Below are 57,671 nucleotides of genomic sequence, written 5' to 3'. Positions count from 1 at the left end.
TGGCACACATCGCGCAGTACGGCTCCGGGCACAGCGAAAGCATCATTACCGAGGACGAAAGCCATGCACTACGCTTCCAGCGTGAGGTCGATGCCGCCTGCGTTTACGTCAACGCGCCCACCAGCTTCACAGATGGAGCGCAGTTCGGGATGGGTGCCGAAATCGGCATCAGCACCCAGAAGCTGGGCCCCCGCGGCCCTATGGCGCTCGAAGAGCTCACCACCTACAAGTGGCTCATTACAGGGCAAGGCCAGATAAGGTAGCACCCACCGGCCCCCACGGGGGCAAATGGAACCGAAACATCAAACAAACAATGATATGAGAACATTCTTTAATGTAGCAGACATCGGTGACCTGAACCAGGCACTGCACGAAGCCGAGGAGGTGAAACGCAACCGTTTTGCCTACCGCAGCTTGGGAGAAAACAAGACGCTGTTGATGATTTTCTTCAACAACAGCCTGCGCACGCGGCTCAGCACGCAGAAGGCAGCCATGAACCTGGGCATGAACGTTATCGTGCTGGATGTGAATGCGGGCGCCTGGAAGCTGGAGACGGAGCGCGGCGTCATCATGGACGGCGACAAGAGCGAGCACCTGCTGGAGGCCATTCCGGTAATGGGATGCTACTGCGACATCATCGCCGTGCGCTCGTTTGCAGGCCTCGAGGACCGCGACTTCGACTATGCGGAGACCATCGTGAACCAGTTCGTGAAGTACAGCGGCAAGCCCGTGGTGGCTATGGAGACAGCTACGGTGCACCCGTTGCAGGCCTTTGCCGACCTCATCACCATCAGCGAGCACCGCGACCCGGCTGCATCGGCACGCCCAAAGGTGGTGCTCACCTGGGCTCCCCACTGCCGGGCGCTGCCCCAGGCGGTGCCAAACAGCTTTGCGCAGTGGATGAATGCAGCCGACGTTGACTTCGTTATCACGCACCCCGAGGGCTATGAACTCGACCCGAAGTTCGTGGGCAACGCCCGCGTGGAGTACGACCAGCGCAAAGCTCTGGAAGGTGCAGACTTCGTGTACGCCAAGAACTGGAGCTGTCCGGGTGTGAAGAACAAGGCCGACTACGGGCAGATATTGAGCCAGGACCGCTCGTGGACCATCGACAGCGAGCACATGAGCTGGACCCATAACGCCTATTTCATGCACTGTCTGCCCGTTCGCCGCGGCCTCATCGTTACCGATGATGTCATTGAGAGCAGCCGTTCGCTCGTCATCCCCGAGGCTGCCAACCGTGAGATAAGTGCACAGGTGGTGCTCAAGAGGGTGCTAACCTCCCCCTACCCCTCCGAAGGAGGGGAGCTTTAATGCCTGCTGTGGGCTTTTGGTGGGTTCTTTGTTTCGATTGAGAACCCACCAACCTACAAGTCCACTCATCATCACCCAACACCCATCACCTATCACCCAAAACTTCCACTCATCATCACCCTACACCCATCACCTATCACCCAATTCCCTAACACCTACCACCCTATGAAACAACTGATTATTGCTATACTGATGATAACATCCGTGGGAACAGCCCACGCACAAGAGATAACCGGCTCATGGAAAGGAAATCTCGACGCCGGACCACAGCAACTGGAGATGATTTTCAACTTCTCGAAGAGCCAGGACGGCAACAACCAGTGCACCATCGACGTGCCCGCACAGGGCGCACAGGGCATTCCGGCGCAGCTGCTCCACCTCTCGGCCGACTCCGTGAGCCTGCAGGTACCGGCCATCGGCATGTCTTACGCCGGCAAACTGACCAATCAGACCATCCGCGGCACGTTCCGTCAAGGTCCCGTCACGCTGCCCTTTGAGCTGAAACCGGGCAAGGCTGCAGCACCTGTCCGCCCGCAGGAGCCGAAAGCACCCTACCCTTACGCCACCGAGGAAGTAACCTTCAGCAACCCCGCAGCCAACGCCACGCTGGCCGGAACGCTCACTTTGCCCGTTGGATACAAGGCCGGCAAGCGCGTGCCCGTGGTGCTGATGGTTACCGGCAGCGGCCCGCAGACACGCACCGAGGGAGTGTTCGGCCACAAGCCTTTTCTCGTTCTGGCCGACTATCTGGCCCGCAACGGCATCGCATCGCTCCGTTACGACGACCGCGGCGTAGGCCAATCTACCGGTACCTTTACAGGAACAACCTCGCAAGGTTTTGCCGACGATGCCAAGGCAGGCCTCAACTACCTCCGCCAACGCAGGCAGTTTGGCCCCGTGGGAGTGCTCGGTCACAGCGAGGGAGGCCTCATCGCGTTCATGTTAGGTGCCGAGCGTGCGGCCGACTTCATCGTAAGTATGGCCGGACCGGGCATCAAAGGCGACACGTTGCTGGCCGAGCAGGTCAATGCCAACCTGCAACTGTACGGCCGGCCTGCCACACAGAGCGTGCAGAACCTGCGCAGCGAACTGGCTTCTAAACCGCAGGACGCATGGATGAACTACTTCATCGACTGCGACCCGGCAGTCTACATCAGCCGGGTAAGCATACCGCTCATGGCCGTAAACGGCAGCAAAGACCACCAGGTACTGCCCGGCAGCAACCTGAAAGCTATCCGCGAGCTGCAGCAGAGCGGCAACAAGCTGAACCTCATCAAGGAGTACGAGGGCCTGAACCACCTCTTCCAGCACTGCACAACGGGCGGAGCCGACGAGTATTACAAGATAGAGGAGACGATGGCAACGGAGGTAATGGCCGACATAGCGGCGTGGGTGAATGAGATAAAAGATAAAAGATAAGAGATAATAGATAAGAGATAAGAGATATTTTTGTTATGATTTCATTTGAGAGTGACTACAACAACGGGGCGCACCCCAAGGTATTGGAACATCTGATGGAGACCAACGGCAAGCAGAGCCTTACCTACGGGGCCGACGAGTGGAGCGATGCTGCCAAGGAGAAGATACGCCGGGCCTGCGCTGCTCCTGACGCCCACATCTACTTCTTGAGCGGAGGAACGCAAACGAACATGACCGTGATAGACGGCATGCTGGCCCACCACGAGGCCGTTATCAGTGCCGAGACGGGCCACATCAACGTGCACGAGGCCGGCGCCGTTGAGTTTACGGGCCACAAGGTAATAGCCCTGCCCGCCCACGAGGGCAAGATGAAGGCCTCGGAACTGGCCGACTACATGGACTGGTTTGTACATGACGAGAGCACGGAGCACCTGGCCCAGCCTGCAATGGTTTACATCACGTTCCCCACCGAGTACGGAACCATCTACTCGGCCAGCGAGATTAACGACATCTACAGCGTCTGCCGGCAGTACAGCCTCAAGCTCTTCATCGACGGTGCACGCATGGGTTACGGCCTTGCTGCAGAAGGAACCAACGTCGATTTGCCCTTCATTGCCGCCCACTGCAACGCCTTCTACATCGGCGGAACCAAGGTGGGAGCGCTCTGCGGCGAAGCTGTCGTATTCCCGACGGCGGCCGACGAGCCCCGCCACTTCTTCACTATTGTGAAGCAACACGGTGCCCTCATGGCCAAAGGTCGGCTCATCGGGCTGCAGTTCGACGCCCTTTTCACCGACGGCATCTATCTCGAAATCTCGCGCCATGCCATCCGCATGGCCGCCCGAATGAAGCAGCTGTTCGCCGACCGCGGCTATCGGTTCAGCATCAACTCGCCCACCAACCAGCAGTTCGTCATCCTGCCAAACGACAAGGTGAGGCAACTGGAGCAGCGGGTGCAGTTCACTCACTGGGCGCCCTGCGGCAAGGACGCCTTCGAGTGCCGCTTCGTAACGAGCTGGGCCACTACCAGCGACGACATCGAAACGCTGGCACAGATGCTCGACGAGCTCCGATAAGGCGCCGCGAAGGCATCAACCGGCCTTCGTGCACCACTCATTTAAAAATGCTGAAGCTATGCTTCGGGAACTTTCGACACTTGTCGCACGATTATTCGACACTTGTCGCACGATCGTTTGACAAGTGTCGAAAGTTCAGCGAAGATACCTTCAAGACAGAAACAAATAGCCTAAGAACGTGATGTTAATGACATGGAAGACCGTTGGAAGCGCCCAGGCCCAGCGGCGATGGCCCTTGCCGTAGAGCCGGACGGAGCAATAAGCGCCCACCAAGATAAGAAGTGAATAGCCATTAATGCCCGCAAAAGCAAGCCAGGCATACCACTCTACGCTCGGATTGTCGAAGAAGAAGATGCTCATAAACAGCAACAGGGGGGCTATGGCGAAAGGCACGAGGCTGAAAACCATCAGCAACAAGGGCACTCCTTTTTTGCGGCTGACATGCAAACACAGCAGGAAAAGGAACGCGTAGAAAAGTATCAGGGTAATCATAAGGGGATGCGGGGGCTAAGAAAAGGGTGACGTTGCGGGCTGATAAAAAGGCCGCCAAGTTCTAACTGCTTAGCGGCCTATGTGTTATTGCATACGAACTATTTGAGTACTCCGAGCTCCTTGCCCACCTTAACGAAGGCAGCGATGCAGCGGTCGAGCTGTTCGCGCGTGTGGGCAGCGCTTATCTGCACGCGGATACGTGCCTGTCCCTTGGGCACTACGGGGTAGTAGAAGCCCGTAACGTATATTCCTTCTTCCAAAAGACGGTTGGCATACTCCTGCGACAGGGGCGCATCGTACAGCATGACGGCACAGATGGCGCTCTGCGTGGGCTTGATGTCGAAGCCTGCATTGAGCATGCTGTTGCGGAAGTAGTTAACGTTTTCCACCAGTTTGTCATGCAGTGAGTTGTCTTCCTTGAGCATCTTGAACACTTCGAGGCTGGCTCCGATGATGGAGGGTGCCAGCGAGTTGGAGAACAGATAAGGCCGCGAGCTCTGGCGGAGCATGTCTATGATTTCCTTGCGGCCGGTGGTGAAGCCGCCGAGAGCACCGCCGAACGACTTGCCGAGGGTGCCTGTGTAGATGTCGACGCGGTCGTACGTGTTGCACAGTTCGCTCACTCCGTGGCCCGTAGCGCCCACAACGCCGGCCGAGTGGCTCTCGTCAACCATCACGAGGGCATCGTACTGTTCGGCCAGATCGCAAATCTTGTCCATCGGGGCCACGTTTCCGTCCATGGAGAACACGCCGTCGGTGCAGATGATACGGAAGCGTTGGTCGCGTGCCTCGATAAGGCACTGCTCCAGTTCGGCCATGTCGGCGTTGGCGTAACGGTAGCGTTTAGCCTTGCAGAGGCGCACACCATCGATAATGCTGGCATGGTTCAGCGCATCTGATATGATGGCATCCTCCTCCGTGAGGAAGGCTCCGAAGAGGCCGCCGTTGGCATCGAAGCAGGCTGCATAGAGGATGGTGTCCTCGGTGTGGAAGTATTCGGAGATGGCGGCTTCCAGCTCCTTGTGGATGTCCTGTGTGCCGCAGATGAAGCGAACCGACGACATGCCGAAGCCGCGGCGGTCCATCATCTGCTTTGCTCCCTCAATGAGGCGGGGATGATTGGAGAGTCCTAAATAGTTGTTGGCACAGAAGTTGAGCACTTCTTTGCCTTTTACCTGGATAGATGCGCCCTGTGGGCTCTCGATGATGCGCTCTTCCTTGTACAGTCCGGCCTCTTTCAGCTCGGCCAACTTGTTCCCTAAATGTTGTTTAATCTTTCCGTACATGTTATTAGACATTTAATGTTTCGTAACCGCAAAGTAACTCAATTTTCGCGATATGGGGCCGCTTCTTGTGTTATTTTTTATAAAACCGGGGGCAAAAAGCAAACTTTCCGGCCATCAGTTGACTGTTTATGAGAATTATTTGCTTATTTTGCACTTCAAATAAAGACTTTAAGTATAAGCATGAAAAATGTCTTGGTAATCGGTTCTACGGGACAGATAGGTTCCGAACTGACAAGAGAATTGAGGAAAACTTACGGTAACGAACACGTTGTGGCAGGCTACATCAAAGGTGCCGAGCCACAAGGAGAACTGCGTGATGCCGGCCCGGCCGAACTGGCCGACGTGACCGACGGCGAGCTGATAGCCTCGGTAGTGAAGCGGTACCACATCGACACCATCTACAACCTGGCTGCCCTGCTCTCCGTTGTGGCAGAGTCAAAGCCCCGGCTGGCCTGGAGGATAGGCATAGACGGGCTGTGGAACATCCTCGAAGTGGCCCGCGAAAACGGCTGCGCCGTATTTACGCCGAGCTCCATCGGCTCCTTCGGCCCCACCACCCCGCACGAGCTGACGCCGCAGGACACCATTCAGCGGCCCCGCACCATGTACGGCGTGACGAAGGTAACCACCGAACTGCTGAGCGACTACTACAACCTGAAGTACGGAGTGGACACTCGCTCGGTGCGGTTCCCGGGAGTTATCTCCTACGTTACGCCTCCCGGAGGCGGCACCACCGACTATGCAGTAGACATCTACTACTACGCCGTGCGCGGCGAGAGGTTCGTCTGCCCCATCAAGGAGGGCACACGCATGGACATGATTTACATGCCCGACGCCCTCAAGGCCGCCATCCAGCTCATGGAGGCCGACCCTTCAAGGCTCGTGCACCGCAACGGTTTCAACATTGCTTCCATGAGCTTTGGCCCCGAAACGGTGTATCAGGCCATCCGGAAGTACAAACCCGAGTTCGAGATGGTGTACGATGTGGACCCGCTCAAGCAGTGTATTGCCGAGAGTTGGCCCGACTGCATGGACGACAGCTGCGCCCGCCGCGAGTGGGACTGGGCCCCTGTCTACGACCTGGACGCCATGACCCGCGACATGTTAGACAAACTTTCGGTTAAGCTGAAGGGATGATTTTCCGGGAAGTTAAGGAAGGTAAGAAGATAAAGAAGGCAAAGGCCAATGGCCTGAAAACGACAAAAGGCAATGACACCTGTTGCTCTCAAAGGGGAGCGGCAGGTGTCATTATTTGCTGAAACGCTTGGTAACGGTGCCTTTGTAGGTGGCTATGGAAAGGTAAATCTGCGTTCCGGCCGGCCACACCTGCAAGGGAATGCTCACGTAAACGTTGCTGGTATAGTATTCGGGTACGCCGTTCTGGCTGTGCGTAAGGCGGCAGTGCACCTCTTGGGTGCCGTCGGCGTGGGTGTAAACGGCATCGGTCACCACGCCCACCTGCTGCTTGTTGTCGGCTTCCTCCTGCTTTCCGGTCTTCAGTCCGAGGCCTATGTTCAGGTATTTACGGTTCTTACCAACCCATGCACTTACGAATTCGAGCGGGTCGGTGTGAATGGCGCCGGCCTCGGAAGCCATTACCGGCTGCAACACAGGCACGCGGACAATGCTCACGGGCTCGGCTTCAGTCCCCACCTTATTATAATATAGCAGGGCCCGATACACCGAATCGGTCTTCGTAGCCCACTGGGCAGCGATGGCAGCAGAGAACTGCAGCTGTTCGTCGGCATCCGTCACGGCCCGCGCAATGGAGCCGGGAGAGGCAGAAAAAGCCTCTACGAAGTCGGACGTAAGGTAGGAGTACCTGCCGTCGCCGGCTTCGTAGTTGTCGTTGCTGCACGCTGCCAGCAGCACTGCTGCCAGCATCGCGAGGCAGAGGTCATGCCATCGGCGCGGTTGCTCCATCAGGATTTCTTGAACGTAAAGCGGTTCATGATGGACTTGATGCGGCTGTTATCGCCATCGCGTGCGGCAAAATAGTTCTTTGCCGGGTTGGCATACATGTTCAGGATGCACTCCCGGAGGAACTTCTCGTCCTTGTTCTCGATGTTTATTTTGGCCAACTGGCCGGCCAGATACTGCTCAAAGAGCGCCCGCTCCTTGGTCGAATACATGTCGGAATGGTCCTTGTTGCCCTGCAGCATGTCCAGAGCGATGTAGTTGTTGGCAAAGAGGCGGTAGTTGCGGTGTATCTGCATGTCGATATAAGCGGCGATGCTGTCGAACAGCTGGTTCTTGGGAGCATCGGCATTCTGCTTGCGCAGCCACTCGTCTATGCACGGTGCGCAGTGGTAGTGGATGTGACCCTTGAAGCCCTTGATGCCCGTCACCATGCTTTCCATATCGTCTCCGGAGGTCTTCTTCCAGAAAGGAACGTCGCGTTTGAGCTGGAACTCGCGCGCCTTGAGATAGTCGCACGGGTCGTACTCGTAAGAGATGGTCAGCGGAACGATGTGCAGCGCGATGAGCCGGTCTATGAGGCTGCCCTCGCCACCCATAACCATCATCTTCAGGATGGCAGGCTGCGTAAGGTCGTTAGAATCCTTGGCACGGCCTTCACGCTGGGCTATCCACACGTTCTCTTTCTTCTCCGCGATGGCAAAGTGCATGTAGTCCGACATGCGTTTGCTGGCCCTGTACATCTCGGCGGCATGGAGTGCGCGCTCTACGGTGAACGACTTGTTGATGCGCACCAGGTCTTTCACCCACGGCACGGTGAGCAGATTGTCGCCAATGGCTATCTCGCAGGTGGTGTCGAAGCCCACGTCAAGCAGCAGCTTGTCCAGGAACGCCGAGTCGAGAACGATGTCGCGGTGGTTGCTCACGAAGGTGTAGCGCCGCTTGATGTTCACGCTCGACGCATCCATGCTGCAGCCCAGGCTGGCCTGAGTGATGAGTTTCTGCAGGAAGGGGTAGCAGAATACCTTCTGGAAATCGAGGTTCGTCTTGCAGCGTCGCACCCTTTTTTCCACTTCCTCGAACGGAACTTCGGGGTAGAAGTTGGTTACCACCTTGCGAAACTGGTCGTCGGCAAAGAGCCGGTCATATACTTCAGGCAGCTCCTCGGGGTTAAAGGGCCTGATAGGGTCAAAATCTGACGGAATGTTCATATCTGTTTTGTTTTATGGGTTTAAGTGTAAAGGAGCCGCGGAGGTCCAGCTCACGTCGGCTATGATGAGCTCTATGCCGAGTTCCTCAATGCGATTGCGGTCGTTGGGCTTGATGTGCGAGTCGGTGATAATCATGTCCACGTCCTCCATGTCGCTGATTTTAGCAAAGCCCCTGCGGCCGAATTTCGACGAATCTGCCAGCACAATGGTGCGTTGGGCGGCCTGTATCATCTTCTGGTTGAGGTGCGCCTCGCGCATGTCAGTAGTCGTAATGCCGAAGTTGAAGTCGATACCGTCAACGCCGATGAATAGCTTGCTGAACGAGCAGTCATTGAGCAGCAGCTCGCTGTAGTCGCCGACAACCGACTGGCTGCTGTGCCTCAGCATGCCGCCCAGCTGGATAATGTCCACGTTGTCGTTCTGGGCCAGCAGGATGGAGGCCTGCAGCGAGGCCGAGACCACAGTGAGCCGCTGGGCCGGCTTGATGCAACGTGCGAAGGCGTGGATGGTGGTTCCCGAGGCTATGATGATGGAGTCGTTGTCCTCTATCAGCTTGGCAGCCTCAACGCCTATCTTGTACTTCTCTTCGGGATAGAGCAGTTCTTTCTCATTCACCGACCGGTTGCTGGCAAAGGGATTGATGGCTATGGCCTTTCCGTGGCTGCGGTAGAGCTTGCCCTCCTTCTCGAGTTCGGTCAAGTCCTTGCGTATCGTGACCGACGAAACATCCAACATTTCTGCCAACTCGGAAACTAGAACAAAGTCTTGCTTGAAGAATTGCTCCAGTATAGTTTTGTGTCTTTCTTCTTTAGTCATACATGTAAGGGCAGGACTTTGCGTGCCGACCGGCGCCGGCGGCTTCGTCCCGGAAGTATTTCTAACTGATTTAACGTGAAACAAAAATACGAATTATTTACTTACCAGTTTCGCTTCGCGGTACCTTTAACAATATATTAACATATTATATAAGTAGGTTTGAGACGAGAATTCTAAAGACCATGCTTTTCCTACCATATCTTATTTGCTACTTCTGCTTTTTACATGCTTGATCATTCATCTGAATTCAGGCGCATAATCCTAAAAAGACTGGGATAAGGATTACCTGTTTCATGTCCACAGTCTTATGAATTTTAAAAAGAATAACCCACACTGATATAAGGATAAATTACCGCATCACGGTCTACGCCATGATCATCGTCAAACTTGAATCCCGGGTTCAAGCCTGCCCTAACGGTAATTCCTTTCTCCGACTGATAACGGTAGCCAATATCGAAGAAGCCGAAAGTTCCGCTACGATCACGCTCAACGGTATACGCCCCCTCTTTGTTCTTGTAAGTGTATTGCCCGAAACTGACCCCAAGACCAAGCTCTACATGGTGGTTTTTGCGACCAAACAGGTAGTTTACTGCAACGGGCAGCGTCCAGCCCGTTGTGTGTCCAGTAGAATTCTGAAAGAAATCATCCGCGTGGGAATTGGTGTAGGCAACCCCAACTCGTCCGCCCCAGTTTGTATGAGAATTAAAACGCGTGTCGTAGCTTACACCAAATGTCGTCGAAGCACCAAGCGCCTCGGCAAACACATTGCTTTCTTTGAGCCAATGAACTACAGGATATAAATAACAAGGCAAGTAAAGTGAAATAATGCTTCATGTGATTTGAGGATTTATTTTAGTTTTGAATTCCAAATAAAAACATGATGCAATTATACAAAATATATATATAAACACGATAAAATCATATTTGTTTTTGTTTAAACTAAACACTAATTAACAGCAAACACTCGTCTTTGCAACATCCTCCTGCCACAGGGCGTTGCAGCGGAGGTGGCATTCAAGGCGCCCGAACGATGCCTTCAAGGGGCTTGAAGCATAGCATCAAGAGGCTTGAAAGACGCCTCCGGCAAAACCGCCCCGCAGCACCTGACCGGCGGAAGCTGGCAAACGGAGATTTTATTGTTAAAATAAACTAATAAAACTTGTATGTTTTCGAAATATAATATACCTTTGTTGCAAAAGAAACAAGTATGGGTTTCGTTTCGCAACTCACAACACCCGGCGCGTTTTGTTTTGCAAGCCACAACCCTGTCTACGACCTCATGCACGAAACAATGCACATGGAAACCAACAAAGAATACGACGTCATCATCATAGGAGGCGGCATCACGGGCGCCGGCACGGCCCGGGACTGCGCCATGCGCGGCCTCAGGGTGCTGCTCGTTGAGAAGTACGACCTCACCAACGGGGCCACGGGGCGCAACCACGGGCTGCTGCACAGCGGCGCCCGTTACGCCGTAACCGACAGTGAGTCGGCCTCGGAATGTATCAAGGAGAACATGGTTCTGCGCAAGATAGCCCGCCACTGCGTGGAAGAAACCGACGGTCTCTTCATCACGCTGCCCGAGGACGACCTCGGCTACCAGCAGCAGTTTGTAGACGCCTGCCACCGTGCAGGCATCAGCGCCACCATCATAGACCCCGCCGAAGCGCTCCGCATGGAGCCTGCCGTGAACCCCGCGCTCACGGGAGCGGTACGGGTGCCCGACGCGGCCGTAGACCCTTTCATGCTCACCACGGCCAACGTGATTGACGCCCGCCGGCATGGAGCCGACCTGCTGACCTACCAGGAGGTTACCGCACTCATCGTGCAGGGCGGCCGCGTGGTGGGCGTAAGCCTGCGCAACAACCGTAACGGCGAGGTGCGCGAGGTGCGCAGCCGCCTCGTTATCAACGCAGCAGGCATCTGGGGCCAAAGCATCGCCCGCATGGCCGGCGTGCGTATCAACATGTTTCCGGCCAAGGGAGCGCTGCTTGTCTTCGGCCACAGGGTAAACAACATGGTCATCAACCGCTGCCGCAAGCCCAACAATGCCGACATACTGGTGCCGGACGACACCGTGTGCGTTATCGGAACGACGAGCGACAGGGTTCCTTTTGAGACGGTAGACAACCTCGGGATAACGCCCCAGGAGGTGGACATCCTGCTCCGCGAGGGCCAGAAGCTGGCGCCGGCACTGGCCTCCACCCGCATTCTGCGGGCCTACGCAGGCGTGCGTCCCTTAGTGGCGGCCGACAACGACCCCACGGGGCGCAGCATCAGCAGGGGCATCGTGCTCCTTGACCACGAGGAGCGCGACGGGCTGGCCGGCCTCATCACCATTACCGGCGGCAAGATGATGACCTACCGCATGATGGCCGAAGTGGCCACCAACCTGGCCTGCCGCAAGCTGGGCGTAAGCAGGAAGTGCGAGACAGCAGTCACTCCGTTGCCCGGATCGGAAGAACCCGCCGGCACAGACACCGACTACACCCACAACGTGGCAGCCGGACGCCACGGCATCATGGCACGCGACATCAGCCACCAGACGGCCGAGGATCGCGCTCTGGTTTGCGAATGCGAGCAGGTGAGCGTAGGAGAAGTGAAGTTTGCAGCCGACAAGCTGCACATTCACAACCTCATGAACCTGCGCCGCCGCACGCGTACGGGCATGGGAACCTGCCAGGGCGAGCTCTGCACCATGCGTGCCGCAGGCGTTCTGTGCCGTGCTGCAAAGATACGGGCCGACCAGGCCGAGGCCGACCTGAAGGACTTCCTGCAGGAACGGTGGAAAGGCATGCGCCCCGTGGCATGGGGCGACACGCTCAAGGAAGCACAGCTCACGCAGACCATCTACGCCGGACTCTGCGGACTGGACCGCGTCGTTACACCTGATAAAGACAAGAAATTATGAGATACGATACCATCATCATAGGAGGCGGACTGGCCGGTTTTACCTGCGGCATCAGGCTGGCCGAGGCCGGCCAGCGCGTACTCATAGCCGCTGCCGGCCAGAGCAGCCTGCATTATGCCTCGGGCAGCATCGGGCTGATGGGCTACAACGAGGGCGGAGAGGTTGCTCTCAACCCCTTTGAAGTCATGGCGCAGCTGCCTGCCTCGCACCCTTACGCCAAGGTTACCGGCCACCGGCAGAAGGCTGCCGAGGCGCAGGAGCTGCTCTCGCGGGCGGATCTGAGCTTCGCGGGTGGCGGCGAGGGCAACCACTGCAGGCTCACTCCCATCGGCACCACCATGCCTGCATGGCTCACGCTCCAGGGACTGGCCACGGCCAACGCAGCCGGCGAAATGGCCTGGAAGCGCGCTGCCATCGTCAACATCGAAGGATTTCTCGACTTTCCGGTCGACTTCTTCCGCCACCACTTAGAACAAGCCGGCGTGGCCACAACCAGCCATACCGTTACCACTCCCGAACTGGAGTACGCGCGCCGGAGCCCCTCGGAGATGCGGGCCACCAACATAGCCAAGGTTCTGGACGACGAGGAGAAGCTGCGCAAGGTGGCCGCAGAGCTGCGCAAGATACCCACCGGAGCCGACGTCATGCTGCTGCCGGCCGTCATGGGCTTTGCCAATAGCGGCTGTGCCGACACGCTACGCGAGCTTACGGGCCGCAAGCTGGAGTTTGTGGTCAGCATGCCGCCCTCGGTGCCCGGGGTCATGATGCAGCAAAAGCTGCGCCGGCGGTTCTGCGCACTGGGCGGTACTTACCTCAACAACGATGCCGTTACGGGCGGCGAGCTTGGCCCGCGGCTCGAAAACATCACCACCGAGCACCTGCAGGACACCCCGCTCAAGGCCGACAACTACGTGCTGGCAACGGGTTCGTTCATGAGTGGAGGACTCACATCCAACTACAGGCAGATACTGGAACCGGTCTTCGGGCTCGACGTTGACGCCCATCAGGCCCGCAACGACTGGCAGGCGGCAGGCGTATTCGACGCCCAGCCCTACATGACTTACGGGGTGAGAACCGACGAAAACCTGCATGTGCAGAAGGCCGGGCAAACCATCGGCAACCTCTATGCGGCCGGCGACGTGCTGAGCGGCAATGCCCCCACCCGGCAGGCCGACAAGGAGGGCGTTGACATGCTTACCGCCCTGCAGGCTGCACACAACATATTAAGCGAATAAGAGCATGGCAGAAGAAACACAGATAAAAAGCATCAGCCGCCACAACCTCGAGCAGTGCCTCAAGTGCAGCATCTGCACAGTGTACTGCCCCGTATCGGCAGTGGAACCGACATACCCGGGCCCCAAGCAGTCGGGCCCCGACCAGGAGCGCTACAGACTGAAAGATGCGAAGTTCTTCAGCGAGTCGCTGAAGATGTGCCTGAACTGCAAGCGCTGCGAAGTGGCCTGTCCGGAGGGCGTACGCATAGGAGACCTCATCCAGGCAGCCCGCATCGACTACAGCACTCACACGCCGGGGCTGCGCGACCGCATGCTGGCCAACACCGACTTCATGGGCACGCTGGCCAACAAAGTGGCCCCGCTCGTAAACTTCTCACTGGGACTGAAGCCTGCAAAGGCCGTGCTCCACACGGTCATGAAGATTGACAAGCACCGCACCTTCCCGGCCTACTCGGCGCAGAAGTTCGAGACCTGGTTCAACAAACACGCCCGCGAGAAGCAGCGGGAGTACAAGCGGTTCGTGAGTTTCTTCCACGGCTGCTACGTAAACTACAACTATCCGCAGTTAGGCAAGGACCTGGTAAAGATTATGAATGCCTGCGGCTACGGCGTACACCTGCTGGAGAAGGAGAAGTGCTGCGGCGTGGCACTCATAGCCAACGGCCTCTCGGGGCAGGCCCGCAGACAGGGACTGAACAACATGAAAGCCATACGGAAATCCATTACTGCCAACGACGAGGCCGTAGTAACAACCAGTTCTACCTGCACCTTCACCATGCGCGACGAGTACAAGGAGCTGCTCAACATCGAAAACAGCGACGTGCGCAGCCACATCACACTGGCCACGCGCTTCCTGTACCGCCTCATCGACGAAGGCAAGGTCAAGCTGGCATTCCGCCCCGACTACCACCTCAAGGTGGCCTACCACAGCGCCTGCCACATGGAACGCATGGGCTGGGTGGTGTACAGCACCGAACTGCTGAAGCTGATACCGGGTATCGACTTCATGATGCTGGAGAGCCAGTGCTGCGGCATAGCCGGTACCTACGGCTTCAAGCGCGAGAACTACGAGCGCGCGCAGCAGATAGGCGAAGGCCTCTTCAGGCAAATCAAGGAGGTGGCACCCGACTGTGTGGCCACCGACTGCGAGACCTGCAAATGGCAGATAGAGATGTCGACGGGCGTACCCGTGATGAACCCCATCAGCATTCTGGCCGATGCACTCGACGTGGAGCAAACGCGGAAGCTGAACAGTTAAATCTTTGTGACCCGACGCGGACAAACCTCTCCGCGTTGCACGAAAAACCCGGCGCGCGGCATGCAACCAAGCAATAAATTCGTTAACTTTGTAACAGATATTAAAAAATACCAAGAAAATGTGGAACTTCTTAGCACCACCGGCCTATAGAGCCGAGCAGTCGGGGCCTGAAGCCGACGCCAGATACAAGAAACTGCGCTGGCAGGTGTTCTTGGGCATCTTCATCGGCTACGCCGGTTTCTATATCGTAAGGAAGAACTTCTCCATGGCCATCCCCATGCTGGCACCTTTCGGGTTCGAGAAGGGCGAGCTGGGCGTGGTGCTGTCGATGAATGCCGTAGCCTACGGGTTCTCCAAATTCATCATGGCCAGCGTCTCCGACCGCAGCAATGCGCGCCGCTTCCTGCCGCTGGGACTGTGCCTCGCAGCCCTGTCAATGATGTTCATGATCGTGCCGATACAGTGTATAGGCCCGGAGCACAAGACGTGGGCCATCGTTCTCATGGCCGTCCTGAACTTTCTCGTGGGCTGGTTCAACGGCATGGGGTGGCCTCCCTGCGGGCGCGTAATGACCCACTGGTTCTCCATCAAGGAACGAGGCACGTGGATGTCGGTATGGAACTGCGCCCACAACGTGGGCGGCGCACTGGTTGGCCCCATGGCAGTATATGGCGCAACGTGGTTCGGCGCCTGGTTCTACGGAGCCGACGAGCAGCGCTACTTCCTCATCGGAACCTATCTGTTCCCGGCCTGCGTGGCGCTGCTTATCGCCGTGATAGCCTACTGCCTCATACGCGACACGCCACAATCATGCGGCTTGCCGGCGGTCGAAAAATGGAGAGGCGACTACGCCAAGACCTACAGCGAGAAGGCGGAAGAGGTACTCTCGACGCGCGAAATATTCAAAACGGTACTTTCAAACAGGTTTCTGTGGTACATCGCCATTGCCAACGCCTTTGTGTATATGGTTAGATATGGCTGCCTGGACTGGGCACCTACCATCCTGACCGAGCAGGGCATCGACATCAAGAACGCCGGCTGGGCCTACTTTGCCTACGAGATAGCCGCCATACCTGGAACCATTATCTGCGGCTGGCTGTCCGATCACGTGTTCAACGGGCGGCGGGCAGTACCCACCATCATCTTCATGGCCATCGTAGCTGTGTGCATCGTGGTGTACTGGCAGAACTTCGACAACATCCACATCGTGCTGTTCTGCCTCATAGCCATCGGCTTCTTCATCTACGGACCGGTCATGCTCATTGGCGTGCAGGCCCTGGATTTGGCTCCCAAGAACGCTGCCGGAACGGCTGCCGGGCTGACAGGCTTCATGGGTTACGTGTTGGGCACGGCCCTGCTGGCTAATGTAGTGATAGGCTACGTGGCCGAAGCTGCGGGATGGAACTGGACCTTCATCCTGCTCATAGGCGCCTGCCTGCTGGCCATTCTCTTCATGGCACTGACCTACAAAGAAGAACAATACTTGATTAAAAACAAGAAATAAGCATCTAAAGCATCATGGAAAAGAACGACGTCTACAGTCCGCTGGGCTCACAACGAAAGGCTTTCATGTCATGGCAGGCGAGAACCATCATCGTTACCATGATAGGTTACGCCATCTTCTACTTTGTAAGGAAGAACTTCTCGCTGGCCATGCCGGGCCTTACAGCCGAATACGGCATTACCAACAAGAGCTTCGGCTGGATTATCTTCATAGGCTCGCTGGTCTACGGTTTCTCCAGATTCATCAACGGTTACGTGGTAGATAAAGTCAGGGGGCGCATTGTGATGGCCATAGGCTTGCTGCTCTGTGCCGTTGCCAACTTTGCATTTGGCTTCGGAGTCAACCTTAGCGCCTTGATAACAGGTAGCGACAGCGGCCCCGACTTCACCAGTACGCTCATCCTCGTGATGGGCATCACCATCATCTTTAACCAATACTGCCAGGGCATGGGCTATCCTCCCTGCGCCCGCATCCTGCCTCATTGGATTCATCCCAGTGAGTTGGCAACCAAAATGTCGGTATGGAACACGTCGCACTCCATAGGAGCAGCGCTGGCGGTCATCGTCTGCGGCTACATCATGGGGTCGTTAGGCACCAACATGAGCGCCGATGCAGCCGTGGTGGAGCGCATTACCGCCAACCTTACCAGCAACGACGTGGCCAATGCCACCACCCAGGCACTGGCCTATGCCGGCCATGTGGGCGCCTGGAAGTGGTGCTTCTGGCTGCCGGCATGCCTGGCCGTGGCCGGTGCGGTGTTTATTTTCATCGGACTGCGCGATGAACCCAAGGACGCCGGACTGCCCGACCTGCCCGACACTTCATTGGGTGGCTACTCTTCGAACATGAGTAAAAAGGCCCGGAAGAAGTTCGAAAGCGTCATGGTATGGAAGAACCGCTGGGTGTGGACATTCTGTATAGCCAACATGTTCGTGTATGTAGTCCGCATGGGTGTGCTCGACTGGGGCCCGAAGTTCCTCACCGAGAGCCGTGGTATGCAGATATCAGAAGCCGGATGGACAGTAGCAGCCTTCGAGATAGCCGGAATAGTGGGAACGCTCTTTGCCGGCTGGGCTACTGATCATATCTTCCATGGCAAAGGACACAGAATGTGTGTGATGTGTATGCTGGGTGCCGCCATCTTCATGACTATCTTCCGGTTCCTGCCCTCGAGTGCAGGCATCACGCTGACGGCCTCCGTCCTCGTTGGTGCAGGCTTCTGCATCTACGGCCCGCAGGCACTTATAGGCATCGAGCTGGGCAACCAGGCAACCAAAGAAGCATCCGCCCGAGCCAACGGAATCTCCGGAATACTGGGCTATGTGGGCTCGGGTTTCTCCGGTCTGCTGGTGGGTTACGTGGCCGATATCTACGGATGGACCAAGGTGTTTGAAACTATCATCGTTGTAGCCATTATCGGTATGTTCGTTCTGATCTCCATGTGGAAAGCTCCGCGCGACGGATACGAGCGCAGCCAGGCCATCAAGTACGACGAAGAATAAAACCATTCAGCGCTATGACTACAATCGACAAGTACATCAGTCCGCTATCAGAAAGGGAGCTGCTGCAGGCCTGCGCCAAGATAAAACACGTGGCGCTGGACATGGATGGAACCATTTACCTAGGCAATACGTTGTTTCCTTACACGCAGAACTTTCTCAGGACGCTGCACGATAACGGCATTTCCTACTCCTTCCTGACCAATAATCCCACCAAGAGCAGCAAGGACTACCTCTTGAAACTGCAGCAGCTGGGCATCAAGGCGACAGAAGAGCAGATGTACACCTCATCCATCGCCACCATTGATTACATCCACCAGCATCATCCGCAGGCCAAGCGCATCTTCGCCTTGGGCACACCAAGCATGCAGCAGGAATTCATGAAGGCCGGGTTCGAACTGGCAGAAGACTCTCCGACCGACCGACCTGACCTGCTCGTCGTGGCTTTCGACATGACGCTTACATACGCTCGCCTCTGCCGGGCAGCATGGTGGGCCTCAAAGGCCGATATTCCCTACATTGCCACCAACCCCGACTGGGTATGCCCCACCGACCAGGAAACCATCCTGGTTGACTGCGGCTCCATCTGCAAAGCCATTGAGGGAGCCACCAAAAGGCAGCCCGACATTGTCATCGGCAAGCCCAATCCCAACATGCTTTACTGCATACGAGACAAATACGGGCTGCAGTCGGATGAGATAGCCATGTGCGGCGACCGCATCTACACCGACGTGGCAACCGCCCAGAACGCCGGTTCGTTAGGCGTACTCGTGCTCTCCGGCGAAACCACTCTGCAGCAATCGCTCACCTACGAGCGGCAACCTGACATCACGGCCCGCAGCATTGCCGAATTCGGAGCATTGCTCGAAGCCTCGCGAAAGCCTTAAAACAACCGTTTGGAACCGTTAAAACCTTTAGTCTGATGAGGAAGAAAAGCCTACTGCTACTGATTGGCGCATTCATCGTGCAGCTTGCCTTTGCCGCCACACCGCAGCAAAATCCGCTGGTGTGGGGCAACAACCGCATGACGATTGTCACCCCTACGCTGCTCCGCCTGGAATATGCAAGGAACGGAAAGTTCATTGATGCGCCCACGCTTTTTGCCTCCGAGCGCAACAACAGGCTGCCGGCCGACCAGTTTACGGTCAGGGATTTAGGCGACGACTGCTACGAAATAACGACCTCGGCACTGCGAATATGGTTCAAACACGACGGCTATCCCTTCTCAACCAGCAACCTGGCAGTCTACTACAAGCGCGATGGCAAGGAGCAGAAGTTCACCAACCGCTTCATCCTGAAGAACAACTTAGGCGGACCGGTGGAAACTCTGGACCGCGTGACCCACGAAATTCCCATGAACGACGGCATCCTGAGCCGCGACGGATGGTACATGATTGACGACGCACGAGCCGACCTCGTGGTCGACGGCTGGCTCAAACCACGCGACACGAGTAACAACCTGCAGGACGAATACTGCTTCATCTACGGCAACGACTACAAGGCCGCACTGGCCAGCCTGGGCGCCATCAGCGGCAAGGTGCCCATGACGCGCAAGTACATACACGGCGTGTGGTACTGCCGCTACTGGGATTACACCTCGGAAGAGTTCCTCAATATCATCAAGGGTTACGACGATCACGACTTCCCACTCGACAACATAGTCTTCGACATGGGCTGGCATACCAACGACGCAACAGTTGGCACGGGGCACAACGGCCACAAGGAGTGGACCGGCTACACCTGGAACACGCAGCTCATTCCCAACCCCAAGGCACTCATCGACTCCATTCACCGCCAGGGCATCACCGTATCATTGAACGACCACCCGCACGACGGCCTCCGTCCTCACGAGCAGCAGTACGCTGCCTTCATGCAGGCAATGGGCGCGAAAGCCGACAGGCCGCTGCTCTTCGACCCCTCCAGCCGTACATACATGACCAACTTCTTCGACTACGCCCACCGTCCGTCGGAGCAGATGGGTGTAGATTTCTGGTGGCTCGACTGGCAGCAGAACTACCTCTACCCCTATGTGCCGGGCACGAACACCACTACCCTGGCCTGGCTCAATGAACTCTACTACCGCAACTCGCAGCAAAACAACAGGCGAGGTTGCAACTATTCGCGCTGGGCAGGCTTCGGCGACCACAAGCACCCCATCCAGTTCTCCGGCGATGCACAGTCAAACTGGGAGATGCTGGCCTTCGAGGTAAAGCTCACTGCATGCAGCGGAAACGGCGGCTGCTACTATTGGGCACACGACATCGGCGGTTTCCGCGGCGACCCCGACCCCGAGCTCACGGCCCGCTGGACCCAGTTCTGCGCCCTCTCGGCAGCGTTACGCGTCCACTCTACCAAGGACCCACGGCTCGACCGCAGGCCCTGGCTGGGCTCGGAAGCCATGACGCAGGCCCTGCGCAAGGTCTACCACCTGCGCTCACAGCTTATACCTTATATATATAGTAGCGTATGGCAGACCCACACTACCATGATACCGCTCAACCGATGTCTGTTTATAGACTACGGAAACCAGAAGGAATCCTTCCGTAACCCGCAGGAGTTCCTCTTCGGAGACCTCATTCTCGCCGCCCCCATCACCACACCCGGCAAGGGTGCCGACATGGAGGCATCGCAGAAGGTGTGGTTCCCCGAGGGCGAAGTGTGGTACGATTACTTTACCCACGAAGCCTGCAACGGCGGCCAGACCCGCAACGTAACCAAGCCGATAGACGAGTTCCCGATGTACGTCAAGGGCGGCTGGCTGCTGCCCATGCAGCCTTATATCAGGCGACCCACCACGGCTCCGCTCTCGTGTCTTGTGCTTCGGGCTTATCCCGCAGGCCGCGATGTAACCAATACCTTCAGCCTCTACGAGGACGACGGCATCTCTCTCGACTACGAGCGGGGGCAAAATGCCACCACTGCCCTGGTCTACAACCAGCAGGACAGCCACGTAACCATCACCGTGCAGCCTGCCAAAGGCTCCTACCAGGGGCAGCTCTCGCGGCGCTCGTACCAACTCCAGCTCCCCGCCTGCGGCCGGCTGCAGAAGGCAAAGGTAAACGGCCGCACTGTGAAGCCCGTGTTCGATGAGAGCCTGCAGTGCTACACCATCGCCGTGCCCGAGCGCAGCGTAAGGGAAGCAGTACGCGTAGAATACGAGCTGAACAGATAAAAAACCTTGCCGGAACATCAGAACAACCTAACCATAAAAACCAAAGCTTATGTAAAAAACCAAAATCTTATCTCTTTCTGCTGCCTTACAGAGGCAGAAGATTCATGTAATTCTATCAATAACCTAATTTAAAACAAAAGACATGAAAACCTTGTTTTATTCCTTATTGGCCATGATGACCTTTTCAACAGGAACAGCCAAGGCCGGTGACAGCATCGCCGCCAGTGACAGAAATCTGTCTCCGCTTATGGAGCCAGCTGCCATTCAAGCGAGCGAACCCCAAGCAGCTGTGGCCGGACAGACACAAGCCGAAGAACCCAGCGGCTGGCAAAAAGTGCTTGACAAGCTGCCCAAGATTTCCGGCTACCTGCAAACAGGCTACCAGTACAACAGCCTGGGCAAGCACTCCTCTTCTTTCCAGGCCAAGCGCCTGCGCCTGATTGCAGACGGCAACGTGAGCAAGAACGTTTCCTTCCGCCTGCAGATTGAAGCCTTTAACGGCATTGCCGGAACCACCAACGGCCGAGGACAGAAGAACCTGCAGGTTATGGACGCCTTTGCCACGATGAAAATCAGCGATGCCGTGAAGGTAAGAGCCGGACAGTTTTACCTGCCCTTGGGCTATGAAAATTATGACATCTCGCCCGCAACACTGGAGACAGTAGACTTCTCCGATATCTGTTACCGCATGGTTTGTCGAAACCCCATCGCTTATGATTGGGTTGACTACGGGCGCGACTTAGGTGTCATGATTTTCGGAGACGTTGCACCTTCCTCCGAAGGCTTCAATTACCTGTCTTACAACTTCTCAGTAACCAACGGTTCGCTGCCTTCCAAGGACGACAACAACAAGTCCAAGGATTTGGTTGCAGCCCTCACATTCCGCCCTATCAAGAACCTAAGCATCAAAGGAGCATTCAACTGGGGCCAGTATGCCGGTACAGTAGGCACCCAGACCTACGAGAACCAGGACATGACACGTTACGTGCTGGGTGCTTGGTACAACCAGCCGGCGGGTCTCGACCTGCGTGCAGAGTACGGCCACATGGTTTCGAGCCACGGCGGACAGAGCATTATCAAGGAAGACGGCTTCTATGCACTGGCCGCCTACCACTTCGGTCCATGGATGCCCATGGTAAGATACGCCATGTACCGCGACAAGGTGAACAAGTCCACACTCAACAACTACGACTCCGTGCTCTTCGGTCTCACCTACCACCTGAACAAGAACCTGAAGTTCCAGGCCAACTACATTCTGACCATGTACACCGATGAGGCCAAAGTGACCAACAACGACAAGGGCAGCTCCAGCAAGTTGCAGGTGATGGGAATCTACTGTTTCTAACCTGCCAACAGCCATCAAAATCAATTTCTAAACATCCAGTCATTATGAAAAAAACATTGATTCTATTAGCCCTCTGCCTCATGGGCATCGGCGCAAGTGCACAGCATCTGGGCACCGAATACCGGCTCAAGAAAGTAATACCCGTAGCTGGCAGGCAGGGTATAGCCATAGACAAGGACTATTACTACGTGAGCGACACCCGCGCCCTGTACAAATACGACAAGCAGGGCAACCTCGTGATGAAGAACGACCAGCCCTTCAACCATCCCGAACTGGCCAACCACTTTGGCGACATCGACATCTACAACGGCGAAATCTACACCGGCAACGAGAAGTTCGAGTTCGGACAGGGCCACAACATCTCCGTCGACGTGTACGATGCCAAGACTCTGAAGTGGAAACGGACCATACCCTGGGTGGCCGAATCGGGCCAGGTGGAATGCTCGGGCCTCGCCATAGACCGCGAGAAGAACATGGTGTGGATGAGCGACTGGGTCGACAGCCGCTACGTTTACTGCTATAGTCTCGAAACGGGAATGTACTACACCAAGATGCAGTGCCGCCCCACACCCTACTGGTGCCAGGGTATCTTCATTGCCGACGGCAAGATGCTCTTCGCTGCCGACGACGGTGAGTCGACCTTCGGCATTCCCGACAACGTGTACGTGGCCGACATCAGCAACGTTCCCTACACCGGACTCAAGGACGGCGTGCAGGTAAGCGTTGAGGACTTCAAGGCCGTGAAGAAGCCGGGCAAGGTGGCTGCAGGCGCCATGGCCGGCCGCGTAAACCTGTTCCGTGAGATGAGCGACTTCCGCCGTGCCGGCGAGATTGAAGGCCTCTCGGTAGACCCGACGAACGACGACCTCGTGGTGCTCAACAACCGCGGCAACCAGATACTGCTCGGCATGCCCATAGGCCCGTTCACGGAAGAAGGCTACACCAAGGAGATACACGAACTCTACGTTTACGAGAAAATCAAGTAAACCCCTCTCGGTCATCCAACGGGGCGCCTGCAACGTGCGCCCCGTTGGATGGATACGATGAAGACAGCTAACCGACTTTAAACATGCAGTATGACGCCACTTGCAGATCGGTCTCCACAGAGCTATGCCTCAAGGCCCTTGAACCTATGCTTCAAGCTCCCTGAAGGATAGCTTCAGCAGCCTTGAAGCATAGCTCCGCCAAAACCGCCGGGCAACCCGTGCTGCCTGCGGGCTTACAACAGCCCCGGCCGGGCAGCCCGTTCGCCCCCCGCGGAGCTCTCGCCAACAGGAACGCGCTGGCCCAAACAAGCAGGCTACAGGCGGTGCCCGGAAATGAATTTTAACACAATCGTAACAACGCGTGATGAACTGAAAAAAGTTTTTGCTATAACTTTGCACTCGCTCGCAACATCAGGCAGCGCCTGAAACAAATCATTAACTGCACCAAGAACATGAGAACGATCAATCTACATAACCGCATTATCAGCATCCTGATACTGCTTGCCACCATCGGATGGGCATCGGCAGGCTGTTCGGGCACCGACTCCAACGGCACCGAAACACCCCCCGGCACCGGTGGGCAGACTACTCCAACCACAACCATCCCCGACAAGGCGGGCATGACTCTCAAGGGTCAGGTTACCTGCAACGGCACGGGCGTGGCAGGCGTGGCGGTTTCGGACGGCATAGAGGTAACCACCACCGACAGCAAAGGTATCTACTACCTGCCCTCGAAGAAGAAGTTCGGCTACGTGTTCATCAGCACGCCGGCCGGCTACGAGGTGCCCGTAAGCGGCAACACGCCCCGCTTTTTTGAGCGCGTGAACAAGCTCAAGCCCGCAGAGACGGAGCAGAAGGACTTCAAACTCACCCGCACGGACAACGACAAGCACGCCGTGCTGGCCATGGCCGACTTCCATCTGGCCAACCGCAACGACGACATCGGGCAGTTCGGGCAGATGGCTGCCGACATCAATGCCACCGTACTCGAGCTCCGCAACCAAGGTTACAAGGTCTACGGGCTCAGCCTGGGCGACGAGAGCTGGGACCTGTACTGGTACGAGAACAACTTCTCAATCGCCGACGCCTTCCGCCAACTGCAGCAGATTAACTGCCCCTTCTACCACTGCATGGGCAACCACGACAACGACCCCTACTATGCAGACGACTGGCAGGCCGAGCAGAAGTTCATTGAAAACTTTCCCGCCTACTACTCGTTCAATGCAGGCAAGGTGCACTATGTGGTGATGGACGACATTGAGTACCTGAACAACGGCGGCTCCATAGGCACCGTGGGCGAACGGAACTTCAACGCCGCCATTGCCGAAGAAGAACTGGAATGGCTCAAGAAGGACCTGGCGCAGGTAACGGACAAGAGCCGGCCGCTCGTCATCGCCCTTCACGCTCCGCTGTACGACTATCCATCGACAGATGCTGCCGGCCACACCACCGCCGATTATCGGCTGGACAACGCGGCCGGACTGATGAGTGCCGTCAACGCCTTCAGGAACGTACAGGTGCTCAGTGGCCACACGCACGTTAACTACAACGTAAACCGGCCGGCCAATATACATGAACACAACACCGCCGCCATCTGCGCCACCTGGTGGTGGACGGGCAAGCTGACGGACGGACGGCAGCATATCTGCAGCGACGGCACGCCCGGCGGCTACGGCGTCTACCTCTTCAACGGCACCGACCTGAGCTGGTACTACAAGGCAAAGGGACACGACAGCAGCTATCAGTTCCGCACCTACGACATGAACCGCACCTACATGCTGAGCTCCGACATCAACGACCCCGACGCCCTGTTGCACACCTATGCCCACGGATACGACAAGATAACGGACAACAACGAGGTGCTTATCAACGTGTGGAACTACGACGAGAGCTGGAAAGTTGAAGTCTTTGAGGCCGGATTGCCGCTCGCCGTTACCCGCATGGCAGGCTACGACCCGCTCCATATACTGGCCTACGAGGTGCAGCGCATCTCTGCAGGCCACGCTCCTACCAAGTCCTTTGTGACCACCCGCACCGCCCACCTGTTCAAGGTCAGGGCCTCGAGCGCCACCTCCACGCTCACCGTCAAGGTTACCGACGGCTTCGGCCGGGTGTACACGGAAGAAATGGTGCGGCCAAAGGCATTCGGATTAACCATGAAATAATAACAACATTTACTGTAATATGATGAAAAAACTCATGAATCTCAAGAAAGCGGCATTACTCGTAATGGCCTTCGTGGCCACCCTGCCGCTGCTCGCACAGAGACAAGTCAAAGGTCAGGTGCTCGATGCCGACGGCACCACGCCTCTGGTTGGAGTAACCGTAACGCAGGTAGGCGTCAAGATGGGCGCCATCACCGATGCCGACGGCAACTTCTCCATCTCCGTCAGGGGCGACAATCCCACGCTCAACTTCTCCTACATCGGCTACGACGCCCAGCAGATTAAAGTGGGCAGGCGTACCGAACTCAAGGTAGTGATGCAGGAGTCGGCCCAGTCGCTCAAGGATGTTGTAGTAACCGCCCTCGGTATCAAGCGCGAGGAGAAGTCGCTCGGCTACTCTGTCACCAAGATGGCGGGCGAAGATCTCAACAAGACCGTTAGCGGCAACTGGCTTACAGGCATGAAGGGCAAGGTAGCCGGCCTGTCGATGGTGGAGGCCGGAACGGGTCCGCTGGGTTCCATGCGCGTTACCCTGCGCGGCGACCACTCACTGAACTACGGCAACAGCGAGGCCCTGTTCGTGGTCGACGGCGTGCCCATCAACTCCAGCAGCATAGCTACGGGCAGCGGCTCTACCTACGCCAACCAGGATGCTCCGGTCGACTTCGGTAACGGAGCGGGCGACATAAACCCCGACGACATTGAGTCGGTAACCGTGCTCAAGGGTGCCGCCGCCACCGCTCTTTACGGTTCCATGGCCGGCAACGGCGCCATCGTCATCACGACCAAGGGCGGCCGCACCGACAAAGGCTGGGGCGTAACGGTCAACTCATCGGTTACTTTCGAGCAGGCAGGCTACTGGCCCGACTTCCAGTCGACCTACGGCCCGGGCAGCGACATGGGTCTGGAGCCGTTCAGCTTCTGGTCTCTGAGCAGTGACGAGGCACCCGACGGCGTTGCCGTGGGCAGCCACATGTCACGCTACGCCTTCGGCGAGAAGTACGATGCCTCGAAGCTGCGCTATCAATACGCGTCGAAGAACTGGGAGACGGGCGAATACACTGCCCTGCCCTGGACGTACAACGACGACTGGTATAAAGGTTTCTTCGAGACCGGCACCACTTACCGCAACAATGTGACTGTAAGCGGAGGCAACGGCAAGGGAACCAACGGCCGCGTATCATTTACCGACACCCGCAACGACTGGATTATGCCCAACACGGGCTACGTAAGCGACGCCGTGGCACTGGCCTTCGACAGCCCCATCAGCAAGAGGATAAGCGTAAGCAGCCGCGTGAACTTCATGAACAAGCGGAGTGACAACCTGCCGGCTACAGGCTACTCGTCGCAAAACCCCATCTATGCTCTCTGCATGGCCTATACCAACCAGCCCGCGTCCGTATATGCCGACGAGTACTTCGGCGGACGGTACAACGAAGAGAACTATAATGGCGATGGCTCCAACGGCCGCAGTCTGGTGTATCGCTCCGACCAGCCGCTCAACCCCTATCGTACAGTTTACGAGGAGCTCAACGTAATGAACAAGAACCGCATCTACGGTAACGTATCACTGACGGCCAAACTCGCAAAGGGCCTCACACTGAAGTTACGCTCTTCGCTCGACTTCTCCGACCTGTGGAGAACGCAGCAGAAGCCTTTCTTCACTTCAGGCTACATGCAGGGTTTCTATCGTGAGCAGGTAACCCGCATCTATAACATCAACAACGACTTCCTGTTCAACTATGTGAACAACAAGTTCGTGGGCGACCGCCTCGGGTTCTCCGTTTCGTTCGGCGGCAACAGCATGAACTACAAGTACTACAACAACCGCGTGACATTAATCAAGTTGCAGAACGACGGCGTGTATAATGTCTACAATGTACCGTCAGGTTACAGCCCCGATGTGTTCAGCTACCATTCAAAGAAGAAGGTGAACAGCCTCTATGCCTTTGCATCACTGAGCTGGGACAATACCTACTACCTGGAACTTACGGACCGCAACGACTGGTCGAGCACGCTGAGCAGAGGCAACCGCTCGTATAACTACCCGTCGGTTTCGGCCAGCGTGCTGCTTGACAAGGTTTTCAACTTCGAAAACAAAGCCAAATGGGTGGACATGTTGAAGTTCAAACTCTCCTGGGCTAACGTAGGTACCGACACATCTCCCTACACACTGGACCGTTACTACAACTCTACCAGCTACTACGGCGGCTATACCATCGGCGCTACAATTCCTGATGCCAACATCAAACCGGAGAATGAAGAAAGCTGGGAAACAGGATTCGAAGGCAAGTTCTTCGGTGGAAGGCTCTCATTCGACTTCACCGCCTATTCTACCAGCACCACCAACCAGATTGTATCGGTAGCTGCCGACCAGATAACAGGCGCTACAGGCTTCACCATCAATGCCGGCGAGATTTCGAGCAAAGGCCTGGAGCTTACGCTCGGCTTTACTCCGGTAAGGACGCGCGACTGGGAATGGAACGTGAACCTGAACTGGTCGAAGAACTGGAACAAACTAGAACGCCTCCAGGACGACTGGGATCCGGCGACTCCCTACCAGACCGACATGGGTACAACCATCGGTAACCGCGTCTATGTTTACTCTTATGTGGGTCATGAGATGTACCACCTGTACGGTCACGGGTACAAACGCGCGCCCAAAGGTTCCTATTATCTCGACGAAAAAGGCAACAAGGTTGACTGCAGCGGCATGAAGATAATCAACAACCAGGGCTATCCTACTCTCGACAGCAGCGACCTGATGGATCTCGGTAAGGTTAATCCTGACTGGACGGGAGGCCTGAACACCAATGTAAGATACAAGAACTGGAACCTCTCCATGTCGTTCTCGGCCCAGCACGGCGGCCACTGCTACTCGGTTACCAACTTCGCCCTGGCTTACCAAGGCAAACTGAAGAACTCGCTCGAAGGCCGTTACGACGGCTTGGTTGTGGAGGGCGTGCAGGCCACCGGTGAGGAAGGCGTCTACACACTCAACAAGACAGTCTTTGCAAGTGCGCAAAACTACTACAACACTTATGTGTGGAACCGCAACAACTGCGAAGAGAACACCTTCAGTACCTCGTTCCTCAAGCTCAAGGAAGTGCGCCTCGAATACAGTCTGCCCAAAGCTCTCTGCCAACGCACCAAGTTCCTCATCAGTGCTTCACTGGGTGTCTATGCCACCAACCTCTTCTGCCTGACCGACTTCCCGCAGTATGATCCAGAGACTGCCATGGTTAACAATGCCGACATCCACGCCGGTATAGAAACCATGTCGTTCCCCATGACGCGTACTTATGGCATCAATGTTAAACTTTCATTCTGATAAAATCATGAACAAATCCATATATTCACTAGCCCTGCTGGCATGCGGTTTCCTGTTGTCGGGCTGTACCGACAACTTTGACCAGACCAACACGAATCCCAACAAGATTACAGTTGAGAGCGGAAAGCTGAGTGCCAGCTCCATGTTTGAACCGTTGCTCTACGGCGGAGCCAATTTCCTGACCTACTACAGCTACTCATGGAATAATGAGATAGCCCAGTACACCGCACAAACCGGCAACACGCTGGGCCGTGCCTACAAGTATGACATTGGCGACAGCAACTGGACCAGCGTGTGGAACACCTACGCCCGCTATGCCACCAACGCTGCAGAAATGTACCGGCTGGCCATCAAGCAGGAGGACAAACCGCTGGAGGCAATATCACTCACCATGAAAGTGATTTTCATGAACGGGCTGACCGACATCTTCGGAGATATTCCCTACGCCGAGGCTTTTAAGGCCGAAGAAGGCAACAGGACGCCTGTGTTTGACTCGCAGGAGCAAGTTTATCAGCAAATGTGCGCCGATTTGGAGACTGCCAACAAAATTTACGCCTCCAACCCCACGGTAAGCCAGTCCGTTATCGAGCTCGACGGCATGTACAAGATGGACATGGCAAAGTGGCGCAAGTTCAACAACTCGCTCTATCTGCGCCTGCTCTGCCGCATCAGCGGACGGCCTTCTACACTCGTTGACGGCGAACACAGTGTTATCCAAAAAATCAACCAGATAGTCAGCGAACCGCAAAACTATCCCATCTTCACTTCCAGTGCCGACAATGCCACCGTGCATTACTCGGGCACAGACCCCTATTACAGCCAGTTCGATCCCAGCAACTACACCAAGGCCGACTTCGATGCTTATCGCATTACGAAAAACCTCATCAGCTTGATGGTGGAGAAACAGGGAGAGAAAGTTGACCTCACCGTCGACCCCCGCCTGCCTATCTTCGCCACGCAGAACAAAGTTGGCTACTGGAACGGCTGCGGCACCAACATCGGTAACACCGACTTCGGCGGCGGCGCCTACCTCAATTACGCCAGCTACTGCCGCATCAACGCCGACGAATGGTTCATGGACTTCTCCGAAGTTGAGTTCATACTGGCCGAAGCTGCCATGAAGGGGTACATTGCCGGTGGTGAAGACGCTGCCCGCGAGTACTATATCAATGGCGTAACAGCCTCGCTCAAGAAGTGGTCAGACTACGGTGTAGCCACCGACCCGGCCCATCTCATCACCGACGAGGCCATTAGTGAGTACATGCAGTCGCCCCTCGCATCGTGGGACGATGCCGAGAACAAACTCCAGCTGATAGCCAACCAGCGTTACCTGGCAGCCTACTTCATCGGCATGGAGGGCTGGGCAGAGTACCGCCGCACCGGCTATCCAGTCCTTACCGTAGACGAGAGCTGGCTCAATGACGGCGTGCTGCCAACCCGCTTCGCCTATCCCAACACCACCATTGCCACCAACCGCGTGAACGCCGAAGCCGCACTGCAGCGCATGGGTGGCCCCAACGACATGAAGACACCACTCTGGTGGAGCAAGGAAGCGATACAGAGAGGTCATTAATCAACATTAACCGAAACAAGATGAAAACAAAAAACATATTCGCAATCGTTGCTTTCCTGGCAGCAGCTTTTATGGTTGCAGCCTGTTCCGACGACAATACCGGCAGCGGTGAGCCGTATCTGAACTTCGAGGGAAGCGAACAGACCGTGAACGTAGGCATCGAGGGCATTACCCAAACCAACCGAAAAGGGGTTGTCATCCGTTCCAACAGAGACTGGACCATCAGCCTTTCTGATGACGACAGCGCCTGGCTGCACATCTTTGTAGACGAAGGCAAGGACGACGGCATCTTCTACTACTGGGTCGATCCCAACCCTGCATTCACCGGCCGGACCGGACATATCAACGTTGTCTCGGGCAGTGAGACGCTCAACGGCATAGAAGTAATCCAGGCCGCCAGTGTTCCTACCGTGGCCATCGTAGGTGCCGAGAACGGCTACACGGCCCTACCCACCAAGAGCCAGCTCAAGGTTCCCGTAAGCGGCAACATCACCTGGACGGCCAGCCTGGAACAGGCAGACTGGGCAAAGATTGACTCTCTGGGCAAGGATACTGTCTACATCTCGCTCGAAAAGAACACTGGCGACAAGCGTACCGTTACCCTCACCGTACAGGGTGAGGGCCAGTTCAGCAGCCTCACCTCATCTACCGTCATCACGCAGTCGGCTCCCGGCATCATCTTCTACGAGCGTTTCGACTGGATGCAGGAAGGTAAGGAAGACTTCTACTACAACTATCCCGAGGTTAACTACACCAAGTGGAGCGATGCCGAGAAAGGACAGGGCTGGACAACGCTCGGCGATTGCTTCTACGGTGGCCGTGGTTACATCAAGATAGGCAAGACAAACGATGCCGGCGACGCCGTTTCGCCACCGCTCACGGCAATCAAGCAGCCCACCGATGTTGTCGTAACCTTCAAGTGCATAGGCTACATGGCCAGCAACGGAAAGGTAGACGACGGCGTGCTGAAGGTGGGACTCATCGGTCCGGGACAAATACAGAGCGACGCCATGGGCACTATCGAGATTGGCGGCACTAACTATAGCGTGGCCGACTTCACTGTAACCGTGTTCCCCGACTCGCCCAAGAACGAGCACGGCGAGGGCTACAACCCGTGGGCCGAACCCGGTGCAACCTTCCAGTTCCACATCAAGGGCGCCACTGCCGAGACCCAACTCGTGTTCGTAGGCGGTGCCAAATGGGGCACAGGCCTCAAGGGCACAGGCCAAGGTAAGAACCGCCTGCTGCTTGATGACATCCGAGTACAGGAAGAAGAATAATCCAACAAAACATTCAAGAGGAATCCAAGGCCGTGCAGCATGACTACTGCCCGCCTTGGATACCTTACCAACATCAATCTGAAAATGAACAAGATACGCATTTTAATCTTATCACTATTTGCCACGCTAACCACCGCCCTCACCGCCCAAACGGCATGGCACAACCCCATGGAGGGCGATGTTCCGGCACTGTTCGGCCGTGCCTGGAACCAGGAAACGGGCAAAGGTTCCTTTGCCAGGGTGCCGGAGCGGCTGCAGAAGGACCTGCCCAAGAAGGTCTATGAGCTGGCCCAAAACAGTGCGGGGTTGTCGGTAAAGTTCGTCACCAACTCGCGCAACATCAGCGTCAGGTTCAAGGTGGCCGACAAAGGCAACCTGCACAACATGTCGGACCTCAACGAATCGGGAGCCGACCTCTACGCCCTCACTCCCAAGGGCACCTATCACTGGGTGGGCAACCACCTGAGCTACAAGTTCGGTAAGTCGGCCCAGGACACCACCTACATCAACTTCAGCGGGCTGAGCGTAAACGGCGACATGGAGTACCAGCTCTATCTGCCCAACTACAACAGCGTTACGGCACTTGAGGTGGGCGTAGACGGCGGCTCCACCTTCCGCTTCCTCCGTCCTACAGCAGAGCGTCCCGTCGTGGTCTACGGTTCCTCCATCATCCAGGGAGCTTCGCCTTCGCGGCCCGGCCTGGCCATTACCAACGTGGTGCAGCGCAACCTGCGCAAGCCGGTTGTCAACCTCGGCTTCTCGGGCAACTGCCTCATGGAGCCTGCCCTCTTCCGTGCACTGGCCGAGATTGACGCCAGCGCCTACGTGATAGACCCCATCCCCAACTCCTACCGCCTGCAAGCAGACGAGATAGTGAAGCGCACCACGGAGGGCGTAACCCTGCTGCGGCAGAAGCGCAGCGCCCCCATCATCCTTGTAGAGTGCTACGCAGCCAGCGACAGCGTGATGAGGAACGACAGCTACGCCCGCTACCAGGCTGCCAACCTCAGCCTGCGCAAAGCTTACCAAACCCTCGTACAGCAGGGCGTCAAGGACCTCTATCTGCTCGGCCAGCAGTATCTCGACCTGGGCGAAGAGGGCATGATAGAGGGTACTCACCCCAACGACCTGGGCTGCATGACGTATGCCGAGGCCTACACCCGCATGCTGCGCTCCGTCATCGGCACCAAGACCATCGCCCACCGCGGCTATTGGGACACCGAGGGCAGCGCCCAGAACTCCATCGCCTCGCTCATGAAGGCTGACAGCATACAGACCTACGGCTCCGAGTTCGACGTGTGGATTACGCGCGACGGGCAGGTTGTGGTGAACCATGACCCCGAAATAAACGGCATCACCATAGAGACCACCGACTACAAAGACCTCAAAGACCAGAAGCTGCGCAACGGAGAGCGCATCTCGCTGCTCAAGGACTATCTGGCTGCCGGCACCCGCTGCAGCACCAAACTGATACTGGAAGTGAAGAAACACAAGAGCCAGAAGCGCGAAGACAAGTGCGTAGACGAGGCCATCAAGATGATAAAGGCAGCCCGGCTGGGCAGCGACCGGCTGGAGTTCATTTCCTTCAGCCTCGAGGCCTGCAAGCGTCTGCACGCCCGCCTCAAGGACTACAACGTGGCCTACCTCAACGGCGACCTCGCCCCGGCCGAAGTCAAAGCCCTCGGCTTGACAGGTATCGACTACCAGCAGAAGGTCATCAACCAGCATCCCGAGTGGGTGCAGCAATGCCACGACCTTGGCTTAACCGTCAATGTGTGGACGGTCAACAAGACGGCCGACATGCAGAAGGACATCAAACTGGGCGTGGACTTCATCACAACCAACAAGCCTGTGGAGTGCATGGAGTTAACCCGGATGAAGTAACACTCTGCTCCCGCCTTTTCATCCCGCACAACAAGCCCGCCAAAAGGCAAATCTCAACACCCCATACCCGCCGTGGTAAAACAGACGGATATGGGGTTTCTGCTTTCTCCTGCATGCTTATCATCTCCTCCTACCCTCCCTTTTCCAAGGGTAGGAACCGCTGCTACAGGTTTCCTGCTCATTAGTTGCTCATTTTTAAAGATAGAGTAACAGAGTATCTTTTCTGCTGCTGTTGATTTTCTACTGGTTAGTCCCTGCTTATTTAAGACAGAGTAACAGAGTAATTTTTCTGCTGCTGCGAGTTTGCTGCATAGCGGGAGCGAGTAAGCAACGGGTTGCGAAAAGGCAAACCGGTATCCTCCCCTTTCCAAGGGGAGGCGGAGGAGGGGATGACCTAATGGCAGGAAACAGCAAAGGAGCAAAAGATATCATCCCCTCCTAACCTCCCCTTTCTAAGGGGAGGAACCGCTGCTACAGGTTTCCTGCTCATTAGTTGCTCATTTTTAAAGACAGAGTAACAAAGTATCTTTTCTGCTGCTGTTGATTTTCTACTGGTTAGTCCCTGCTTATTTAAGACAGAGTAACAGAGTAATTTTTCTGCTGCTGCGAGTTTGCTGCATAGCGGGAGCGAGCAAGCAACGGGTTGCGAAAAGGCAAACCGGTATCCTCCCCTTGGAAAGGGGAGGCGGAGGAGGGGATGATTTTCAGCAAGTTTATGGGCTCTCTACAGCGTGTATCAAATCTTCTTATGAGCAAGCAACACCACGAAAGACGCCAAACTGCGGGGCTGACAAAATGATTTGGGCAGCTAAAACACCAACTCCGGGAACTTTCGACAAGTGTCACATGATTGTGTGACACTTGTCGAACAATCATGCGACACTTGTCAAAAGTTGCTGGACACAACATATCGGTACATGAAAAGACAACGGAAACTACGGGAGAACGGGGATTTTGCATTCGGCGAGCAGCCTTTATCAAACAAGAAAAGCAAACTACAAGGACAAAAGGGCATACAAAAACAGCAAGCCTTGTGAGCTTGCTGTTCTCTTGTGGTCGGGATGACCGGACTCGAACTGGCGACCCCTACGTCCCGAACGTAGTGCGCTACCAACTGCGCTACATCCCGCCGCTGGCGTTGAAAGAACGGAGTTTGTTCCTCAAACGCGGTGCAAAGATACGCTATTTTTCTGAAACAAGACAATTTTATGGGCAAAAATTTGTGTATATCGGTTAAAAACCATACCTTTGCACACGCAATTCAACGAGGTACCTTAGCTCAGGTGGTAGAGCAATGGACTGAAAATCCATGTGTCCTTGGTTCAACTCCAAGAGGTACCACACCGAAAACAACGAAAGGACAGATGACGAACCGCTTGGTTCCCGTCTGTCCTTTTTCGTTTCTCCCCTATTTACCGGGTCGGCCGGTCAGAGCAGCCCAGGCAGCTGCGCGAGGTTGATGCCGTTGCTGCCCTTGATGAGGATGCAACGCCCCCGGGGCTGCCTGCGGGCTATCTCGGCCTTTACCTCCTCCACGTTGCGGAACTTGCGGAAGCTGCATTGCGTGCGGCCGAACTCTTCACCCACCAGCCACACCTCGGTATCGGTAAGTTCGCCCAGCCTGTCGGCTATCTTCTGGTGCTCCTCCGCGCTGGCTTCGCCGAGTTCGCGCATGTCGCCCAGGATGGCCATCTTAGGGCTGCTGACCTTTATCTGCGCAAAGTTGTCGAGTGCGGCGGCCATGCTCGTGGGGTTGGCATTGTAGGCGTCAACTATCAGCTGGTTGTGGGCAGTCTGCTCGAACTGCGACCGGTTGTTGCTCGGTACGTAGTTCTCTATGGCGTGGCAGGCCTGGGCAGGGGTGATGCCGAAGTGCAGTCCCACGGCTATGGCAGCCAGCATGTTGTCTATGTTGTAGGCACCGATGAGGCGCGTCTGCACCTCCTTCCACTCTCCCCCTTGCTCGCGCCAGCGGAAACGGAGGAAAGGTTCGCAGCCCACGACCTCGCCCTGCACGTTCACCAGGTCGCTCTGGCCGTAGCTCACGATGCGTTCCAGCTCGCGGTCGGCAGCCATCTGCATGAGGAAATCGTTGCTCTCGTTGAGGAAAACGAGGCCGTCGTGGCGCTTCAGATAGTCGTACAGCTCGCCCTTGGTTCGCATCACGCCCTCAAAACTGCCGAAACCTTGCAGGTGGGCGCGGCCTACGTTGGTGATAAGACCGCAGGTGGGCTCCACGTATTCCACCAGGCGGGTGATGTCGCCGGGATGGCTCGCGCCCATTTCAACTACCGCTATGTCGTGCTGAGGGGCTATGCGCAGCAGCGTCTTGGGCACACCAACGTCGTTGTTGAAGTTGCCCTCGGTGTGCAACACGCAGAAGCGCTCGGCCAGCACGGCCGATACCAGCTCCTTGGTGGTGGTCTTGCCGTTGGTTCCGGTTATGCCTATAACGGGAATGTTGAACTGCCGGCGGTGCTCGCGGGCCAGCTGCTTGAAGGCTACGAGAGCATCGGCAACGAGGATATAGCGGCCGTTGCCGGGCTCGGTGTATTCAGGCTCGTCGACAACGGCATAGCTGCAGCCCTGCTGCAAGGCCGACGCGGCAAACTTGTTGCCGTCGAACGATTCGCCCTTCAGGGCCACGAAGATGCTGCCCTCGGGACAGTTGCGGCTGTCGGTCGTAACGACCGGATGCTGCGTATAAAGCTGGTAGAGTTCTGATATTTCCATCGTCAATCTGTTGAATTCATTCTTCCGAATTTCTATTTTGTGCAAAGTTACTGCAAAAATCTTAAAATGAAATTGATTTTACGATTAATATCGCTATCTTTGCAAAAGTCAATAAAACCTTTGGCAGCCGCCGGTGTGGCCGCTGCCCGAATTAAAAACACAAGATGGATTATACTGTCAACGTGGGAGGAAGGCTCCTCTCTACAACCGAACCGCTGGTAATGGGCATCCTGAACGTAACGCCCGACTCGTTCTTTGCCGGTAGCAGAGCCCGGGAAGAGAGCGAGATAGCTCGCAGGGCCCATGAACTCGCAGGGCAGGGAGCCGCCATCATCGACATAGGCGGATGCTCCACCCGCCCCGGAGGCGCCATAGCTACCGAGGCGGAGGAGACGGAACGCGTACGCAAGGCACTGCAGGTAGTGCGGCGGGAGCTGCCGGAGGCGGTGGTTTCGATAGATACCTTCAGGCCTGCAGTGGCGCGGATGGCCGTCGGGGAGTTCGGTCCGTGCATCATCAACGATGTTTCAACAGGTCAGGATGCCGACATGTTCCCTACCGTTGCCGCCCTGCGCGTACCTTATATATTAATGTCGGCGCGCGCCAACATCAGCGACATGCTCGTGGAATTTGCCGACAAGGTGCAGCAACTGCGCGACCTGGGGCAAAAGGACATCATCCTCGACCCCGGCTTCGGCTTCGGTAAGACCCTGGAAGAAAACTATACGGTGCTGCGGGAGATGCGCAAGCTGGAGGTTCTGGGGCTGCCCCTGCTGGCCGGACTGTCGCGTAAGCGCATGGTGCACCAGCTCCTCGGCACCACGGCCGACGAGGCTCTGAACGGTACCACGGTGCTCAACACCATCGCACTGCTAAACGGTGCCGACATACTGCGGGTGCACGACGTGCGCCAAGCCGTGGAGGCCGTGGCCATAACGCGCCAGTTGAGGGCGGGAGAAGAAACGAACTGAAGTGTAACTTTTAACTGACAAGACGTGTTTTTCGATTTTGGAATCAAGGACATCATCGACATTTTCCTGGTCGCTCTGATGCTCTACTACATCTACAGGCTGATGAAGGAGTCGCGTTCGCTCAACGTCTTCATCGGAATTCTTGTGTTCATCGTAGTCTGGTTGTTCGTAAGCCAGGTGCTGGAGATGCGTCTTCTCGGCTCCATGCTCGACAAGCTGGTGAGCGTGGGCGTAATAGGACTCATCGTGCTGTTCCAAGAGGAGATACGCAAGTTTCTCTATCAGCTCGGTGCCCACCAGCGTTTCAAGGCCATCACCCGCTTCTTCACCACGGGCAAAAGCCAGGTGGAGGAAGAAGACAAGCAAACCATTATACCCATCGTGATGGCGTGCATGAGCATGTCGAAGAGCAAAGTGGGCGCCCTCATCGTGATAGAAAGGAGCGTGCCGCTGGACGACATCGTCACTACCGGCGAGCTGCTGGACGCCAATGTCAGCCAGCGGCTCATCGAGAACATTTTTTTCAAGAACTCGCCCCTGCACGACGGGGCCATGATTATATCCAAGAAACGCATCAAGGCGGCAGGTTGCATCCTGCCGGTGTCGCACGACATGGACATACCCAAGGAGCTCGGACTGCGCCACAGGGCTGCAATGGGCATCTCGCAGGATTCTGATGCCATTGCCGTAGTGGTGTCCGAGGAAACCGGTCGCATTACTGCAGCCATCAAGGGGCAGTTCTATCTGCGCCTTTCGGCCGAGGAGCTGGAGAGCCTCCTGGCCAAGGAGATGGCATAAAAGCAACTTTCCCCGGTTCCTTCAGGAGAAGAAACCGGGGAAAGTTCAGTTCAACATCAAGCTCATTTCGGCATGTACATCCTTGAAGATGAAGTCGGCCAGTTGGCGGATATTCATCTTGCAAGCCTCCGCATCGGGCTCATCGGTCTTGGTAACGAGCCCGTTCCCAATGATGTAATAGGCGTTGTTCATCGGTATGTCCTTATCTCCCTGCACGCGGATTTTACACTGCTGCGCAGGATTTAGAGCCGCATAGAGCTGCAGGGCCTGCAGGGCGTTGATGACTCTCAGCATGCCCTGGATGTTTGTTGTGGCGGGATGATAGTCCTGCCCGGCCAGCCGGATGTCTTCCTGAATGATTTCCAGCCCGTCGGCATCATGCAGGAGCACGCATTCCTTTTCACGTTGGCGCCTGTCGAAGTCGGCAAAGCTAACGGTTGCTGCATCGGCCGGAGGCGGCGTGCAGACAATTCGTTCGGCGTAGCCGCACTTGCTGTACCAGCCGTAGAGCCACTTCTCGGCCGGTATGAGGGTGGCAAAGACCACGTTGCGGAAGTACAGCCGGAAGTGCGCCTGCCGCATCAGGTTATTTCCCACGTCCTGTTTGCGGTAGCCGGTATCCACACTCACGCCACTCATGTAGGCCGTCCTGACCTCCCGCCCGCGGTAAAGCAGCGTGTAGGGCAGCGTCTGCAGGGCGCCCACCACATGCCTCCCGATTTGGCAGGTTACGTTATACTCGTTTCTGTAAACACGTGAGAAGTAAAGCTCCATGAATGCTTCGGGGTCGTTGAAGGCTTGCTTCCACAGTGCCCTTGTTTCCTGTTTGATGCGCTCCTGGTCCTCGAAATCGGCCAGCGGACGCTTCTCCATGACCACGTTTTTCTCCAAGAGAATGTCCGGTTTGTATGAAAGTTTGGCAAAGCGGAGCCCCTCCTTGCCCATGTCTTCTTCGCGGTTGATGTAGTAATAGTGCTCAGGCAGATGGCGGACGAACTCCTGGTTGATGATGGTAAAGCCGCCTTCGTACTGCGTGTCGGCCTTTTCAACGCACACGTCGAACGTGTTCTGGTTGATGGGACAGCCGAAGGTGAAGGCCATGAGCTTGCCGTCAACGAAGATGGTGCCGCCCATGAGCCCCAGTTTCTCCCACCGGTTGAAGGCCCGCGTCATGGAGCGCAGCTCCTCCGTGGTATCGTCCGCGCCCTCCTGTTCGCTGCGCCACTGCTGTTCCAGGCGCAGACATTCGGGGATGAGGTCGGTCGTCAGTTCCCGGTATTCATAGCCGGGATAAAGCTTCTTGAACTTGTTGATGTGGTTGCGCTTGCTCTGCAGCTTCTTTCCCGACAAGCTGACGAGCTTCTCGCGGGTGTAGATGTAGTCGGAGTAGTTGCGGTCGGGCTTCATGTCGAACGTGTCCGGCATCACGTCCTCAATGATATCAGCCATCATGTTGCCCACACCAAGCATCAGGAACGGGTGCCCCATGGCGATGGAGTCTTCCCTCATGAGGCGCAGCACGTTCGTAAAGCCCTCTCGCAGCTCCTCTCTCCACTCGCCGCGGTACACCGGCGCCATGTAGGCCAGATGCCTGTCGGCGTAGAAACGGAACACGAGAAAGCCGTCGACAACGGCAAACTGCGTGTTGTAAAGGAACCGCCAGCTGATGATGTTGGCAAAGCTGAGGTCGCAATTCTGCCGGTCGCTGTAGAGTGTATAGCTCTGTATGAGTTCTTTGTCTGAAGTGCAGACATCCTTAAATCTAATCATAGAAGATGCCAATAATGGTTTCTCGTCGCAAAATTAGGAAAATTTATCTGATTACCAAGCGCTATATCGGTTATTTTTCTTACTTTTGCAAAGTGTAAATTGCAAAACAACAAGCATCCTTTTCGATTGAAACACTACACATCTTAAATACAAATTATGGATTTATTACAGCAGATTGTTGCGCGCGCTAAGGCTGACAAGCAGCGCATCGTGCTCCCCGAAGCAGAAGAGGAGCGCACGTTAAGGGCCGCTGACCACGTACTGGCTGACGACTTGGCAAATCTTATTCTCATCGGAAACCCCGCCAACATCAAGGCGCTTGCAGCCCAGTGGGGGTTGAAGAACATTGAAAAGGCAACCATCGTGGACCCGCTCAATAATCCGAAATCCGAAGAATATGCCACGCTCCTGGCCGAACTGCGCCAAAAGAAGGGCATGACCCTGGAGCAGGCACGCGAGCTTGTAACGAAGAATAACCTCTATCTTGGCTGCATGATTATCAAGACCGAGGAGGCCGACGGCCAGATTTCAGGCGCACTGAGCACCACCGGCGAGACCCTGCGCCCGGCCCTGCAAATCATCAAGTGCGCACCGGGCATTACCTGCGTGAGCGGCGCCATGCTTGTACTTACGCACGAGCAGCAGTACGGCGAGAACGGTATCGTGGTGATGGGCGACGTGGCCGTGACCCCCAACCCTACCGCCGACCAGCTGGCACAGATAGCCTACACCACCGCAGAGACCGCCAAGAGCGTGGCCGGATTTACCGATCCGCACGTGGCCATGCTGAGTTTCTCGACCAAAGGCTCTGCCAAGGACGCCATCGACAAGGCTACCGGCAAGAGCGTTTACATCATCGACAAGGTTGTAGAGGCCACGAAGCTGGCCAAGGAGCGCTTCCCCGAGCTCAAGATTGACGGCGAGCTGCAGGCCGATGCAGCCCTTGACCCCGCCGTGGCTCTCAAGAAAGCGCCCGATTCTCCTATCGCCGGCAAGGCCAATGTGCTCATTGTACCGAACCTCGAAGTGGGCAACATCGGCTACAAACTCGTGCAGCGCCTCGGCGGAGCCAGTGCCATTGGCCCCATCCTGCAGGGCATCGCCCGCCCGGTTAACGACCTGAGCCGCGGCTGCTCCGTAGATGACATCTACTACATGGTGGCCATCACGGCCTGCCAGGCACAGGATGCCAAGCGCGCCTAAGCCCTCACGGCACGCTCTCCCACCCGCAGGGAGCGGCCTTACAAGCATTTACAAACAATCAAATAAACAGCAATCACATGAAGATTTTGGTGCTGAACTGCGGCAGCAGTTCCATTAAGTACAAGCTCTACGACATGAGCAACGAGTCTGTTCTGGCACAGGGCGGCGTAGAACGCATAGGTCTGGACGAGGCATTCATCAAGGTGACGCTCGATAACGGCGAGAAGAAGCAGATTATGGCCAACCTTCCAACCCACAAGGAAGGCGTTGCGCTGGTGTTCAAATGCCTGATGGACCCCGAAATAGGAGCCATCAAGAGCCTCGACGAGATTGATGCAGTGGGCCACCGCATCGTGCAGGGCGGCGATCTCTTTGAGAAGAGCTGCATCGTTACGCCAGAGGTGGAGAAGGGAATAGAAAGCCTCATCGACCTTGCTCCTGTCCACAACGCCGGCCACCTGCGCGGAATACGCGCCGTAGACGCACTGATGCCCACCACGCCGCAGGTTACCGTGTTCGACAACGCTTTCCACAGCACCATGCCACCGTATGCTTACATGTACGCCATACCCTACAATCTCTACGAGAAGTACCACGTGCGCCGCTACGGCTTCCACGGAACAAGCCACCGCTACGTGAGCCAGCGCGTGTGCGAAATGCTGGGTGTAGACATCACGAAGCAGAAGATTATCACCTGCCACATAGGCAACGGCGCCTCCGTGGCTGCCGTGAAGTACGGCAAGGTGGTTGATACATCCATGGGACTCACCCCTCTGGCGGGCCTCATGATGGGCTCCCGCTCGGGCGACATCGACCCCTCGGCCGTTACCTACCTCATGGACAAGCTCGGCAAAAAGCCGCAGGAGATGGCCGACTGGCTCAACAAGGAGTGCGGAGTGCTCGGCATTACGGGCCTGAGTTCCGACATGCGCGAGATTGAGAGCGCCGACCGCGAGGGCAACGAACGCGCCCACCTGGCCATGCAGATGTACAACTACCGCATCAAGAAGTACATCGGAGCCTACGCGGCAGCAATGGGAGGCGTAGACATCATCGTGTGGACGGCCGGCGTTGGCGAGAACCAGATAGACACCCGCATGGAAGCATGCTCCGGACTGGAGTTCCTCGGCATCAAGATGGATGCCGAACGCAACAAGTGCCGCGGCGTAGAACGCGTGATATCTGCCGACGATTCCAAGGTTAAAGTGGTGCTTGTGCCCACGGACGAGGAAATTGTCATCGCCCGAGACACCATGAAGCTGGTGCAGGAAGCTCGCAAGTAATACACCAACAAAAGGCCTGGCCGGGTTGCGATTGCCCCGCCAGGCCTTTTTTACGTTTCAATCGCCACGTCGGTTTGTCAGGAAAACAAGCCCCGAACGAGCGTTTTTCTTTCTCCCAACGCATGTTTCGCGCGGCAGAAAGCGGCATCACAGCCCAACCGGAAAGACCGTACAGCCTACAGCCCGAACTTGTATCCAACCGTAAACAGCAGCGTGCGGTTCTCCGACTTGGAGCTGGAACCACTGCCCCAACCGGTATCTCCGCCCTTGCGCAGGTCGGTTACGCCGAAGTGATACCTCAAGTCGGCCACTATGTTCCTGTATTCGTAGCTCACGCCTACGGGCACTGAGAGCGAGAAAGTCTTTATTCCGGCATCAGTGTTGCTGGCAACCGACGCCGACTGGTCTTTGTAGCTGATGGTTACGTCGCCGCTCGTCTTCTTGCTGACAGTGAACTCCGGCTGCAGTCCGGCTTTCACTGCAAGGCCCTTCCACACATATACATTGGCCAGAACGGGCACCGTTATGCTGTTCAGCTTAATCTTCAAATCATCGTTAAAATCAACTTTCACCCCATCACTTGACGTATAGGGGAAGCCTTTTGTATCGTACTTGGCGCCCTGCTGGGTGTAGAAGGCTCCGAAAGAAAGGCCGAACACATCCGTGAACTGGTACTGTGCCTCCGCTCCTACGGCGAAGCCGAACTTCTGCTTGCTGTCATCAAAGCCTACAACTCCCGCTTTCGTAGTCTCATCTCCAGTTACTATGATTAGCCCCGGCGACCCGCCAGCCGGCATCTGGGGCAGCACTGCGTAGGCTACACCTGCCGGCATCTTGCCTGAGAAGTTACTTACGGTAACACCAACTTTAGGTGCAAGGGTCCAGGTGCCGGCCTCCTGCTGGGCACATACACCGGTTGCAGCCATCAGAAAGGCTGCCGAAAGGATGAAATGTTTTTTCATTATCGTCGTATTAAATATGCTGTTGTTGCGTTGTTCATTGCTGTTTCAACGTCATCACAGCATGCAAAGTTACTGTGTTTTCGCCTAACGACCAAATTCCCGACCTGGAAAAACAAGGCTGAAACGGAAAACCTGCCAAACCGGAGCTATGCTTCAAGCTCCTTGAAGGATAGCAGCAAGCGCCTTGAAGGATACGTTCAACGGCCTTGAAGGACACCTTCAAGAAACAGAAAGATAATGATTAAGCTAACTGTTTGTTATACAACGGATTACAGACACTGTAAATTTACGGTCTCATCCGTACGCTCCGCTTTGCCGCGTTGCCTGCGCCAGGCCCGCAAGCCGTAGCACCCCACCACGACGAAACAAAGCAGCGGGAGTACGAACGACATGTTGACGGCCGGCTGCCCCAGCACCGTGCCGCAGTCGATAACCAAGCCCTGCAGCGGCGGCATGATGGCCCCGCCCACTATAGCCATGACTAAGAAGGCCGCACCCAGGCTGGTGTCCTGGCTGTCTACATCCTCCAGGGCGATGCCATAGATGGTGGGAAACATCAAAGACATAAACACGCTGATGCCAATGAGGCTATACAGCCCCGCCATACCAACGATAACGACGGCTCCGAGCGTACAGGCGGCGGCCCCGACGGCAAAGAGTGCGAGCAGCTTACGTGAGTTTACGTACTTCATGAGCGCCGTACTCACAAAGCGACCGCACAGGAACAGCACCATGGCCACGATGTTGTAGTTCTGCGCCGTGGCCTTGTTGATGCCCAGATGGTCGGCATAATGGATGATGAACGTCCACACCATAATCTGCGCAGCTACGTAGAACAGCTGCGCCACCACGCCTTCGCGGTAGGTCTTGTTGCGCCACAGGCGGCCCACAGTAGAGCGGGCATCGGTCGGCAGCTCTGTGGCAGTCTCCCGCGGGGGCACCTTCTTCAGCGCTATGACAAGCAGGATGAGCAGCACCACGCAGCCTATGGCCACGTAGGGGTTGCGTATCACGTCCAAGTCATGTATGCGGATGGAGGCCTTCTCGGCGGCAGTAAGGGTTGGGAAGATGATGTGCCCGGCCGCGTCACGCCTGTCGGAAATGAGCTGCGGCAGCACAACGAGCGAGGCCACGGCCATGCCCGCCAGCGAACCTAAGGGGTTGAAAGCCTGCGCCAGGTTCAGTCTGCGGGTGGAAGTGGCCTTGGTTCCGAGGGAAAGAATAAAGGGGTTGGCCGTTGTTTCGAGAAAAGCCAGCCCGAAGGTGAGGATGTACAGCGACAGGCAGAAGTACGAGAAGCGCTGGCAGGCGGCCGCGGGAATGAACAGGAAGGCGCCCGCCGCGTAGAGTGCCAGGCCCAGCATGATGCCGCTCTTGTAGCTGTAACGGCGAATGAAGAGTGCAGCAGGGATGGCCATGGTGGCATATCCGCCGTAGAAAGCGAACTGGATGAGCGATGCCTTGGCAGCAGAAATCTCCATGACCGTTTGGAACGCCGCCACCATAGGGTTGGTTATGTCGTTGGCAAAGCCCCAGAGGGCAAACAGGGCGGTAATGAGTATGAAGGTAAAGAGGTACCGGCGCTCTACTAATCTGTTTTGTTGCATGGCTGCATATCGTTGTCTCTGTAAGTAAACGGAGCATTTGCACCTTTATTGCCCCATGCCCTTTATATGACTGCCGGGCGTGCCGGGCGTGGCCGGAGCAGGACTCTGAAACGCCGGCATCCCGCATTTCTGCCCTCGAAACACGGGATGCCTGTTGTCCGGAGCATGGCTCCGGCGTTAGTTGAAGATGCCCAAGGCAAGGCCGAAGGTGCTGAAGTGGCGGCTCTGCTGCGCCCGGATGGTGGCTGCATAGGCCCGCACGTACCACGTGGAGCGCACCTTCTTGATGGTGAGCGGGAACTGCCAGGTGGCCTGCAGGCGCCCGTGCCAGTAGTTGGCGTTGTAGAACGAGAGGTCCGGCAGCAGCACACTGCGGGCGTAGTCGGTCGTTTCGTCGGCCAGGTGCATGTCGGCCTTGGTGGCAAAGGCATAGCCCGTGGCGGCATCTACAAGCAAGCGGTGGCCGAAGAAGCCATGTCCGCCCTCGATACCTATGTCCATGCGGCCGTATGAAAGTTCCGATGCGTCGAGCAGGTAGCGGTTGGCGGCGCGCTGCAGGGCAGCTGTAAGGCCCACGTAGCTGTCGGCCTGCCGCTCTCCTCGGGTGAAGCTGGCCCGGTAGTGCAGGCTAAGGTCGGCCGTGCGCACCTGGTATCGCTTGCGGAAAGTTAGCTGGCGGTCGTATCGGTAGGAGTTAAAGCCGCGTACGGAGTCGCGCTCTATGACCAGCTGCGAGCGGTATTCGTCGGCATAACCCTGCTCGTAGCGGGCGCTGATGTCCAGCTGGTGCACGGCTGCAGCCGTGTAGAGGCGGTTCTGCGTGGCTGCTGTGTAGATGTAGTTGTAGTAGTGTCCGGGCTCAAACTTGTACTGTCCCATCACTCCCTCCGACCCTCTTTCAATGCCGATGGTGGTAACGCTGCCCACCCGTTGGCTGCTGTAGCCGTACGAGAGGGCTGCACCGAAGTTGTGGTTCACCCACTCGCGCTGGTATCCTCCATAGCCGCCGGTGGTTCCGGTGGCGTTTTCAAGGCCCGTCATCAGATAGTATTTCAGCGTTGCATCGCTCTGCACGGTCGTCAGGTTGGGTATTTTCTCCTTGCGGCGGTTATAGTGCGCGGCCAGTCCAAGGGTGTGGCGGCCGGCTGTGTAGGTAACGGCAGGCGTGAGTTTGTAGTCCAGCAGCTGCGAGCGGGAGCGCGGGTCGCGCAGCCGGCTCAGGTCTCCCACCTTGTAGTCTATGGTTAGTCCGAAGCGCCACCCACTGAAGCTGACGGTTCCCACGGCTGCCTTGAGGCCGATGTTCTGGTGGTCGTACTTGCCTGCTATGCTGCTTCCGGAGAAGTAAGGGTCAGCGTTGTAGGGCCTCATCACGTCGGCCCAGGCCCTGTCTTTGGTCCGTCCGAGGCCGAACTCAAACTTTCCGTAGCCGTAGAGGTAACGACCCAGGTGCTGGTAGCGCTCGGTGAAGAAGCGCAGGCGGTTGGTCATGCCGCCCTCCTGCACGCGGTGGTAGTTGCCGCTGCCGTGCTCCAGTCCCATGAAAGTTACGCCGCGGTTGCGTGCGGAGTCAATGGTAAGGCCGGCGGCGTTGCCGGTGTTGCGCCACAACTGCGTGGCGTCGTCGTATCTGTAGCGGCCTTCGCCCGGCTGGTTCTGCGCCGTCACGGGCGCCGAAAGCAGCAGGAAGGCTATTGTGAGCTTATTCATCATATTCCCGAATGCCTATAGTTGTTGACGTTTTGAAATCATCAGACGAGTTGTTCGTATCCTTCAGGATGCCGTGACCGTTGCTTCCACGGCGTCCGGAGGACTTCCGGTACACCACTTCGCCCGTATATCCGCTCGTTGCCTCAATGTTGGTGTAGCCTGCATCGACCGTGTGGAGCAGCACCTTCTTGCCTACCTCCACGCCTGTTCGCTTGTTGGCAAGCACCTCCACGCCGTCGATGATGTGCCTCACAGGCAGCATCAGCCACTGCGTTCCCTTGGTTTTGCCGTATGCGTAGACCTTTTGCCAGGCCGTGACGTCGGCATCAGTGCGGAAGATAACGACCGAGCAGGGGCCGCCTTGTATGAGGTTCATGTTCGAAATGCCGCTGAAGGCGGTGTAGACCAGCTCCATGGCCGGCGTTGCAGGGTTGTTCTGCGTGCGCCCCTGCTGGTCCTTGCACTCGAAATCGGCCTGCAGCAGGTTCTTCTCCATTGGCCCGTTAACGGTGTGGTCGATAGCACTGTTGGTTATGACCACGGTTCCGCCGGGCTCCACCCAATACTCCCGGTCGGCCGGAATGCGGAATATCTGCTTGGCCATCACCACCGTATCGGCGTACAAATCATGCAGATTGGCCAGCGAGTAGGCCGGAGTACTGCCCGAGTCGAGCAGACCAAGGTAGAGACCGGCCACGTTCACGGGGGCGTCACTTTGGTTGTAGAGCTCTACATAGCGCCCGGCCAGGTAGTTCTTGTTGTTGTTATCCTTGCTGCCGGCATAATACAGCTTGCCTATTACTAAGGAGCGGTTGATGGATAGGCGCGTGGCAAGGGTCAGGATGTCGCCGGCACCGGCCTCGGAGATAAGCTGGTTGCTGATGCTTCCTGACACCACGGCCCCTTCGTTGACCACATCGTCGCCCGTGAGGGCGGCATATTGCTCCGGCGTAAGGTTCCAGGAGGCAGACAGGTCATAGACATCGGGCACGATGCCGCTAAATGCAGCCACGCCGGAGGCATCGGTCACGGCGCTTAGAGTTCTGCTCCCGGACGTGAGCGTAACGGTGTGGCCGCTTAGGTCGGCCCCGTTTACGAACTCAACGGGCAGGGTAAGCTGCACTTTAGCCGACACCGGGCGGGTTGCGTCGCCATAGTCAACACACGAGGCGAGCACGAGCAGCAGCGCTGCCAGCGGCAGGAGGGCTGCGTGATTATATGTTATCATCTTCATATTCATGTCCTTTTGGGTTGCTCATTACAGGTTGAAGAACAGCTCGACGCCGTAACTGAAGTTGCCGGTGTTGCGCTGCACGAGCGTTGTAGAGATGTTGTTCTTGAGATAAGGCTCGTAGAAGAGCATGTTGTTCACGTAGAGCGAGAGGCCTCCTATGCGCCCCAGCTCCTTCGTAAGGCGGAAAGAAAGGTTCCAGTTAACCGTGTTCTTGGTTGGCACAGCATCGGTCGACCGGATTTTCAGGTCGCTGATGGCCACGCTGCGCTGACCCGCCGGGGCCGTTGCATAGTACAGTCCGTCCATGCCGAGGTAGCCTTGGAGCATGTCGGAGGTAAGGTCGTGGCGCTGCAGACTGGCATTCAGCCAGGCAACGGGCCACTTGTCGGCCACGTAACTGATGTTCCAGTCGTACCAGATGGCCTGCGCCGTGAACGATGCCACCATGCGCAGGGAGGGTATGTTGGTAATAACGCGCAGCGTGTTGACCAGCCGGCGGAACTTGTCATAGTCCAGTGAACCGGGATAGATGAGCTTGAACGGCGTAACGTTGTAGGCCGACAGCTCCGGCGGAAGCAAGCTCGAAGGCACGTCGGCGTACCTTACGTTGTTCTGCCAGGTCTTGGTTTCGGAGTAGGCTCCGCTGAAATTGAACGTTGTGCGGATGGGTTTGATTTCGCCGAGGTCGAAGTCGAACTCGATGCCCCGGTTTACCGTGGAGTTCGTATTGCCCACCCGGCCGGTCGAGATGAATGCAGTGTAGCTGCGGGCAGGGTCGGAATAGTCGATGACAGTGGCCGCTCCGGGCGTGAGGACGAGGCCGTGCGTGGGGTCGAAGTAGCTGTAGTTGTACGTTGAATACTCGGAATAGGGGCCGAACCCGTTGGGAGTGCGGTCGCGATAGGCCAGCACGCTGAGCTTTCTTCCACCCGGCAGCTTGAAGTCAAGGCCCACTTCAACCTTCGTGGTGGTAGCGTTCTTCAGGTCGCGCGAGAACTTCACGTCGTACACCTGGGTGTGGTAAACCAGCAGCTGGGCAGCCGGGTCGTCCTGGGGCATGTAGTTGGCGGCCACGCGGTCAACGTAGTTACGGTCCGGATAGAGGTAGTCGAGGCCCGGCGTCTTGGAGTTCAGGCCGATGCCTCCGCGCACATCGAGCCACTTGGTGAGGCTGAAGAGGAGGTTGAAGCGCGGGCTCAGGGCATAGGTAGCCACGTTGCCGAAGGGCTGCATGGCCGTAAAGCGCAGGCCGAGGTTGGCGCGCAGCAGGTTCACATGGTTGATGTTCCACGTAAACTGGTCCTCGGCATAGGCGGCAACCTGGTGCAGTCCGGGCACGTCGGAGAACGCCCGGGGCCGCCCGTTGGCGTTAGGGCGCAGGGGGCGGGCGTCGTCCAGGTTGTAGTAACCGCGCCCGCTGTTCCAGTCGTAATGGTAATCAACGCCCAGCTTGAAGCTCTGGCGGGTCTTTCCGGCCTTGAAGTAGAAGCTGTCGTTCACCTTGGCAAACACGCTGCCCGGGCGGCTCTGGGTCTTGCCCGTTGCCAGGTACGACTGCGTCATCCAGCTTACGGCGTGGTAGCCCGTCTGGGTTGCCGTGAGTATGGGCAGCAGTCCGCTGCTGTTGGTCACGTAGGCAGAGTTGGTGTTATCCGTCTTGTTGAGGCTTACTCCAAGCGTATAGGAGAGCGTACGCATAAGAGGCAGGTCGAGACTCACCTTTCCGTTGTGGGTGAGCGTTACGCCGAAGTTCTTGTTCTTCATGTAGGTACCGTCGTCGAGGGCATCGGGGTCCTTGCCGCTCCAGTCCTTGGCGTAGAGCAAGCGCAGCTTGGTATCGGTGTGCCAGCGGCGGTTTACGTCGTAGCTGTAGCCCAGGTTGAGGCCGTAGCGGCCGTAGCTGCGCGTCTTCTGGCGTGGGTCGCCCCAGGCCTTGGCATAATCCGCGCCGAAGTTAAGTATGCCCGCGCGACCCAGGTTGAAGCCTTTGCCGAGCGAGTAGTTCTGCAGTTCGGGGTTTATCTTGCCCTTTACCTGCCACGGAGTGACGCCAACCTTGGAGTGAACCACCACGAGTCCGCTCGTCAGGTCGCCGTACTCGGCCGACGGGATGCCACGAATAATCTCTATGTTGTCTATGTCGTCGGCGCTCACCTGGCGCAGGTCGGTGCCCGTAAAGGCCGTACCGGAGAAGCCGCCCTGGCTCAGCGTGCCGTTGTTCGACATGGGCACGCCGTCTACAACCACGCTCGAGCCGAACGCGCTGGTGGTGTTGTTCACCAGCGTGCGCAGCTGCAGGTTGCTCTGTGCGGTGAGGTCGGTGTTCTGGATGAGCTGTCCGGGAATGAGCTGCATCACGTCGGCCAGGCTGCTTGCCTGCAAGTGGTCTATGGCCTGGCGGCCTATGAGGCTGGTGGTTGAGGCTCCCGAGGCCTTCTGTTGGGCCGTTACAACCACTTCCTTGAGTGAGAGAGAGGTCGGGGTGAGCTGTATGCGGAGGTTGAGGTCCTTGTCTACCTGCAGCGTAGTGGTGTATTTCTCGTAGCCCACGTAGCTTATCTCGAGCGTGTACTGCCCCTGCGGGATGTTGCGGATGGTGGCCTTGCCGTCTATGTCGGTAACGGTGTAGGCCGCGAGCGGGTTCACCACGCACGTTGCCATCATGACCGCATCCTTGCTGTCCTTCTCCGTTACGGTCATGCTGACGGAGAACCGGCCGGTGCCGCCTGTCTTCTGGGCCCTGGCGTCCTGAACAATGCCCGTGCTGAAGAGCAGCAGCAAGGCCAAAAGAGTGATGCTTTTTTTCATTTTCCTGCTGTCTGTTTGTCTGCTTGATACTATCAATAACGTAATCAGAGTGCAAAGGTATGAAAAAAAAAGAACGCAGACAATACTTATAAATAGGTATTGTCTGCGTTTGGCAGCTTAAAAGCAGACTTCCGTCTGCAATCCTTCCGCAGCCCGCCTGCCGGCCTGCGGAACTGCCGCTTGCCGGCACCGGTTTTGGCGGAGCTATCGTTCAAGCCCCTTGAAGGTATCGTTCAGGCGCCTTGAAGGTGCCCATCAAGGGCCTTGAACGACAGCTCCGCCGGAATGCCCGCCGGCAGGGGCCTGGCGCGCCTACAGCAGTTTGCTGACCACGGGCACGATGAGAGCCTCCATGACGGCATAGCCTGCCAGGTTGGGATGTACGGTCTCGGGGGTGTACTCCTGCTTCATGCCCTGCCCGTCGGCCGAGAGCATGGCTGTAAAATAATCGACATAGGGTATGTGGTTGGCCTCGGCGTAGGCCTTTACGCGGGCGTTCAGGTGGCGTATCTTGGCCATTCCGTCCTTTATCTGCGGCCTCCAGCCGAAGCTGCGGGCGGGCAGACAGGAGGTGAGCACTACCTTTATCTTGTTGTAACGGGCCAGTTCGACCATCGAAACTACGTTGCCGAAGGTTGTTTCTTCGTCGTAGGGGCCCGTGTTCTCGGCTATGTCGTTGGTGCCGTAGTTGATGACCACCACGCTGGGATGCAGGTTGATGACGTCCTGGCGGAAGCGGAGCAGGAACTGGTAGGAGGTCTGCCCGCTGATGCCACGGCCCGTGTAGCCGTGCCGGCTGAAGAATTCGGGGTGCATGGAAGCCCAATTGTCGGTAATGGAATTGCCCAGGAAGACCACGCGCTTCTCGCCCTTGGCGGGCTTGGCAAGCCGGGCGTTGGCCTCTGCATAGCGGTCGAACTGCGCAAAGGTGTGGCTCTGCGCCCGGGCGCCCGTGGTGCTCAGGACGAGCGAAAGAATGAGGAATAAGTTTCGGAGGTTTGTTTTCATGTTGCTGTTTCAGGTTTTATGCGGTCATGGTTGGCTCTCTCCTTCCACGTATTGCTCAAGGAACATGTGCTCGCCGTCGAACACGGCGTAGGTGAACTGCCATATCCAGTCGCCCAGAATCATCATGCGCGTCTTGCGGTTCAGCATGAGGTCGAGCTCTATGTGGCGGTGTCCGTAGATAAAGAAGTCGATGTCGGGGTGTTCCTTCATGTACTCCTTGGTGTAATTTACTAAGTACTCACGGTCTTCGCCCATATAAGGCGGCTCCTTGCCGTCGGCCCGTTTCAGCCTGCTATGCTTGGCCCAAGTGAGTCCGAGCCACATTCCCCAGCGGGGATGGATGGCGTTTAGCAGCTGCTGGCACGTGCGGTTGTGGAACATCTTGCGCAGTATCTTGTAGTTGTTGTCGGGGTCTCCCAGCCCATCTCCATGCGCCAGGTAGAACAGTTTGCCGTAAATTTCGGTGGTGAGGGGTTTCTTGTGCACGATGAGACCGCACTCCTGCTCGAGGTAACCGTACGTCCAGATGTCGTGATTGCCCGTAAAGAAGTGCACCTCTACGCCCATATCGGTAAGCTCGGAGAGCTTGCCCAGGAAGCGGGTATAGCCCTTCGGCACCACGTAGCGGTACTCGTTCCAGAAGTCGAACATGTCGCCAAGCAGGTAGATGGCGGCAGCCTTGTGCTTGATACTGTCGAGGAAACGAACCAGGCGGCGCTCCTGCGTGCGCTTGTGTTCGATGGCAAGGGAGCCCAAGTGGGCGTCCGAAAGGAAATAGATGTTCTTCATCAGTCGAATCCAAGTTCTATCCGAGCCTCTTCACTCATCATGCTCTGGTCCCAGGCAGGCTCGAACACAAGGTTCACGTTGGCCACGCTGATGCCTTCAACGCTCTCGAGCTTGGTGCGGACGTCCTCGAGTATGAAGTCTGCTGCGGGGCAGGAGGGGGCCGTGAAGGTCATGTCGACATCCACGGAGCTGTCGTCCTTGACGTCAATCTTGTAAATCATGCCAAGGTCGTAGATGTTGACAGGTATCTCGGGGTCGTACACCGTCTTGAGCACATCAACTATTCTTTCTTCCAACAGAGTCTTTTGTTCCTGGGTCATAGCTTCTTTTTGTGCAAAGATAAGTAATTAATTTCAAACCCGCAACGGCTCTCGCGTAATTTTGCTACAGTCTTCCGCGTTCGCGATAGGAATAGTATTGGCCGTCGGTAATGATGAGATGGTCGAGGAAATGGATGCGCATGATGTCGCAGGCTTGCTTCACGCGCTGCGTCAACCGGTCGTCTTCGGCCGACGAGAGGGGGTTGTTGCTGGGGTGGTTGTGGCACAGCGCCAGCACGGTTGCGCCCGAGAGCAGGGCTTCCTTGAGGATGATGCGCACGTCGACGGCTGTCTCGCTGATGCCTCCGTGGCTGATGCGCCGGGCCTTGATGAGCTTGTAGTTCTGGTTCATGAGCAGTATCCAGGCCTCTTCTACGTCCAGGTCCTGCATCCGGGGGTGCATGTATTCGTAGATGGAGGCGGCCGACGAGAGGTCTGCCCGCTTCTCCGGGCTCTCTGCCTGGCGGCGTTTGCCCAGCTCGCAGGCGGCCAGTATGGTAACGGCTTTTGCCGGTCCGAGGCCGTTGTACTGCTCCAGTTCGCGAATGGTCATCTTGCCCAGCGTGTTCAGGTTGTTGCTGCAGTCGCCCAACACACGCTTCATCAGCTCCACGGCGCTTTCCTTCGTCGAACCCGACCCAATGAGTATGGCCAGCAGCTCGGCGTTGCTGAGCGCCGCGGCACCCAGTCTTTCGAGCTTTTCTCGTGGCCGGTCTTCCTCTGCCCAGTCAGCTATTGACAATCTTTTCATTGGTAATTGAGAATTGAGAATGGATAATTGATAATTATGATTAGTCCGAATTGAGAATGGAGAATGGAGAATTGATAATTATGATTAGTTTGAATTGAGAGTTGAGAATGGATAATTGACAATTATGATTAGTCCGAATGGAGAATTGAGAATGGATAATTGATAATTATGATTAGTCCGAATGGAGAATTGAAAATTATGAATTGTGAATTATGAATTATGAATTTAAAGCCCGGAAACGCCTTTGGCTGACTTGATGATAGAGGTCAGCAGCTTGATAATCTCGATGTTGTCGGCATTCAGCGAAGCAAATCCGGACTGGTCGATGTAGCCTGCCACGAAGAGTTTCCGAAGCCAGTATTGGGTTTCGTCGGCTTCTTTTAGGGCGATGCTCAGTTTGTTCACGAAGTCTGCACGGCTTTGTGCGTTCTGGCTTTCCACAGTGTTTGCACCTATGCTGGTACCGCTTCGGAGTATCTGGTTGCACATAACCGGTTCGTATCGGTTGACTTTGAGATGCTGCACCAGCTTGATAATGCGGTCGGAGAAAGCATCCGTCTTGGTCAAAATAATGTTTTCCTTTCGTGTCAGCATGAATTCACGGTTTTAGAAGTCTAACTACAGAAAGTCGTTTGGCTTTTAGTCGCAAAGATAATGATAAATCTCAATCCGCAAATTACTGTTCACCAAAAATCTTTCCGGGCACCCTTCAAAAAGCAAATAATGGTTACCCATTCTCCACTTTTTGCCCAAAAACCTTCGCTTAAGCCCCCACCCACAAAACTAATCATAATTATCCATTGTCCATTATCAATTCTCAATTGCCGCAATATCAATTCTCAATTGTAGAAAGTCTTTTGGAACGCGGAGTATTCATCTTTGCCCCGGACGCACCGTTTCCACCAGGCAGCGATGAAACCGCAGCCATATCCCATGAGCTGAATAAAGGAGGAAAAGACGGAAAGGAGGCCTATCTTCTCGCTGTTGTTCCTGATGGTGGAGTCGAAGAAGATGATGGCAGCGTAAAGAACAAGAGGAACGAGGGCGGCGATGCTCACCGCCAGACCCAGTGCCTGCTGCATGCCGGCGGGCAGAAGGAAGAAAAGAACGATGCCGAAGACAAACAGCAGGAGCAAGCCAACTACGCCCACGGTGAACAAAGCGGGCAACAGGTGAACCATCTTGAGGCTGTCAGGGTACTTCTTGTACAGGTTGATGCGGGCGATACCGCTGTTGTATACTTGCCGCCAGAACTTGCGGAAGTCGGTGCGGCGCTTGTGCCACACCCATGCTTCGGGGAAGAAACGGCACCGGCAGCCTGCCTGGAAGATGCGGATGCTGAAGTCTATGTCCTCGCCGAAGCGCATTTTGGAGAACCCACCCAGCCGCATATAGACGTCGCGGCGTATGCCCATGTTGAACGAACGCGGGTAGAACTTGTCCAGCTTCTTCTTTCCGCCGCGTATGCCGCCCGTGGTGAAGAAGCTCGTCATGGAGTAGGAAATGGCTTTCTGCACGTCGGTGAACGAGGCGTTGGCCCTGTCGGGCCCGCCGAAAGCATCGGCCGGCTCGCGCTGCAGCTCGTCTTCCACCGCCTGCAGATAGCCCTCCGGCAGCACTACATCAGAGTCCAGAACGATGAGATACTCGCCTTTGGCCAGCCCGGCACCGTAGTTGCGGCTCTGTCCGGGGCCGCTGTTGGTCTTGGGATAGTAATGAAGGTCGAGCTTGCCTGCATAGGTATCGCACACTTCCTTGCACGTAAGCTGCGACCCATCCTCAACAACAATGACTTCAAAGTCCTTGAAGCGTTGCGTGGTAAGGCTCTCCAGGAGCTCTCGGACTTCGTCGGGACGGTTGTAAACGGGAACTATCAGACTGTATTTCATGAGCAACCGAAAGTTGAAAAGGTATCAGCGTAAAAGGGTGGAGGCGCAAGGCCCGAAAGCCAAAAAAGGCAAAAGGGCAAAAAAGTAAAGCCGCGGAAAGCGCCCTCCGGACAGTTCCGGCCGGCATGCCTTTCCTTTTTTACTTTTTTACCCTCCCGCCTCTTGATTGCTGTTTATGCGTTCACGCGGCCCAGATAGCTGCCGTCGCGGGTATCGACCTGTATGGTTTCGCCCTCGTTGATGAAGAGGGGAACGCGCACTTCGGCACCGGTCTCCAGCGTGGCAGGCTTGGTGGCGTTGGTGGCAGTGTTGCCCTTAACGCCCGGCTCGCTGTGAGTAATCTTGAGCGTGGTCTTGACCGGCATCTCTGCCAGCAGCACCGTGCCGTCGGAAGTATCGGTTACAACCTCCACGATGTCGCCTTCCTTCATGAAGTCAACGCCCGTAATCTGGTGCTTTCCGATAGGAATCTGCTCGTAAGTCTCCTGGTTCATGAAGATGCAACCCGTGGAGTCTTCATAAAGATATTGGTAAGGGCGACGCTCCACGCGTACGTCTTCGAGTTTGAACCCAATCTGGAATGTACGCTCCAGCACACGGCCGTCGGCAACATTCTTCAGCTTGGTAATCATGACGGTGTTGCCTTTGCCCGGCTTCCGGTGCTGGAAGTCGATGCAGGTCCAAATCTTTCCGTCCATGCGGATACATGTTCCGATTTTGATTTCCTGTGAATTAATCATTGTTGTTCTTATGAATTATATTGTTGTTATCATCGCTTTGCGGCTGCAAAGTTACTACATTTTTATAAAAAATCATCAAAACAGGTCCGAAAAATGGTTCAATTCTTTGTCATTTCGAAAATTATCAGTACTTTTGCAGCCCAAAAGGCAGAGAATAATAACATAAAAATAGAATATCAAAATGAAAAGAACATTTCAGCCGCACAACCGCCGCCGCGTGAACAAACACGGTTTCCGCGAGAGAATGGCAACAAAGAACGGCCGCCGCGTACTGGCTTCACGCCGCGCCCGTGGCCGCAAGAAGTTAACGGTTTCTGACGAGAACCACGGCAAGTAAGCCTCCGTTCTCCGTCCGGAAATTAAAAGCAGCAAAGAGCAAAAACCTCTTTGCTGCTTTTATTTTATGTGCATCGGGCGCCCTGCCGCGGTGCTTCTTTCGCCTTGAAGCACTGGTTCAGCAACTTTCGACACTTGTCGCACGATTGTTTGACAGGTGTCGCACGATTATGCGACAAGTGTCGAAATTTCCCGGAAGCATCTTGCAGCACCGCATCCGCTCTCCTGTCCTAGATTTAGTTGACAGTTTTTGTAGTTAAATGTTCTTTAGGTTGACAATATATTTCTTATGTGGAAATCTGGTTGTCAGGTTTTTCTGTTAAGTGCACTTTAGGTTGACAGCTGTCTTCCGGGTGCAAAGTTAATCATTTTCTGTTTTCTGTGAGCTCTTTGACCTCCTTATTTTAAGTGGAACGTTGAATTGATGAAAAACACCGGGGGGCGGCCTTGCGGCCGGGGGCTCGCAGCCCCCGGGAGCCTCTGTGGCTGTCATGCGGCCAGGGAAAGGAGCCGCTGCATCTCTTCCAGGGGCGTGCGCATGTCCAGACTCTGGTGCGGACGCACGGTGTTATAGACTTTGACGGCCCTGGCGAGGAGTTCCTCTACCTGCCGGAAGGTCTTGTCCTGTGTCTCGAAGAGCCAGCCGTTCTTCACGGTGTTGTTCACTCTCTCGGCCAGTGCGTTGTGCAGCGGGTCGCCTGTCTGCGTCATGCTTATCCTCATGCCGAGGCTCTTGAGCAGGCCGGTGTACTCGTTGCAGCAGTATTGGACGCCGCGGTCGGAGTGGTGTATCAGGCCTTCCGTAGGCACGCCTTGGCCGGTGTAGAAGTCAGCGGCCATCCTCATGGCCCTGATGGGACCTTCGCGGCAGAGCGTGGGGCAGAGTGCCCAGCCCACGATGAGGCGTGAGGCTGCGTCGGTGACGAGCGAGAGATAGGCCCAGCCGCTCTCTGTGGCCACATACGTAATGTCGGCTACGCAGAGCTGCCCGAAACGTGTGGGGCGGAGCTTGGGCGTGGTGTTGAGCAGGTCCTCATAGATGTAGTAGTTGTGGTTGGAACAGGTCGTCCTGGGCCGCTTGCGGT

45 protein-coding genes and 2 tRNA genes (1 of these 47 running past the window's edge) are annotated in these 57,671 nt (G+C 56.3%); 25 read left to right on the top strand and 22 right to left on the bottom strand.

Annotation, left to right across the window (positions count from 1 at the left end):
* The 4 genes from BMW31_RS10760 to BMW31_RS10745 form a co-directional block, all read left to right on the top strand.
* Nucleotides 1-263 carry the 3' portion of a glutamate-5-semialdehyde dehydrogenase gene (locus BMW31_RS10760; protein ID WP_091825529.1) on the top strand. It extends 982 nt beyond the left edge of the window, so only the last 263 of its 1,245 coding nucleotides appear in the window; its start codon lies off the left edge, out of view; the stop codon is at nt 261-263.
* Between the two features lie 55 nt (nt 264-318).
* Nucleotides 319-1,314 (top strand): Rossmann-fold NAD(P)-binding domain-containing protein, encoded by a 996-nt coding sequence (locus BMW31_RS10755; protein ID WP_091825588.1) that lies wholly within the window; start codon nt 319-321, stop codon nt 1,312-1,314.
* A 165-nt stretch (nt 1,315-1,479) separates the two neighbouring features.
* Nucleotides 1,480-2,733, top strand: coding sequence for an alpha/beta hydrolase family protein (locus BMW31_RS10750; protein ID WP_091825526.1), 1,254 nt, complete (start codon nt 1,480-1,482; stop codon nt 2,731-2,733).
* Nucleotides 2,734-2,768: 35 nt separating this feature from the next.
* A complete protein-coding gene (locus tag BMW31_RS10745) occupies nt 2,769-3,809 on the top strand; it encodes a threonine aldolase family protein (protein WP_091825524.1) in 1,041 nt (346 codons plus the stop codon).
* Between the two features lie 150 nt (nt 3,810-3,959).
* On the opposite strand, the gene BMW31_RS10740 is transcribed toward BMW31_RS10745, so the two are convergent.
* Both BMW31_RS10740 and kbl read right to left on the bottom strand, forming a co-directional pair.
* Nucleotides 3,960-4,301 carry a hypothetical protein gene (locus BMW31_RS10740; protein WP_091825519.1) on the bottom strand — a complete coding sequence of 114 codons (342 nt, stop codon included), beginning with the start codon at nt 4,299-4,301 and terminating at the stop codon, nt 3,960-3,962.
* 98 nt (nt 4,302-4,399) lie between these two features.
* A complete protein-coding gene (gene kbl / locus BMW31_RS10735; RefSeq protein WP_091825516.1) occupies nt 4,400-5,587 on the bottom strand; it encodes a glycine C-acetyltransferase in 1,188 nt (395 codons plus the stop codon).
* A 180-nt stretch (nt 5,588-5,767) separates the two neighbouring features.
* Between kbl and BMW31_RS10730 the strand changes: the two genes are divergently transcribed.
* Nucleotides 5,768-6,724, top strand: a complete 957-nt coding sequence (locus tag BMW31_RS10730; RefSeq protein WP_091825513.1) for an NAD-dependent epimerase/dehydratase family protein — start codon at nt 5,768-5,770, stop codon at nt 6,722-6,724.
* Nucleotides 6,725-6,835: 111 nt separating this feature from the next.
* Here BMW31_RS10730 and BMW31_RS10725 read toward each other — a convergent pair whose 3' ends face one another.
* The 4 genes from BMW31_RS10725 to BMW31_RS10710 form a co-directional block, all read right to left on the bottom strand.
* Nucleotides 6,836-7,510: a NigD1/NigD2 family lipoprotein gene (locus tag BMW31_RS10725; protein WP_091825510.1), complete on the bottom strand. Its 675-nt coding sequence runs from the start codon at nt 7,508-7,510 to the stop codon at nt 6,836-6,838.
* Entirely contained in the window at nt 7,510-8,715 is a 1,206-nt protein-coding gene (locus tag BMW31_RS10720; protein ID WP_091825506.1) for a 1-acyl-sn-glycerol-3-phosphate acyltransferase, read from the bottom strand. Before BMW31_RS10720 ends, BMW31_RS10725 begins: the two co-directional genes overlap by 1 nt.
* A 12-nt stretch (nt 8,716-8,727) precedes the next feature.
* Complete coding sequence (locus tag BMW31_RS10715; RefSeq protein WP_091825503.1) at nt 8,728-9,531, bottom strand: DeoR/GlpR family DNA-binding transcription regulator; 804 nt, start codon at nt 9,529-9,531, stop codon at nt 8,728-8,730.
* Between the two features lie 314 nt (nt 9,532-9,845).
* Nucleotides 9,846-10,295: a hypothetical protein gene (locus tag BMW31_RS10710; RefSeq protein ID WP_255404942.1), complete on the bottom strand. Its 450-nt coding sequence runs from the start codon at nt 10,293-10,295 to the stop codon at nt 9,846-9,848.
* Between the two features lie 527 nt (nt 10,296-10,822).
* Here BMW31_RS10710 and glpA point away from each other — a divergent pair.
* The 14 genes from glpA to BMW31_RS10640 all read left to right on the top strand — a co-directional run bounded on the left by glpA (nt 10,823) and on the right by BMW31_RS10640 (nt 33,674).
* Complete coding sequence (glpA, locus tag BMW31_RS10705) at nt 10,823-12,442, top strand: anaerobic glycerol-3-phosphate dehydrogenase subunit A (RefSeq protein ID WP_091825584.1); 1,620 nt, start codon at nt 10,823-10,825, stop codon at nt 12,440-12,442.
* Nucleotides 12,439-13,677, top strand: coding sequence for a glycerol-3-phosphate dehydrogenase subunit GlpB (gene glpB / locus BMW31_RS10700; RefSeq protein WP_091825497.1), 1,239 nt, complete (start codon nt 12,439-12,441; stop codon nt 13,675-13,677). Before glpA ends, glpB begins: the two co-directional genes overlap by 4 nt.
* A gap of 4 nt (nt 13,678-13,681) precedes the next feature.
* Nucleotides 13,682-14,935, top strand: coding sequence for an anaerobic glycerol-3-phosphate dehydrogenase subunit GlpC (gene glpC / locus BMW31_RS10695; RefSeq protein ID WP_091825494.1), 1,254 nt, complete (start codon nt 13,682-13,684; stop codon nt 14,933-14,935).
* A 118-nt stretch (nt 14,936-15,053) separates the two neighbouring features.
* The gene (gene pgtP / locus BMW31_RS10690; RefSeq protein WP_091825491.1) at nt 15,054-16,439 is read left to right on the top strand and encodes a phosphoglycerate transporter protein PgtP; all 1,386 of its coding nucleotides are present in this window, start codon (nt 15,054-15,056) and stop codon (nt 16,437-16,439) included.
* Nucleotides 16,440-16,453: 14 nt separating this feature from the next.
* A complete protein-coding gene (locus tag BMW31_RS10685) occupies nt 16,454-17,941 on the top strand; it encodes an MFS transporter (protein ID WP_091825487.1) in 1,488 nt (495 codons plus the stop codon).
* A gap of 14 nt (nt 17,942-17,955) precedes the next feature.
* Nucleotides 17,956-18,825: an HAD-IIA family hydrolase gene (locus BMW31_RS10680; RefSeq protein ID WP_091825484.1), complete on the top strand. Its 870-nt coding sequence runs from the start codon at nt 17,956-17,958 to the stop codon at nt 18,823-18,825.
* A 35-nt stretch (nt 18,826-18,860) separates the two neighbouring features.
* The gene (locus BMW31_RS10675; protein ID WP_091825480.1) at nt 18,861-21,110 is read left to right on the top strand and encodes a glycoside hydrolase family 31 protein; all 2,250 of its coding nucleotides are present in this window, start codon (nt 18,861-18,863) and stop codon (nt 21,108-21,110) included.
* 142 nt (nt 21,111-21,252) lie between these two features.
* The gene (locus tag BMW31_RS10670) at nt 21,253-22,455 is read left to right on the top strand and encodes a porin (RefSeq protein WP_091825475.1); all 1,203 of its coding nucleotides are present in this window, start codon (nt 21,253-21,255) and stop codon (nt 22,453-22,455) included.
* Between the two features lie 44 nt (nt 22,456-22,499).
* Nucleotides 22,500-23,441, top strand: coding sequence for a YncE family protein (locus BMW31_RS10665; RefSeq protein ID WP_091825471.1), 942 nt, complete (start codon nt 22,500-22,502; stop codon nt 23,439-23,441).
* Nucleotides 23,442-23,893: 452 nt separating this feature from the next.
* Nucleotides 23,894-25,606, top strand: a complete 1,713-nt coding sequence (locus BMW31_RS10660) for a calcineurin-like phosphoesterase C-terminal domain-containing protein (RefSeq protein WP_091825467.1) — start codon at nt 23,894-23,896, stop codon at nt 25,604-25,606.
* A gap of 19 nt (nt 25,607-25,625) precedes the next feature.
* Nucleotides 25,626-28,937, top strand: coding sequence for a SusC/RagA family TonB-linked outer membrane protein (locus tag BMW31_RS10655; RefSeq protein ID WP_255404941.1), 3,312 nt, complete (start codon nt 25,626-25,628; stop codon nt 28,935-28,937).
* 7 nt (nt 28,938-28,944) lie between these two features.
* Nucleotides 28,945-30,510: a SusD/RagB family nutrient-binding outer membrane lipoprotein gene (locus BMW31_RS10650; RefSeq protein WP_177166312.1), complete on the top strand. Its 1,566-nt coding sequence runs from the start codon at nt 28,945-28,947 to the stop codon at nt 30,508-30,510.
* A 20-nt stretch (nt 30,511-30,530) separates the two neighbouring features.
* On the top strand, nt 30,531-31,790 hold the full coding sequence (locus BMW31_RS10645) for a BACON domain-containing protein (RefSeq protein ID WP_091825461.1): 1,260 nt from the start codon (nt 30,531-30,533) through the stop codon (nt 31,788-31,790).
* Nucleotides 31,791-31,829: 39 nt separating this feature from the next.
* Nucleotides 31,830-33,674, top strand: coding sequence for an SGNH/GDSL hydrolase family protein (locus tag BMW31_RS10640; protein WP_091825457.1), 1,845 nt, complete (start codon nt 31,830-31,832; stop codon nt 33,672-33,674).
* 1,053 nt (nt 33,675-34,727) lie between these two features.
* Here the strand turns inward: BMW31_RS10640 and BMW31_RS10635 are convergent.
* Nucleotides 34,728-34,803 (bottom strand) — tRNA-Pro (locus tag BMW31_RS10635).
* 139 nt (nt 34,804-34,942) lie between these two features.
* Here BMW31_RS10635 and BMW31_RS10630 point away from each other — a divergent pair.
* A tRNA-Phe gene (locus BMW31_RS10630) sits at nt 34,943-35,015 on the top strand.
* 87 nt (nt 35,016-35,102) lie between these two features.
* On the opposite strand, the gene BMW31_RS10625 is transcribed toward BMW31_RS10630, so the two are convergent.
* On the bottom strand, nt 35,103-36,407 hold the full coding sequence (locus tag BMW31_RS10625; protein ID WP_091825577.1) for a UDP-N-acetylmuramoyl-tripeptide--D-alanyl-D-alanine ligase: 1,305 nt from the start codon (nt 36,405-36,407) through the stop codon (nt 35,103-35,105).
* Between the two features lie 164 nt (nt 36,408-36,571).
* Between BMW31_RS10625 and folP the strand changes: the two genes are divergently transcribed.
* Both folP and cdaA read left to right on the top strand, forming a co-directional pair.
* Nucleotides 36,572-37,378 (top strand): dihydropteroate synthase, encoded by an 807-nt coding sequence (folP, locus tag BMW31_RS10620; protein WP_091825454.1) that lies wholly within the window; start codon nt 36,572-36,574, stop codon nt 37,376-37,378.
* Between the two features lie 24 nt (nt 37,379-37,402).
* Nucleotides 37,403-38,176: a diadenylate cyclase CdaA gene (gene cdaA / locus BMW31_RS10615; RefSeq protein ID WP_091825449.1), complete on the top strand. Its 774-nt coding sequence runs from the start codon at nt 37,403-37,405 to the stop codon at nt 38,174-38,176.
* Nucleotides 38,177-38,221: 45 nt separating this feature from the next.
* Here the strand turns inward: cdaA and BMW31_RS10610 are convergent, their stop codons facing one another.
* The gene (locus tag BMW31_RS10610) at nt 38,222-39,946 is read right to left on the bottom strand and encodes a GNAT family N-acetyltransferase (protein WP_091825445.1); all 1,725 of its coding nucleotides are present in this window, start codon (nt 39,944-39,946) and stop codon (nt 38,222-38,224) included.
* Between the two features lie 156 nt (nt 39,947-40,102).
* On the opposite strand from BMW31_RS10610, the gene pta reads away from it, so the two are divergent.
* On the top strand, nt 40,103-41,149 hold the full coding sequence (pta, locus tag BMW31_RS10605) for a phosphate acetyltransferase (protein WP_091825442.1): 1,047 nt from the start codon (nt 40,103-40,105) through the stop codon (nt 41,147-41,149).
* A 77-nt stretch (nt 41,150-41,226) separates the two neighbouring features.
* Nucleotides 41,227-42,432, top strand: a complete 1,206-nt coding sequence (locus BMW31_RS10600; protein WP_091825439.1) for an acetate kinase — start codon at nt 41,227-41,229, stop codon at nt 42,430-42,432.
* Nucleotides 42,433-42,608: 176 nt separating this feature from the next.
* On the opposite strand, the gene BMW31_RS10595 is transcribed toward BMW31_RS10600, so the two are convergent.
* The 12 genes from BMW31_RS10595 to efp form a co-directional block, all read right to left on the bottom strand.
* Nucleotides 42,609-43,394, bottom strand: a complete 786-nt coding sequence (locus BMW31_RS10595; RefSeq protein ID WP_091825435.1) for a porin family protein — start codon at nt 43,392-43,394, stop codon at nt 42,609-42,611.
* A gap of 269 nt (nt 43,395-43,663) precedes the next feature.
* The gene (fucP, locus tag BMW31_RS10590; protein WP_091825432.1) at nt 43,664-45,001 is read right to left on the bottom strand and encodes an L-fucose:H+ symporter permease; all 1,338 of its coding nucleotides are present in this window, start codon (nt 44,999-45,001) and stop codon (nt 43,664-43,666) included.
* A 177-nt stretch (nt 45,002-45,178) separates the two neighbouring features.
* The gene (locus BMW31_RS10585; protein WP_091825428.1) at nt 45,179-46,714 is read right to left on the bottom strand and encodes a DUF6850 family outer membrane beta-barrel protein; all 1,536 of its coding nucleotides are present in this window, start codon (nt 46,712-46,714) and stop codon (nt 45,179-45,181) included.
* Nucleotides 46,704-47,945, bottom strand: coding sequence for a DUF4876 domain-containing protein (locus tag BMW31_RS10580; protein WP_255404940.1), 1,242 nt, complete (start codon nt 47,943-47,945; stop codon nt 46,704-46,706). Before BMW31_RS10580 ends, BMW31_RS10585 begins: the two co-directional genes overlap by 11 nt.
* 24 nt (nt 47,946-47,969) lie before the next feature.
* Nucleotides 47,970-50,753: a TonB-dependent receptor gene (locus BMW31_RS10575; RefSeq protein ID WP_091825423.1), complete on the bottom strand. Its 2,784-nt coding sequence runs from the start codon at nt 50,751-50,753 to the stop codon at nt 47,970-47,972.
* A 312-nt stretch (nt 50,754-51,065) separates the two neighbouring features.
* A complete protein-coding gene (locus BMW31_RS10570; RefSeq protein ID WP_091825420.1) occupies nt 51,066-51,761 on the bottom strand; it encodes a GDSL-type esterase/lipase family protein in 696 nt (231 codons plus the stop codon).
* Between the two features lie 24 nt (nt 51,762-51,785).
* Nucleotides 51,786-52,550, bottom strand: a complete 765-nt coding sequence (locus BMW31_RS10565) for a UDP-2,3-diacylglucosamine diphosphatase (RefSeq protein WP_091825417.1) — start codon at nt 52,548-52,550, stop codon at nt 51,786-51,788.
* The gene (locus BMW31_RS10560) at nt 52,550-52,870 is read right to left on the bottom strand and encodes a metal-sulfur cluster assembly factor (protein WP_091825414.1); all 321 of its coding nucleotides are present in this window, start codon (nt 52,868-52,870) and stop codon (nt 52,550-52,552) included. Before BMW31_RS10560 ends, BMW31_RS10565 begins: the two co-directional genes overlap by 1 nt.
* A 64-nt stretch (nt 52,871-52,934) precedes the next feature.
* The gene (gene radC, locus BMW31_RS10555; RefSeq protein WP_091825411.1) at nt 52,935-53,621 is read right to left on the bottom strand and encodes a RadC family protein; all 687 of its coding nucleotides are present in this window, start codon (nt 53,619-53,621) and stop codon (nt 52,935-52,937) included.
* A gap of 225 nt (nt 53,622-53,846) precedes the next feature.
* On the bottom strand, nt 53,847-54,215 hold the full coding sequence (locus BMW31_RS10550) for a four helix bundle protein (RefSeq protein ID WP_091825407.1): 369 nt from the start codon (nt 54,213-54,215) through the stop codon (nt 53,847-53,849).
* Between the two features lie 245 nt (nt 54,216-54,460).
* Complete coding sequence (locus BMW31_RS10545; RefSeq protein WP_091825403.1) at nt 54,461-55,510, bottom strand: glycosyltransferase family 2 protein; 1,050 nt, start codon at nt 55,508-55,510, stop codon at nt 54,461-54,463.
* Between the two features lie 173 nt (nt 55,511-55,683).
* The gene (gene efp, locus BMW31_RS10540) at nt 55,684-56,250 is read right to left on the bottom strand and encodes an elongation factor P (protein WP_091825400.1); all 567 of its coding nucleotides are present in this window, start codon (nt 56,248-56,250) and stop codon (nt 55,684-55,686) included.
* 181 nt (nt 56,251-56,431) lie between these two features.
* Here efp and rpmH point away from each other — a divergent pair, with 181 nt between their 5' ends.
* Nucleotides 56,432-56,587 (top strand): 50S ribosomal protein L34, encoded by a 156-nt coding sequence (gene rpmH, locus BMW31_RS10535; RefSeq protein WP_016665496.1) that lies wholly within the window; start codon nt 56,432-56,434, stop codon nt 56,585-56,587.
* A gap of 488 nt (nt 56,588-57,075) precedes the next feature.
* Here rpmH and BMW31_RS10530 read toward each other — a convergent pair.
* Nucleotides 57,076-57,671 (bottom strand): IS3 family transposase (locus BMW31_RS10530; RefSeq protein WP_143049193.1); only part of this gene is annotated, 596 nt, incomplete at its 5' end.

It is taken from the genome of Prevotella sp. kh1p2, assembly GCF_900111525.1.
GTDB lineage: Bacteria > Bacteroidota > Bacteroidia > Bacteroidales > Bacteroidaceae > Prevotella.
Note: the sequence above shows the minus strand (reverse complement) of the source record. Positions and strands in the feature narration are given on the sequence as shown.

What these genes read in the sequence shown, in the direction of transcription:
- BMW31_RS10580 (WP_255404940.1), bottom strand. Translation starts at nt 47,945, where the DNA reads ATGAAGATGATAACATATAATCACGCAGCCCTCCTGCCGCTGGCAGCG.
- radC (WP_091825411.1), bottom strand. Translation starts at nt 53,621, where the DNA reads ATGAAAAGATTGTCAATAGCTGACTGGGCAGAGGAAGACCGGCCACGA.
- glpB (WP_091825497.1), top strand. Translation starts at nt 12,439, where the DNA reads ATGAGATACGATACCATCATCATAGGAGGCGGACTGGCCGGTTTTACC.
- BMW31_RS10675 (WP_091825480.1), top strand. Translation starts at nt 18,861, where the DNA reads ATGAGGAAGAAAAGCCTACTGCTACTGATTGGCGCATTCATCGTGCAG.
- BMW31_RS10670 (WP_091825475.1), top strand. Translation starts at nt 21,253, where the DNA reads ATGAAAACCTTGTTTTATTCCTTATTGGCCATGATGACCTTTTCAACA.
- BMW31_RS10660 (WP_091825467.1), top strand. Translation starts at nt 23,894, where the DNA reads ATGAGAACGATCAATCTACATAACCGCATTATCAGCATCCTGATACTG.
- BMW31_RS10730 (WP_091825513.1), top strand. Translation starts at nt 5,768, where the DNA reads ATGAAAAATGTCTTGGTAATCGGTTCTACGGGACAGATAGGTTCCGAA.
- BMW31_RS10650 (WP_177166312.1), top strand. Translation starts at nt 28,945, where the DNA reads ATGAACAAATCCATATATTCACTAGCCCTGCTGGCATGCGGTTTCCTG.
- BMW31_RS10720 (WP_091825506.1), bottom strand. Translation starts at nt 8,715, where the DNA reads ATGAACATTCCGTCAGATTTTGACCCTATCAGGCCCTTTAACCCCGAG.
- glpA (WP_091825584.1), top strand. Translation starts at nt 10,823, where the DNA reads ATGCACATGGAAACCAACAAAGAATACGACGTCATCATCATAGGAGGC.
- BMW31_RS10565 (WP_091825417.1), bottom strand. Translation starts at nt 52,550, where the DNA reads ATGAAGAACATCTATTTCCTTTCGGACGCCCACTTGGGCTCCCTTGCC.
- glpC (WP_091825494.1), top strand. Translation starts at nt 13,682, where the DNA reads ATGGCAGAAGAAACACAGATAAAAAGCATCAGCCGCCACAACCTCGAG.
- BMW31_RS10570 (WP_091825420.1), bottom strand. Translation starts at nt 51,761, where the DNA reads ATGAAAACAAACCTCCGAAACTTATTCCTCATTCTTTCGCTCGTCCTG.
- BMW31_RS10655 (WP_255404941.1), top strand. Translation starts at nt 25,626, where the DNA reads ATGATGAAAAAACTCATGAATCTCAAGAAAGCGGCATTACTCGTAATG.
- BMW31_RS10575 (WP_091825423.1), bottom strand. Translation starts at nt 50,753, where the DNA reads ATGAAAAAAAGCATCACTCTTTTGGCCTTGCTGCTGCTCTTCAGCACG.
- pta (WP_091825442.1), top strand. Translation starts at nt 40,103, where the DNA reads ATGGATTTATTACAGCAGATTGTTGCGCGCGCTAAGGCTGACAAGCAG.
- rpmH (WP_016665496.1), top strand. Translation starts at nt 56,432, where the DNA reads ATGAAAAGAACATTTCAGCCGCACAACCGCCGCCGCGTGAACAAACAC.
- BMW31_RS10740 (WP_091825519.1), bottom strand. Translation starts at nt 4,301, where the DNA reads ATGATTACCCTGATACTTTTCTACGCGTTCCTTTTCCTGCTGTGTTTG.
- BMW31_RS10585 (WP_091825428.1), bottom strand. Translation starts at nt 46,714, where the DNA reads ATGATGAATAAGCTCACAATAGCCTTCCTGCTGCTTTCGGCGCCCGTG.
- BMW31_RS10625 (WP_091825577.1), bottom strand. Translation starts at nt 36,407, where the DNA reads ATGGAAATATCAGAACTCTACCAGCTTTATACGCAGCATCCGGTCGTT.
- BMW31_RS10665 (WP_091825471.1), top strand. Translation starts at nt 22,500, where the DNA reads ATGAAAAAAACATTGATTCTATTAGCCCTCTGCCTCATGGGCATCGGC.
- BMW31_RS10750 (WP_091825526.1), top strand. Translation starts at nt 1,480, where the DNA reads ATGAAACAACTGATTATTGCTATACTGATGATAACATCCGTGGGAACA.
- BMW31_RS10680 (WP_091825484.1), top strand. Translation starts at nt 17,956, where the DNA reads ATGACTACAATCGACAAGTACATCAGTCCGCTATCAGAAAGGGAGCTG.
- BMW31_RS10595 (WP_091825435.1), bottom strand. Translation starts at nt 43,394, where the DNA reads ATGAAAAAACATTTCATCCTTTCGGCAGCCTTTCTGATGGCTGCAACC.
- BMW31_RS10645 (WP_091825461.1), top strand. Translation starts at nt 30,531, where the DNA reads ATGAAAACAAAAAACATATTCGCAATCGTTGCTTTCCTGGCAGCAGCT.
- BMW31_RS10725 (WP_091825510.1), bottom strand. Translation starts at nt 7,510, where the DNA reads ATGGAGCAACCGCGCCGATGGCATGACCTCTGCCTCGCGATGCTGGCA.
- BMW31_RS10640 (WP_091825457.1), top strand. Translation starts at nt 31,830, where the DNA reads ATGACTACTGCCCGCCTTGGATACCTTACCAACATCAATCTGAAAATG.
- kbl (WP_091825516.1), bottom strand. Translation starts at nt 5,587, where the DNA reads ATGTACGGAAAGATTAAACAACATTTAGGGAACAAGTTGGCCGAGCTG.
- pgtP (WP_091825491.1), top strand. Translation starts at nt 15,054, where the DNA reads ATGTGGAACTTCTTAGCACCACCGGCCTATAGAGCCGAGCAGTCGGGG.
- BMW31_RS10545 (WP_091825403.1), bottom strand. Translation starts at nt 55,510, where the DNA reads ATGAAATACAGTCTGATAGTTCCCGTTTACAACCGTCCCGACGAAGTC.
- BMW31_RS10745 (WP_091825524.1), top strand. Translation starts at nt 2,769, where the DNA reads ATGATTTCATTTGAGAGTGACTACAACAACGGGGCGCACCCCAAGGTA.
- BMW31_RS10715 (WP_091825503.1), bottom strand. Translation starts at nt 9,531, where the DNA reads ATGACTAAAGAAGAAAGACACAAAACTATACTGGAGCAATTCTTCAAG.
- BMW31_RS10685 (WP_091825487.1), top strand. Translation starts at nt 16,454, where the DNA reads ATGGAAAAGAACGACGTCTACAGTCCGCTGGGCTCACAACGAAAGGCT.
- efp (WP_091825400.1), bottom strand. Translation starts at nt 56,250, where the DNA reads ATGATTAATTCACAGGAAATCAAAATCGGAACATGTATCCGCATGGAC.
- folP (WP_091825454.1), top strand. Translation starts at nt 36,572, where the DNA reads ATGGATTATACTGTCAACGTGGGAGGAAGGCTCCTCTCTACAACCGAA.
- BMW31_RS10610 (WP_091825445.1), bottom strand. Translation starts at nt 39,946, where the DNA reads ATGATTAGATTTAAGGATGTCTGCACTTCAGACAAAGAACTCATACAG.
- BMW31_RS10600 (WP_091825439.1), top strand. Translation starts at nt 41,227, where the DNA reads ATGAAGATTTTGGTGCTGAACTGCGGCAGCAGTTCCATTAAGTACAAG.
- BMW31_RS10560 (WP_091825414.1), bottom strand. Translation starts at nt 52,870, where the DNA reads ATGACCCAGGAACAAAAGACTCTGTTGGAAGAAAGAATAGTTGATGTG.
- BMW31_RS10755 (WP_091825588.1), top strand. Translation starts at nt 319, where the DNA reads ATGAGAACATTCTTTAATGTAGCAGACATCGGTGACCTGAACCAGGCA.
- BMW31_RS10550 (WP_091825407.1), bottom strand. Translation starts at nt 54,215, where the DNA reads ATGCTGACACGAAAGGAAAACATTATTTTGACCAAGACGGATGCTTTC.
- fucP (WP_091825432.1), bottom strand. Translation starts at nt 45,001, where the DNA reads ATGCAACAAAACAGATTAGTAGAGCGCCGGTACCTCTTTACCTTCATA.